The 55,149-nt window shown below is 66.8% G+C and carries 53 protein-coding genes, 1 other RNA gene and 1 pseudogene (2 of these 55 cut by a window edge); 32 read left to right on the top strand and 23 right to left on the bottom strand.

What is annotated here, in order from left to right; translation table 11 throughout:
• Positions 1-1,252: the 3' portion of a putative hydroxymethylpyrimidine transporter CytX gene (gene cytX, locus PSEK12I1_RS0104560; RefSeq protein ID WP_027600806.1), read on the top strand. It extends 11 nt beyond the left edge of the window; the window shows 1,252 of its 1,263 coding nt (coding positions 12-1,263); its start codon lies off the left edge, out of view; the stop codon is at positions 1,250-1,252.
• 466 nt (positions 1,253-1,718) lie between these two features.
• On the opposite strand, the gene PSEK12I1_RS0104555 is transcribed toward cytX, so the two are convergent.
• Positions 1,719-2,468: an RsiV family protein gene (locus tag PSEK12I1_RS0104555; protein ID WP_007162103.1), complete on the bottom strand. Its 750-nt coding sequence runs from the start codon at positions 2,466-2,468 to the stop codon at positions 1,719-1,721.
• Between the two features lie 186 nt (positions 2,469-2,654).
• Here PSEK12I1_RS0104555 and PSEK12I1_RS0104550 point away from each other — a divergent pair, with 186 nt between their 5' ends.
• The 8 genes from PSEK12I1_RS0104550 to PSEK12I1_RS0104515 all read left to right on the top strand — a co-directional run bounded on the left by PSEK12I1_RS0104550 (position 2,655) and on the right by PSEK12I1_RS0104515 (position 11,130).
• Complete coding sequence (locus PSEK12I1_RS0104550; protein ID WP_027600805.1) at positions 2,655-3,275, top strand: NUDIX domain-containing protein; 621 nt, start codon at positions 2,655-2,657, stop codon at positions 3,273-3,275.
• A complete protein-coding gene (locus PSEK12I1_RS0104545) occupies positions 3,266-3,721 on the top strand; it encodes a DUF1249 domain-containing protein (RefSeq protein ID WP_007162101.1) in 456 nt (151 codons plus the stop codon). The genes PSEK12I1_RS0104550 and PSEK12I1_RS0104545 overlap by 10 nt, the downstream gene beginning before the upstream one ends.
• A 139-nt stretch (positions 3,722-3,860) precedes the next feature.
• A complete protein-coding gene (cpdA, locus tag PSEK12I1_RS0104540; RefSeq protein WP_037006718.1) occupies positions 3,861-4,667 on the top strand; it encodes a 3',5'-cyclic-AMP phosphodiesterase in 807 nt (268 codons plus the stop codon).
• A 93-nt stretch (positions 4,668-4,760) separates the two neighbouring features.
• Positions 4,761-5,369, top strand: coding sequence for a YqiA/YcfP family alpha/beta fold hydrolase (locus PSEK12I1_RS0104535; RefSeq protein WP_027600246.1), 609 nt, complete (start codon positions 4,761-4,763; stop codon positions 5,367-5,369).
• Positions 5,370-5,376: 7 nt separating this feature from the next.
• A complete protein-coding gene (parE, locus tag PSEK12I1_RS0104530; protein WP_007162098.1) occupies positions 5,377-7,275 on the top strand; it encodes a DNA topoisomerase IV subunit B in 1,899 nt (632 codons plus the stop codon).
• A 130-nt stretch (positions 7,276-7,405) separates the two neighbouring features.
• Entirely contained in the window at positions 7,406-9,658 is a 2,253-nt protein-coding gene (gene parC, locus PSEK12I1_RS0104525; protein WP_027600803.1) for a DNA topoisomerase IV subunit A, read from the top strand.
• Between the two features lie 85 nt (positions 9,659-9,743).
• A complete protein-coding gene (locus PSEK12I1_RS0104520) occupies positions 9,744-10,451 on the top strand; it encodes a membrane integrity-associated transporter subunit PqiC (protein WP_027600802.1) in 708 nt (235 codons plus the stop codon).
• A gap of 88 nt (positions 10,452-10,539) precedes the next feature.
• Positions 10,540-11,130, top strand: a complete 591-nt coding sequence (locus PSEK12I1_RS0104515) for an LON peptidase substrate-binding domain-containing protein (protein ID WP_007162095.1) — start codon at positions 10,540-10,542, stop codon at positions 11,128-11,130.
• Positions 11,131-11,461: 331 nt separating this feature from the next.
• Here PSEK12I1_RS0104515 and PSEK12I1_RS0104510 read toward each other — a convergent pair whose 3' ends face one another.
• Positions 11,462-12,001: a type 1 glutamine amidotransferase domain-containing protein gene (locus tag PSEK12I1_RS0104510; RefSeq protein ID WP_027600250.1), complete on the bottom strand. Its 540-nt coding sequence runs from the start codon at positions 11,999-12,001 to the stop codon at positions 11,462-11,464.
• A 220-nt stretch (positions 12,002-12,221) separates the two neighbouring features.
• Between PSEK12I1_RS0104510 and PSEK12I1_RS0104505 the strand changes: the two genes are divergently transcribed.
• The 3 genes from PSEK12I1_RS0104505 to PSEK12I1_RS0104495 are packed head-to-tail and all read left to right on the top strand — an operon-like array spanning position 12,222 to position 14,256.
• Positions 12,222-13,046 (top strand): HDOD domain-containing protein, encoded by an 825-nt coding sequence (locus tag PSEK12I1_RS0104505; protein WP_161796604.1) that lies wholly within the window; start codon positions 12,222-12,224, stop codon positions 13,044-13,046.
• A 26-nt stretch (positions 13,047-13,072) separates the two neighbouring features.
• Entirely contained in the window at positions 13,073-13,885 is an 813-nt protein-coding gene (mutM, locus tag PSEK12I1_RS0104500; RefSeq protein WP_027600801.1) for a bifunctional DNA-formamidopyrimidine glycosylase/DNA-(apurinic or apyrimidinic site) lyase, read from the top strand.
• Positions 13,882-14,256, top strand: a complete 375-nt coding sequence (locus PSEK12I1_RS0104495; protein ID WP_027600800.1) for a cytochrome c family protein — start codon at positions 13,882-13,884, stop codon at positions 14,254-14,256. Before mutM ends, PSEK12I1_RS0104495 begins: the two co-directional genes overlap by 4 nt.
• Before the next feature lie 139 nt (positions 14,257-14,395).
• Here the strand turns inward: PSEK12I1_RS0104495 and PSEK12I1_RS0104490 are convergent, their stop codons facing one another.
• Genes PSEK12I1_RS0104490 through PSEK12I1_RS0104475 form a run of 4 tightly spaced genes read right to left on the bottom strand, consistent with a single transcriptional unit; the run spans position 14,396 to position 19,133 of the window.
• On the bottom strand, positions 14,396-15,922 hold the full coding sequence (locus PSEK12I1_RS0104490) for a DHA2 family efflux MFS transporter permease subunit (protein ID WP_007162090.1): 1,527 nt from the start codon (positions 15,920-15,922) through the stop codon (positions 14,396-14,398).
• A gap of 54 nt (positions 15,923-15,976) precedes the next feature.
• On the bottom strand, positions 15,977-17,188 hold the full coding sequence (locus PSEK12I1_RS0104485; protein WP_007162089.1) for an efflux RND transporter periplasmic adaptor subunit: 1,212 nt from the start codon (positions 17,186-17,188) through the stop codon (positions 15,977-15,979).
• A 16-nt stretch (positions 17,189-17,204) separates the two neighbouring features.
• Entirely contained in the window at positions 17,205-18,659 is a 1,455-nt protein-coding gene (locus tag PSEK12I1_RS0104480) for an efflux transporter outer membrane subunit (RefSeq protein ID WP_027600799.1), read from the bottom strand.
• 3 nt (positions 18,660-18,662) lie between these two features.
• Positions 18,663-19,133 carry a MarR family transcriptional regulator gene (locus tag PSEK12I1_RS0104475; RefSeq protein ID WP_007162087.1) on the bottom strand — a complete coding sequence of 157 codons (471 nt, stop codon included), beginning with the start codon at positions 19,131-19,133 and terminating at the stop codon, positions 18,663-18,665.
• Positions 19,134-19,315: 182 nt separating this feature from the next.
• On the opposite strand from PSEK12I1_RS0104475, the gene PSEK12I1_RS0104470 reads away from it, so the two are divergent.
• Positions 19,316-20,254 (top strand): alpha/beta hydrolase, encoded by a 939-nt coding sequence (locus tag PSEK12I1_RS0104470; RefSeq protein ID WP_027600798.1) that lies wholly within the window; start codon positions 19,316-19,318, stop codon positions 20,252-20,254.
• A gap of 6 nt (positions 20,255-20,260) precedes the next feature.
• On the opposite strand, the gene PSEK12I1_RS0104465 is transcribed toward PSEK12I1_RS0104470, so the two are convergent.
• On the bottom strand, positions 20,261-20,998 hold the full coding sequence (locus PSEK12I1_RS0104465) for a DUF2059 domain-containing protein (RefSeq protein ID WP_007162085.1): 738 nt from the start codon (positions 20,996-20,998) through the stop codon (positions 20,261-20,263).
• A 179-nt stretch (positions 20,999-21,177) separates the two neighbouring features.
• On the opposite strand from PSEK12I1_RS0104465, the gene PSEK12I1_RS0104460 reads away from it, so the two are divergent.
• Both PSEK12I1_RS0104460 and PSEK12I1_RS0104455 read left to right on the top strand, forming a co-directional pair.
• A complete protein-coding gene (locus PSEK12I1_RS0104460) occupies positions 21,178-21,810 on the top strand; it encodes a 2OG-Fe(II) oxygenase (RefSeq protein WP_027600797.1) in 633 nt (210 codons plus the stop codon).
• A 30-nt stretch (positions 21,811-21,840) separates the two neighbouring features.
• Positions 21,841-22,335, top strand: coding sequence for a DUF523 domain-containing protein (locus PSEK12I1_RS0104455; protein ID WP_027600796.1), 495 nt, complete (start codon positions 21,841-21,843; stop codon positions 22,333-22,335).
• On the opposite strand, the gene PSEK12I1_RS0104450 is transcribed toward PSEK12I1_RS0104455, so the two are convergent.
• The 11 genes and pseudogenes from PSEK12I1_RS0104450 to osmE form a co-directional block, all read right to left on the bottom strand.
• Positions 22,332-22,532: a hypothetical protein gene (locus PSEK12I1_RS0104450; protein WP_007162082.1), complete on the bottom strand. Its 201-nt coding sequence runs from the start codon at positions 22,530-22,532 to the stop codon at positions 22,332-22,334. The two genes, PSEK12I1_RS0104455 and PSEK12I1_RS0104450, sit on opposite strands and share 4 nt — an antisense overlap.
• 122 nt (positions 22,533-22,654) lie before the next feature.
• A complete protein-coding gene (locus tag PSEK12I1_RS0104445; RefSeq protein ID WP_027600795.1) occupies positions 22,655-24,013 on the bottom strand; it encodes a nucleobase:cation symporter-2 family protein in 1,359 nt (452 codons plus the stop codon).
• A gap of 113 nt (positions 24,014-24,126) precedes the next feature.
• The gene (locus PSEK12I1_RS25205) at positions 24,127-24,840 is read right to left on the bottom strand and encodes a methyl-accepting chemotaxis protein (RefSeq protein ID WP_371099673.1); all 714 of its coding nucleotides are present in this window, start codon (positions 24,838-24,840) and stop codon (positions 24,127-24,129) included.
• Between the two features lie 144 nt (positions 24,841-24,984).
• Positions 24,985-25,947 (bottom strand): annotated as a pseudogene (locus PSEK12I1_RS25200) (cache domain-containing protein); the annotation flags it as partial.
• 229 nt (positions 25,948-26,176) lie between these two features.
• Positions 26,177-26,944 carry an ATP-binding cassette domain-containing protein gene (locus PSEK12I1_RS0104435; protein ID WP_042137188.1) on the bottom strand — a complete coding sequence of 256 codons (768 nt, stop codon included), beginning with the start codon at positions 26,942-26,944 and terminating at the stop codon, positions 26,177-26,179.
• Positions 26,944-28,026 carry an ABC transporter permease gene (locus PSEK12I1_RS0104430; protein WP_007162078.1) on the bottom strand — a complete coding sequence of 361 codons (1,083 nt, stop codon included), beginning with the start codon at positions 28,024-28,026 and terminating at the stop codon, positions 26,944-26,946. The genes PSEK12I1_RS0104435 and PSEK12I1_RS0104430 overlap by 1 nt, the downstream gene beginning before the upstream one ends.
• 106 nt (positions 28,027-28,132) lie before the next feature.
• Positions 28,133-29,161, bottom strand: a complete 1,029-nt coding sequence (locus tag PSEK12I1_RS0104425) for a sugar ABC transporter substrate-binding protein (protein ID WP_007162077.1) — start codon at positions 29,159-29,161, stop codon at positions 28,133-28,135.
• A 63-nt stretch (positions 29,162-29,224) separates the two neighbouring features.
• A complete protein-coding gene (locus tag PSEK12I1_RS0104420; protein ID WP_037006708.1) occupies positions 29,225-30,418 on the bottom strand; it encodes a carbohydrate porin in 1,194 nt (397 codons plus the stop codon).
• Positions 30,419-30,890: 472 nt separating this feature from the next.
• Complete coding sequence (gene ilvD / locus PSEK12I1_RS0104415) at positions 30,891-32,726, bottom strand: dihydroxy-acid dehydratase (protein WP_027600792.1); 1,836 nt, start codon at positions 32,724-32,726, stop codon at positions 30,891-30,893.
• A 372-nt stretch (positions 32,727-33,098) separates the two neighbouring features.
• Positions 33,099-33,620 carry a hypothetical protein gene (locus tag PSEK12I1_RS0104410; protein ID WP_007162074.1) on the bottom strand — a complete coding sequence of 174 codons (522 nt, stop codon included), beginning with the start codon at positions 33,618-33,620 and terminating at the stop codon, positions 33,099-33,101.
• 192 nt (positions 33,621-33,812) lie between these two features.
• Positions 33,813-34,151: an osmotically-inducible lipoprotein OsmE gene (gene osmE, locus PSEK12I1_RS0104405; protein ID WP_007162073.1), complete on the bottom strand. Its 339-nt coding sequence runs from the start codon at positions 34,149-34,151 to the stop codon at positions 33,813-33,815.
• Between the two features lie 279 nt (positions 34,152-34,430).
• Here osmE and PSEK12I1_RS0104400 point away from each other — a divergent pair, with 279 nt between their 5' ends.
• On the top strand, positions 34,431-35,651 hold the full coding sequence (locus PSEK12I1_RS0104400) for an N-acetylmuramoyl-L-alanine amidase (protein ID WP_027600791.1): 1,221 nt from the start codon (positions 34,431-34,433) through the stop codon (positions 35,649-35,651).
• Positions 35,648-36,052 (top strand): hypothetical protein, encoded by a 405-nt coding sequence (locus PSEK12I1_RS0104395; protein ID WP_007162071.1) that lies wholly within the window; start codon positions 35,648-35,650, stop codon positions 36,050-36,052. The genes PSEK12I1_RS0104400 and PSEK12I1_RS0104395 overlap by 4 nt, the downstream gene beginning before the upstream one ends.
• 7 nt (positions 36,053-36,059) lie before the next feature.
• Here PSEK12I1_RS0104395 and PSEK12I1_RS0104390 read toward each other — a convergent pair whose 3' ends face one another.
• Positions 36,060-36,713, bottom strand: a complete 654-nt coding sequence (locus PSEK12I1_RS0104390) for a sulfite oxidase-like oxidoreductase (RefSeq protein WP_027600790.1) — start codon at positions 36,711-36,713, stop codon at positions 36,060-36,062.
• Between the two features lie 148 nt (positions 36,714-36,861).
• Between PSEK12I1_RS0104390 and PSEK12I1_RS0104385 the strand changes: the two genes are divergently transcribed.
• Entirely contained in the window at positions 36,862-37,098 is a 237-nt protein-coding gene (locus PSEK12I1_RS0104385) for a DUF2171 domain-containing protein (RefSeq protein ID WP_027600263.1), read from the top strand.
• Between the two features lie 65 nt (positions 37,099-37,163).
• Here the strand turns inward: PSEK12I1_RS0104385 and PSEK12I1_RS0104380 are convergent, their stop codons facing one another.
• From PSEK12I1_RS0104380 to PSEK12I1_RS0104365, 4 genes are read right to left on the bottom strand one after another with little or no spacing between them, the layout of a single operon-like run.
• Positions 37,164-37,736, bottom strand: coding sequence for a BON domain-containing protein (locus PSEK12I1_RS0104380; RefSeq protein WP_007162068.1), 573 nt, complete (start codon positions 37,734-37,736; stop codon positions 37,164-37,166).
• Entirely contained in the window at positions 37,733-38,326 is a 594-nt protein-coding gene (locus PSEK12I1_RS0104375) for a phosphoheptose isomerase (RefSeq protein WP_007162067.1), read from the bottom strand. The genes PSEK12I1_RS0104380 and PSEK12I1_RS0104375 overlap by 4 nt, the downstream gene beginning before the upstream one ends.
• Positions 38,327-38,358: 32 nt before the next feature.
• Entirely contained in the window at positions 38,359-38,733 is a 375-nt protein-coding gene (locus PSEK12I1_RS0104370; protein ID WP_007162066.1) for a YraN family protein, read from the bottom strand.
• Complete coding sequence (locus PSEK12I1_RS0104365; RefSeq protein WP_027600789.1) at positions 38,730-40,517, bottom strand: penicillin-binding protein activator; 1,788 nt, start codon at positions 40,515-40,517, stop codon at positions 38,730-38,732. The genes PSEK12I1_RS0104370 and PSEK12I1_RS0104365 overlap by 4 nt, the downstream gene beginning before the upstream one ends.
• Before the next feature lie 123 nt (positions 40,518-40,640).
• On the opposite strand from PSEK12I1_RS0104365, the gene rsmI reads away from it, so the two are divergent.
• The 14 genes from rsmI to PSEK12I1_RS0104300 all read left to right on the top strand — a co-directional run.
• Complete coding sequence (gene rsmI / locus PSEK12I1_RS0104360; protein ID WP_051399084.1) at positions 40,641-41,486, top strand: 16S rRNA (cytidine(1402)-2'-O)-methyltransferase; 846 nt, start codon at positions 40,641-40,643, stop codon at positions 41,484-41,486.
• Positions 41,487-41,547: 61 nt separating this feature from the next.
• An RNA gene (rnpB, locus tag PSEK12I1_RS24105) (RNase P RNA component class A) lies at positions 41,548-41,903 on the top strand.
• A 288-nt stretch (positions 41,904-42,191) separates the two neighbouring features.
• Entirely contained in the window at positions 42,192-42,647 is a 456-nt protein-coding gene (mraZ, locus tag PSEK12I1_RS0104355) for a division/cell wall cluster transcriptional repressor MraZ (protein ID WP_007162063.1), read from the top strand.
• Between the two features lie 2 nt (positions 42,648-42,649).
• Positions 42,650-43,591: a 16S rRNA (cytosine(1402)-N(4))-methyltransferase RsmH gene (rsmH, locus tag PSEK12I1_RS0104350; protein ID WP_027600787.1), complete on the top strand. Its 942-nt coding sequence runs from the start codon at positions 42,650-42,652 to the stop codon at positions 43,589-43,591.
• Positions 43,588-43,881 (top strand): cell division protein FtsL, encoded by a 294-nt coding sequence (ftsL, locus tag PSEK12I1_RS0104345; RefSeq protein WP_007162061.1) that lies wholly within the window; start codon positions 43,588-43,590, stop codon positions 43,879-43,881. The genes rsmH and ftsL overlap by 4 nt, the downstream gene beginning before the upstream one ends.
• 59 nt (positions 43,882-43,940) lie before the next feature.
• Positions 43,941-45,635, top strand: a complete 1,695-nt coding sequence (locus tag PSEK12I1_RS0104340; protein WP_371099671.1) for a peptidoglycan D,D-transpeptidase FtsI family protein — start codon at positions 43,941-43,943, stop codon at positions 45,633-45,635.
• Positions 45,632-47,101, top strand: coding sequence for a UDP-N-acetylmuramoyl-L-alanyl-D-glutamate--2,6-diaminopimelate ligase (locus PSEK12I1_RS0104335; RefSeq protein ID WP_027600785.1), 1,470 nt, complete (start codon positions 45,632-45,634; stop codon positions 47,099-47,101). The genes PSEK12I1_RS0104340 and PSEK12I1_RS0104335 overlap by 4 nt, the downstream gene beginning before the upstream one ends.
• Complete coding sequence (gene murF / locus PSEK12I1_RS0104330; protein WP_027600784.1) at positions 47,094-48,461, top strand: UDP-N-acetylmuramoyl-tripeptide--D-alanyl-D-alanine ligase; 1,368 nt, start codon at positions 47,094-47,096, stop codon at positions 48,459-48,461. Before PSEK12I1_RS0104335 ends, murF begins: the two co-directional genes overlap by 8 nt.
• Positions 48,461-49,543, top strand: a complete 1,083-nt coding sequence (gene mraY / locus PSEK12I1_RS0104325; protein WP_007162057.1) for a phospho-N-acetylmuramoyl-pentapeptide-transferase — start codon at positions 48,461-48,463, stop codon at positions 49,541-49,543. Before murF ends, mraY begins: the two co-directional genes overlap by 1 nt.
• Positions 49,544-49,548: 5 nt before the next feature.
• Positions 49,549-50,892, top strand: coding sequence for a UDP-N-acetylmuramoyl-L-alanine--D-glutamate ligase (gene murD, locus PSEK12I1_RS0104320; protein ID WP_027600783.1), 1,344 nt, complete (start codon positions 49,549-49,551; stop codon positions 50,890-50,892).
• The gene (gene ftsW / locus PSEK12I1_RS0104315; protein ID WP_027600273.1) at positions 50,892-52,091 is read left to right on the top strand and encodes a putative lipid II flippase FtsW; all 1,200 of its coding nucleotides are present in this window, start codon (positions 50,892-50,894) and stop codon (positions 52,089-52,091) included. Before murD ends, ftsW begins: the two co-directional genes overlap by 1 nt.
• Positions 52,081-53,151 (top strand): undecaprenyldiphospho-muramoylpentapeptide beta-N-acetylglucosaminyltransferase, encoded by a 1,071-nt coding sequence (gene murG / locus PSEK12I1_RS0104310; RefSeq protein ID WP_027600782.1) that lies wholly within the window; start codon positions 52,081-52,083, stop codon positions 53,149-53,151. The genes ftsW and murG overlap by 11 nt, the downstream gene beginning before the upstream one ends.
• A 34-nt stretch (positions 53,152-53,185) precedes the next feature.
• Positions 53,186-54,601, top strand: a complete 1,416-nt coding sequence (murC, locus tag PSEK12I1_RS0104305) for a UDP-N-acetylmuramate--L-alanine ligase (RefSeq protein WP_007162053.1) — start codon at positions 53,186-53,188, stop codon at positions 54,599-54,601.
• 65 nt (positions 54,602-54,666) lie between these two features.
• Positions 54,667-55,149: the 5' portion of a cell division protein FtsQ/DivIB gene (locus PSEK12I1_RS0104300; RefSeq protein ID WP_007162052.1), read on the top strand. 372 nt of this gene lie beyond the right edge of the window; 483 of the gene's 855 nt are visible here — the first part of the coding sequence; the start codon lies at positions 54,667-54,669; its stop codon lies off the right edge, out of view.

Here is a 55,149-nt window from a genome sequence, read left to right as displayed (position 1 = left end):
CCCCGGCCTCTATACCCCCACCGTCCCCGTTCCGGCGGACCGCCGCATCCTTGGCGGGCGCGACCTCTTCACCCTCTGGTTCTCCCTCGGCATCGGCCTGATGGTTGCCCAGGCCGGCGCGCTGCTGGCGCCCGGACTGGGCCTGGCCGATGGCCTGCTGGTGCTGGTGCTCGGCACCGCGGTCGGGGTGCTGCTGCTGGCCGCTGCCGGCCTGGTGGGCAGCGACACGGGCCTCGCCGGCATGACCGCCCTGGGCCAGAGTCTCGGCCAGCGCGGCGCGCTGTTGCCGGCGGTGCTCAACATCACCCAGCTGATCGGCTGGGGCGCCTTCGAACTGGTGGTGATGCGCGAGGCGGCCAGCGTGCTACTGGGCAGCTGGGGTCTGCAGGGTTGGGCCTCGCCGGTGCTCTGGACCCTGGTCTTCGGCGCCCTGGCCACGGCCCTGGCGGTGGCCGGTCCGCTGACCTTCGTCCGCCGCTTTCTCAGTCGCTGGGGCATCTGGCTGCTGCTCGGCGCCTGCACCTGGCTGACCCTGGATCTGTTCCTGCGCGCCGACCTGGCCGCGCTCTGGCAGCGCCCGGGCGACGGCTCCCTGAGCCAGGCCCTGGGCTTCGACCTGGTGGTGGCCATGCCGCTGTCCTGGTTGCCGGTGATCGCCGACTACACCCGCTTCGCCCGCACCGGCCGCAGCGCCGGGCGCGGCGTCATGCTGGGCTATTTCTGCGGCAACCTCTGGCTGATGGGCTTGGGCTTCGCCTATACCCTGGCCTTTGCCAGCGGCGGTGAAGCCGACGCCCTGCTGCGCGCCCTGGCCGTGGCCGGCCTCGGCCTGCCGCTGTTGCTGATCCTGCTGGACGAGTCGGAAAACGCCTTCGCCGCCTATCACTCGGCGGCGGTGGCCACGGGTTTCCTGGCCCAGGTGAAGATCTGGCAGCTGACCCTGGCCATCGGCATCCTCTGCACCCTGCTGGCGCTGCTGGTGCCTCTGGCCCAGTACGAACACTTCCTGCTGCTGATCGGTTCGGTGTTCGCCCCGCTATTCGGCGTGGTGCTGGTGGATCACTTCCTGCTGCGCCGCCGCATGGCCCCGCAGCGGACACAGGCGCTGCGCCTGGAGTCCCTGATCGCCTGGGCCCTGGGCGTGGCCGTCTACCATCTGTTGCCGACCCTGCTCCCGGCCTGGGGCGCGACCCTGCCGGCCATCGTGGTGGCGGGGACTGCGCAGGCGCTGTTGGGATTGAAACGAGTTTAGGGTTCGGCCGTTGGGCTTCGCTACGCTCAACCCAACCTACGCCTAACTGCCCCCTCTCCCGCTTGCGGGGGAGGGTCGGGGTGGGGGCAAGCCGGCACGCGTGGATGAGGCTGCGCCGTCATCCACCCTACGACTGAGCTGGATCTGTCGGGCTTCGCTGCGCTCAACCCAGCCTACNCCTAACTGCCCCCTCTCCCGCTGGCGGGNGAGGGTTGGGGTGGGGGCAAGTCGGCACGCGTGGATAAGGCTGCGCCGTCATCCACCCTACGACTGAGCTGGATCTATCGGGCTTCGCTGCGCTCAACCCAACCTACGGCTAACTGCCCCCTCTCCCGCTTGCGGGGGAGGGTTGGGGTGGGGGTATCGCGGCCATGGGCCGCTCCTACAGAAGATTGAGTCCGCTGTAGGAGCGGCCCATGGCCGCGATCAAACCCAACTACGGCAGATGATTTCTGTTGACCAGGTCCTACGGCTGCCGCGCCTTGCCCCGGCCCGGAAAGTACTCGCCCTTGAGGATGCCATTGAGCTTGGGATAGGGGATCTTCAATTCCGGATGGCCCATGGCGTAGGGGGCGATGCTGCCGATGTCGTACTTGAGCGTCAGGGCGCCGAAGTCCAGGGCCACGTTGTTGGTTTTTAGGAAGGGCCACTGCTGGCGGAATTCGGCATCGCCGACGTTGTTGCTGAGCATCCAGGCCTCACGGGAGAGCTGCGCCAGGCGCCAGAATTCGGCTTCCTGCCCCGGCACCAGCATGTCGCCCAGGGTGATCTGCCGGTCGAGATGGCGATCCCAGGTGACGAAGTCGCGGCCGGCCAGGCCATGGGCACCGCCGTTGGCCAGGTAGCTGGAGAATTCGATGATCACCAGGCCGTCATGCTGTTCACGCACCTTGGCCTGCAGATAGCTGCTCCAGCGTGGCTGGGCCTTGGCGAGGAAATCCCGCTCGTAGCTCTCCAGCGAAGCGGGGATGGGCGCGCCCGGCTCGGCGCGGGCCAGGCCCAGCAGGTGCCGCTGCACCAGGGCGTCCAGCGCCGGGTCGCCGAATTCCACGTAGTCGATGTTGATCAGCGGGCAGTCTTCGCCCTGGCAACCGGCCGGGCGGTGCTCCCAGGCCTGGTGGCGAGGCGTGAGGGGTTTGTCGAGGTTGGGGCCGAAGACGCTTTGGCAACCACCGAGCAACAGGCCGGCGAGCAGGAGGAGCGAGCGGATACGCATGGGATTCCTTGTCATGGAAACGGAGAACGACGGCTTTCGAACCCGTCTGGCCCCATAAGTTTGCCAGGGGCGGGCGGAGGTTTCCCGGCTTGTTGTCCTTTTCGCGACTTGGCGCGTCAGGGGCTGCACGCACGCAGGCGGCACGCTAGGATGGTCTGATTACCTGCAATCAGCGCTGGAGCGCCCATGACCGAAGCCAACGAATCCCAGGCGCCCGCCGTTGAAATCCTGAGCCGCGAGATCTGCTTCCAGGGCTTCTACAGCATGGCCCGCTTCCGGCTGCGCCATCGCCAGTTCTCCGGTGCCCTGGGCCCGGAACTGGAACGCGAGGTCTTCGTGCGTCCCGATGCCGTCTGCGTGCTGCCCTACGACGCCGTGCGCGACGAGGTGGTGCTGATCGAGCAGTTTCGCGTCGGCGTCATGGAAAAGACCGCTCATCCCTGGCTGCTTGAGCCGGTGGCGGGCTTGGTGGACAAGCAGGGCGAGGCCGTCGAGGCGGTCGCTCATCGGGAAGCCGAGGAAGAAGCCGGGCTGACCTTGCAATCGCTCTGGCCCATCTCCACCTACTTCCCCTCGCCTGGCGGCAGTGACGAACAGGTCTATCTCTACCTGGGTCGCTGCAGCACCGTGGACGCCGGTGGCGTCCATGGCCTGGAAGAGGAGGGCGAGGACATTCGCGTCCATGTCTGGTCGCTGGACGAGGCACTGGCAGGGGTTCGCGACGGTCGAATCAATAACGCAGCGGCAATCATCGCCCTGCAATGGTTGGCGCTCAATCGCGCCGAGGTACGGGGGTTATGGGGCTGAAACTGCGAGATCGCTATCGGGTTGACCTGCCGGGCCTGCAGGCCACGTGCGAGGCCAACTACGTGCGGCTGATGCGGCTTCTGCCCAAGATGCGCGAAGCCGTGGTATCGCGCCGCGTCATGTTGTCGCAAGGCGAGCGCCCGCTGGGGGTGCTCGCGCTGGAAGTCACCGAGGCCTGTCCCTATACGACGGCCTTGCGGGTGCGCCAGGAACTGGGACTGCCCTGGTTGCCGGTGCCCGAACTGGAAGTGCGCGTCTATCACGATGCGCGGATGGCGGAAGTGGTGTCGGCCGGGGCCTCTCGGCACCTGCTCGGGCGCTATCCCTATCCCAATCAGGCGATGCATCAGCCTGACGAAAAGAGCCAGCTCAATCTGTTCCTCGGTGAGTGGCTGAGTCACTGCCTGGCCTGTGGCCACGAAGCTGAACCTATCCTGCAGCGATGAGCACTAGGGCGCAACGCTGACAGCCGCAGCTTCCCTCACGCGGTGCAAGCTGCGAAAATGTGAAGCATGCACGCAAGTTCCCGGGAACTTTTCTGCACCCTGCCTGCGCTCGTTGTCCCCTTATGCCTAGGAGGCTTTGGTGAGTTTGCCGGATAGTGTCAACGCTCCCCTCGTCATCCAATTGACCGACAGTCATCTGTTTGCGCGTGCCAACGGTCGGTTGTTGGGTATCGATACGGCTGCCAGCCTGCAACAGGTGGTCGCCCAGGTGGTGCGGGAGCAGCCACGCATCGATCTGCTGCTGGCCAGCGGTGACCTCTCCCAGGACGGCTCCGTGGCTTCCTACCAGCGCTTTTGCGAGCTGACCGAGCCCCTGGCCGCGCCGATGCGCTGGCTGGCCGGCAACCACGACGAGAACGCGCCCATGGCCAAGGCCTGTGGTGACCGCGATTTCCTCGAGACGGTCACCGACCTGGGCGCCTGGCGCCTCATCCTGCTCGACAGCACCGTGCGCGGTTGCGTGTTCGGCGAACTGGAGCAGGCGCAGCTGGTCGCCCTGGACGAGGCCCTGAGCGCCGCGCCCGAGCGTCCGGCGCTGATCTGCCTGCACCATCATCCGGTCCCGGTCGGCTGTGGCTGGATGGAGCCCCTGGGCCTGCACCGGGCGGACGAGCTGTTTGCCGTGCTGGATCGCCATCCCCAGGTCAGGGTGGTGCTCTGGGGGCATATCCACCAGGAGTTCGACCAGCTGCGCAACGGCGTGCGCCTGCTGGCCTCGCCTTCCACCGGTCTGCAATTCGAGCCGGGCAGCGAAGACTTCAAGGCCGGCGATCAGGCGCCGGGCTATCGCTGGTTACGCCTGCTGCCCGACGGCAACCTGGAAACCGGTGTCTCGCGCCTGCAACAGCATGCCTTCACTGTGGATCACAGCGCCGCGGGCTACTAGGGCTGTCGGGGCTGACGCCGGTCGGCAGCCTTGGTCGCGAGGGTCGAAACGGGTTATTCTTTACCTGTTTATTTATCCAGTAGGAGCGGCCCGATGCCGTCGATCCTCTATATCCATGGCTTCAACAGCTCACCCGCGTCCCTGAAGGCGCGGCAGCTGACCGCCTGCATGACCCGCCTGGGCCTCGCGGACCGTCTGCGCGCCCCGGCGCTGCCCAACGATGCCGACGCCGCCTTCGCCCTCCTGGAGCGCGAACTGGCCGAGCTGGACGCCCCCTTGCTGGTCGGCAGCTCCCTGGGCGGCTACTATGCCACCGTCCTGGCCGAGCGCCACGGGCTCAAGGCCGTGCTGATCAACCCGGCGGTCCGGCCCTGGCGCTTCATGGAGCATTACTTGGGCCCCCAGCGCAATCACCATACCGGCGAGAGCTGGATCCTCACCGAGGCCCACGTCGAGGCCATGCGGGCGCAGGAAGTCGCGGCGCCGGCGGATCCCGAACGCTTCCACGTCTGGCTGCAGACCGGCGACGAGACCCTCGACTACCGGGACGCCGAGCGCTACTACGGCGCCTGCACCCTGCGCATCGAGCAGGGCGGCGACCACGGCTTCCAGGGCTTCCATCGCCAGCTGCCCCTGTTGCTGGAGCTGGCCGGCTTCGACCCGGCGCTCTGGCGCGAGCTGGATTTCAACACCTTCGAATAGAGACCCCATGGCCACGCAGAACGCCTATAACGCCGACGCCATCGAAGTCCTCTCCGGACTCGATCCGGTGCGCAAGCGCCCTGGCATGTACACCGACACCTCCCGGCCCAACCACCTGGCCCAGGAAGTCATCGACAACAGCGTGGACGAGGCCCTGGCCGGTCATGCGCGCCAGGTGCAGGTGATCCTGCACGCCGACAACTCCCTCGAGGTGATCGACGACGGTCGCGGCATGCCGGTGGATATCCATCCGGAAGAGGGCGTCTCCGGCGTCGAGCTGATCCTGACCAAGCTGCACGCCGGCGGCAAGTTCTCCAACAAGAACTACCAGTTCTCCGGCGGCCTGCACGGAGTGGGCATCTCGGTGGTGAACGCCCTGTCGACCCGCGTCGAGGTGCGCGTCAAGCGCGAGGGCAACGAATACGCCATGGCCTTCGCCGACGGCTTCAAGGCCAGCGAACTGGCCGTGGTCGGCAGCGTCGGCAAGCGCAATACCGGCACCAGCGTGCACTTCTGGCCGGACCCCAAGTACTTCGATTCGCCCAAGTTCTCCGTCAGCCGCCTCAAGCACGTGCTCAAGGCCAAGGCGGTGCTCTGCCCGGGCCTGGCGGTGAGCTTCTTCGACGAAGCGAGCGGCGAGCGCAGCGAATGGCATTACGAAGACGGGCTGAGATCCTATCTGATCGACACCGTGGGCGACGCCCTGCGGCTGCCCGAGGCGCCCTTCCACGGCAGCCTGGCTTCGGCCCGGGAAGCGGTGGACTGGGCGCTGTTCTGGCTGCCCGAGGGCGGCGAGTCGGTGCAGGAAAGCTACGTCAACCTGATTCCCACCGCCCAGGGCGGCACCCATGTGAACGGCCTGCGCCAGGGCCTGCTGGACGCCATCCGGGAATTCTGCGAGTTCCGCAACCTCTTGCCGCGCGGCCTCAAGCTGGCCCCGGAAGACGTCTGGGAGCGCATCGCCTTCGTCCTCTCGATGAAGATGCAGGAGCCGCAGTTCTCCGGCCAGACCAAGGAGAGACTGTCCTCCCGCGAGGCCGCGGCCTTTGTCGCCGGGGTGGTCAAGGACGCCTTCAGCCTCTGGCTCAATGCCCATCCGGAACTGGGTCAGCAGATCGCCGAGCTGGCCATCAACAACGCCGGCCGCCGCCTCAAGGCGGGCAAGAAGGTCGAGCGCAAGAAGATCACCCAGGGCCCGGCGCTGCCTGGCAAGCTGGCCGATTGCGCCGGCCAGGACCCGATGCGCTCCGAGCTGTTCCTGGTGGAGGGCGACTCCGCCGGCGGCAGCGCCAAGCAGGCGCGCAGCAAGGAATTCCAGGCCATCATGCCGCTGCGCGGCAAGATCCTGAACACCTGGGAAGTGGACGGCAGCGAGGTGCTGGGCAGCCAGGAGGTGCACGACATCGCCGTGGCCATCGGCATCGATCCGGGCAGCGCCGACCTGAGCGGCCTGAGATACGGCAAGATCTGCATCCTCGCCGATGCCGACTCCGACGGCCTGCACATCGCCACCCTGCTGTGCGCCCTGTTCGTGCAGCACTTCCGGCCCCTGGTGGATGCCGGTCACGTCTATGTGGCCATGCCGCCGCTGTACCGCATCGACCTCGGCAAGGAGGTGCACTACGCCCTCGACGAAGCCGAGCGCGACGGCATCCTCGATCGCCTGGCCGCGGAGAAGAAGCGCGGCAAGCCCCAGGTGACCCGCTTCAAGGGCCTTGGCGAGATGAATCCGCTGCAGCTGCGCGAGACCACCATGGATCCCAACACCCGCCGCCTGGTACAGCTGACCCTCGAAGACGTGCCCGGCACCCTCGAGATGATGGACATGCTGCTGGCCAAGAAGCGATCCGGCGACCGCAAGAGCTGGCTGGAATCCAAGGGCGACCGCGCTGAAGTGCTGATCTAGCGCCTGACTTATTGGTCGTGTCTATCGCGGCCATGGGCCGCTCCTACAGATGTATCAAGCGCTCGTAGGAGCGGCCCATGGCCGCGATAAGGCAAGGCCCCGATCAAAGACGTAACCCCAAAGGACTCCCATGAGTGCACCCCTCGACCTGAGCCTGGATGGCGTCGAACGCCGTTCGCTGGCCGACTTCACCGAGCAGGCGTACCTGAACTACTCCATGTACGTCATCATGGACCGCGCCCTGCCGCACATCGGCGACGGCCTCAAGCCGGTCCAGCGCCGTATCGTCTACGCCATGAGCGAACTGGGCCTGGACGCCGACGCCAAGCACAAGAAGTCCGCCCGTACCGTGGGCGACGTCCTCGGTAAATACCACCCCCACGGCGACTCGGCCTGCTACGAAGCCATGGTGCTCATGGCCCAGCCGTTTTCCTATCGCTATCCGCTGGTGGATGGCCAGGGCAACTGGGGCGCGCCGGACGATCCCAAGTCCTTTGCCGCCATGCGCTATACCGAGGCGCGGCTGTCGCGCTATTCCGAGGTGCTGCTCAGCGAACTGGGGCAGGGCACCGTGGACTGGGTACCCAACTTCGACGGCACCCTGAACGAGCCGGCGGTGCTGCCGGCACGCCTGCCCAATCTGCTGCTCAACGGCACCACCGGCATCGCCGTGGGCATGGCCACCGACATCCCGCCGCACAACCTGCGCGAGGTGGCCGCCGCCTGCGTGCGCCTGCTGGACGACCCCATCGCCGGGATTCCCGAGCTGCTCGAACACGTGCCCGGTCCGGACTTCCCCACCGAGGCCGAGATCGTCACGCCGCGGGCCGACCTGCGCAAGATCTACGAGACCGGTCGCGGCTCGGTGCGCATGCGCGCCGTCTACCGCCGCGAGGACGGCGACGTGGTCATCACCGCGCTGCCGCACCAGGTCTCCGGTTCCAAGGTGCTGGAGCAGATCGCCGCCCAGATGCAGGCCAAGAAGCTGCCCATGGTGGCCGACCTGCGCGACGAGTCGGACCACGAGAATCCGACCCGCATCGTCATCGTGCCGCGCTCCAATCGCATCGATGCCGACGAGCTGATGCAGCACCTGTTCGCCACCACCGATCTGGAGTCCAGCTACCGGGTCAACCTCAACGTCATCGGTCTGGACGGCAAGCCCCAGGTCAAGGACCTCCGGCAGATCCTCCAGGAGTGGCTGATCTATCGCATCGGCACCGTGCGCCGTCGCCTGCAGTTCCGCCTGGACAAGGTCAATCGCCGCCTGCACCTGCTGGATGGCCTGCTGGTCGCCTTCCTCAACCTGGACGAGGTGATCCACATCATCCGCACCGAGGAGCATCCCAAGCAGGCGCTGATGGCCCGCTTCGAGCTCTCCGAGGAACAGGCCGACTACATCCTGGAAACCCGGCTGCGCCAACTGGCGCGGCTGGAAGAGATGAAGATCCGTGGCGAACAGGCCGAGCTGCTCAAGGAGCAGAAGCGCCTGCAGACCCTGCTGGGCAGCGACAAGAAGCTGCGCAACCTGGTCCGCGACGAACTGATCAAGGACGCCGAGACCTATGGCGAAGCGCGCCGCTCGCCCATCGTCGAGCGTGCCGAAGCCAAGGCCCTGTCCGAAACCGAGCTCATGCCCACCGAGCCGGTGACCGTGGTGCTGTCCGAGAAGGGCTGGGTGCGCCAGGCCAAGGGCCACGACGTCGATCCGACCGGGCTGTCCTACAAGGCCGGCGACGGCTTCAAGGCGGCGGCCCTGGGTCGCTCCAACCAGTTCGCCGTGTTCATCGATTCCACCGGGCGCAGCTATTCGGTGGCCGCCCATTCGCTGCCGTCGGCGCGTGGCCAGGGCGAGCCCCTGACCGGCCGCCTGACGCCGCCGCCGGGCGCCAGCTTCGAATGCCTGCTGCTGCCGGACGACAGTGGTCTCTATGTCATGGCCTCGGACGCCGGCTACGGCTTCGTGGTCAAGGGCGAGGACTTGCAGGCCAAGAACAAGGCCGGCAAGGCGCTGATCAGCCTGCCCAACGGTGCCAAGGTGCTGCCGCCCAAGCCGGTGGCGTCCCTGGAGGACACCTCTATCGCGGTGGTCACCAACGAGGGTCGCCTGCTGGTGTTCGCCATCAGCGAACTGCCGCAACTGGCCAAGGGCAAGGGCAACAAGCTGATTTCCATCCCTGGCGAGCGGGTCGCCAAGCGCGAGGAATACGTGGTCGATCTGGCCGTGGTGCCGGCCGGCGCCTCCCTCACGCTGCAGGCCGGCAAGCGGCCCTATACCCTCAAGGGCAGCGATCTGGAGCATTACCGGGCCGAGCGCGGTCGGCGCGGCAACAAGTTGCCGCGGGGCTTCCAGCGGGTGGACTCGCTGCAGGTGGAAACTTGAGCCGCCCGCGGTCAGCCGCTAGCATAGCCCGGATTTTTTCGACCAGGACTCGCCGGGCCGTGGCGCCCGTCGAGAGAGAGCCTCGATGAAACGGATGTGTCTCGCCAGGCTGGCGCTCGTTGGCCTGCTGGCCGGCCTGGGTGGCTGTGCCAGCCTCGGCCCCAGCCACTACTATCAGCTCGATGGCGGCAATGCGCGTACGCCCGCGAGCAGCGAGCGTGGTCTTGCCGTGTGGATCGAAAACCTGCAGCTGGCCGACTACCTGCAGCGCGACGTGCTGCTGGAACGCCAGCCCGACGGCAGTCTCAAGACCACCCGCGATCACTGGGCCGGGCCGCTCGACGCCAACGTGCGCCAGTTGCTGCAGCGCCAGCTCGCCGGTCGCCTCAACAGTGGTCGGGTGGTGGTGGGTGAACAACCCGCCGGCTTCGATCCGCAGTACCGGGTGGAACTGGTGGTGACCCGCCTCGATGCCGGTGACCAGGCGCCTGCCGCCCTCGACGCCAGCTGGCAACTGCGCGACGGCCAGGGTCGTCTGCTGGACACCGAGGTGGTCCACCTGCAGGCTCGTCATGCAGGTGATCGCGCGGCCCAGGTGCGCGCCCAGAGCGAATTGCTGCAACAGCTGTCGGCGCGGCTGGCCACCGATCTCACCAAGGTCGCCCAGCGCGGCCGGCGTGACAGCGAAGTGGCGCGCAAGGAACCGAAGAAACTCGTGGAAGAGGCCCAGGCCCGGCCGACGCTGCCGGCCGTGGTGCCCATCCGCACCGGCGCCGAGGTCTATCGCTTCTGATCCGCAAGGCTCCCGCGCGTCGCCGCGCGGGAGCCTTCGGCGGCGCGCGACGCTCTATCCAGCAGGACCCTCAAGCCCCGGAGGTTTCATGACGCTGCCCCTGTTTCCGCTCAACACCACCCTGTTTCCCGGCTGCCGCCTCGATCTGCAGCTGTTCGAAGCCCGCTACCTGGACATGCTCGGCCGCTGCCTCAAGCAGGGCAGCAGCTTTGGCGTGGTGACCATCCTCGAAGGCCGCGAGACCGGTGCCGCGCCGAATCGCCTGGGCGCCTACGGCTGCGAGGCGCTGATCCGCGACTGGCAGCAGCAGAGCAATGGCCTGCTGGGTATCCGCATCGAAGGCGGACGGCGCTTTCGCCTGCTGAGCCAGGAAGAGCAACCCGACCATCTGGTGGTGGGGGAGGTGGAGTGGCTTCCGGAGACCGAGCCCCAGCCGCTGCGCGATGGCGACGCCGATCTGATGGCGCTGCTGGTTGCCCTGGCCCAGCACCCCATGGTCGCCAGCCTGGACATGGGGGGCGAAGTCGCCGACCGCCAGGCCCTGGGTTGCCAGCTGGCCTATCTGCTGCCGTTCGAGGCGCACCTCAAGCTCGAATGGCTGGGCCTGAGCGACCAGGGTCAGCGCCTGGCCGACATCGAGCGCCATCTGGTGGATCTGCAAGGTGATTTCCAGGCCTAAGAGCCTGTTCATAATCTGCTGCGCGTCGGCCAAACCGCGTTGAAAACACCCTGGATCGCCAGCCCCGCCTGGGCGGCCCCGTCGCAATGCTCATTTACCCTATGTAAACCCGGGCACGGGTCCGATCCGCTTCCTCAGGCGTTTTTGCGGGGCCGCCTAGGCCTTGTTTGGCTCTAGCTCGCAAGATTCTGAACAGGCTCCGGGCCAAACGCCGGGCAAAAGAAAGCCCGCCGGGCAGGGCGGGCTAAAAGTGCTTTGGGGGCACTGGATAAGACCCTGGCACTTTGCCATAAGTTCAGTCTTATGAGATCAAAGTGCCAGTCTCGATGGCTCAGCCTGCCAGCAGCTTGATGAACTCGCGATTGAAGGCCGGGATGTCGTCCGGCTTGCGGCTGCTCACCAGTTGGCCATCGACGATGACCTCCTGGTCCTGCCAGGTGGCGCCGGCATTCTTGAGGTCGTCGGTCAGCGACGGCCAACTGGTCATAGTCTTGCCCTGCACCAGGCCGGCGGAGATCAGCAGCCAGGCACCGTGGCAGATGACGGCGACCGGCTTGCCGGCGTCGGCGATCTGCTTGGTCAGCTGCTGGGCCTGTTCGTCGATGCGGATGGTGTCGGCGTTGACCACGCCGCCGGGCAGCAGCACGGCGTCATAGTCACCGGCATTGGCCGCGGCGAAGGTGAGGTCCACCGGAAAGCTGTCGGCCGGCTCGGTGCCGTCCCAGCCGCGCACTTCGCCGCTCTCGGCGGAGATGATGTGGGTCTGGGCGCCGGCCTGCTCCAGCGCCTGCTTGGGGCCGGTGAGTTCGGCCTGCTCGAAGCCGTCGGTGACCAGGATGGCGATTTTCTTGCCGTTCAGGGATGTAGCCATGGTTGCGCATACCTCGATGGACATTCGGTCGGGCTAGCCTTTTGCCAGCGCTCTCTAGTCCGTCCCGCTTTGCCTCCCCGAAGTTCCTTCGTCGCGCCCGATGGCATCGCCGGGCGGTGCGGAGTAAATTTGCGACATCCATCGCAGAGTAGTCCCCATGTCCCAAGCGTCCCCTCAGCTGACCGAGGAGCAGATCCGTCAGGCCCTGCAAGGCATCAGCATTCCCCCGCAGCCGCAGATCATGGTGGATCTGCAACTCGAACAGCTCATGCCCAGCCCCGATCTCAAGGTCATCTCGCGCCTGATCGGCCAGGACCCGGGGCTCTCGGGTGCCCTGCTCAAGCTGGTGAACTCGCCGTATTTCGGCCTCAGCAATCGCATCACCTCGATCCAGCGGGCGGTCAATCTGCTGGGCAGCCAGTCGGTCATCAACCTGATCAACGCCCAGTCGATCAAGGGCGAGCTCACCGACGAGACCATCGTCATCCTCAACCGCTTCTGGGACACCGCCCAGGACGTGGCCGAGACCTGCCTGAGCCTGGCCAAGAAGACCGGCTATCCGACCCCGGACGAGGCCTACGCCCTGGGTCTATTCCACAACTGCGGCATCCCGCTGATGCTCAAGCGCTTCCCCAACTACATGGCGGTGCTGGAAGAGGCCTATGCCAGCGTCAACGAGCAGGTACGGGTGGTGGACGTGGAGAATCGCATCTTCAGCACCAACCACGCCGTGGTGGGCTATTTCATCTCGCGCTCCTGGCGCCTGCCGGAGCACGTCGGCCAGGCCATCGCCAACCACCACAACGCCCAGTCGGTCTTTGACGAGGAGTCGACCACCGACATCCAGATCAAGAATCTGCTGGCCCTGCTGAAGATGGCCGAACACATCTGCGGCTGCTATCGCGCCCTCGGTGGCCAGGACGAGGATCACGAGTGGCAGGCCATCGCCCCGCGGGTGCTGGATCACGTCGGCCTGTCCGAGTACGACTTCGAGTCGCTCAAGGAGACCATCCTTGAAATGGGCAGCGGTCGGATCAATTACTAAGGCACCCGCAAGCCTCCTGGATCCTCATGCCCGAATTACCTGAAGTCGAAACCACCCGCCGGGGCATCGCGCCCCATGTCGTCGGTCAGCGCGTGCGCCGGGTCATCGTCCGCGATGGCCGGCTGCGCTGGCCGGTGCCCGAGGACCTGGATGTACGCCTTTCCGGGCAGCGCATCGAGGCCGTCGAGCGGCGGGCCAAGTACCTGCTGATCCGCGCCGAGAGCGGCACCCTGATCGGCCACCTGGGCATGTCCGGCAGCCTGCGCCTGGTGCCGGCCGACCAGCCGCCGGCCAAGCACGAGCACGTCGACATCGAGCTGGAATCCGGGTTGTCGCTGCGCTACACCGATCCCCGGCGTTTCGGCGCGCTGCTCTGGACCCAGGATCCCCATGCCCATGTGCTGCTCAGCAAGCTGGGCCCCGAGCCCCTGACCGAGGCCTTCGACGGCGGTCGGCTGTACGAGCTGTCGCGCGGACGCAGCATGGCGGTCAAGCCCTTCATCATGGACAACGCCGTGGTGGTGGGGGTGGGCAACATCTACGCCGCCGAGGCGCTGTTCGCCGCCGGTATCGATCCCCGCCGCGCCGCCGGCAGCGTTTCCCGGGCGCGCTACGACCGCCTGGCCGAAGAGATCAAGAAGGTGCTGGCGCGCTCCATCGAGAGTGGCGGCACCACCCTGCGCGATTTCATCGGCGGGAACGGGGCGCCGGGCTATTTCAAGCAGGAATTGTTCGTCTACGGCCGCAAGGGCGAATTCTGCAAGGTCTGCGGGACGGGATTGCAGGAGATCCGCCTCGGCCAGCGCGCCAGCGTCTATTGCCGCAAGTGCCAGCGATGAAGACCCTGGCCGCGGTGGTCCTGCTGACGCTGCTGGGCGGGGAGGCGGCCTGGGCGGATGCCGACAACGGCCGCAACCTCTTCCTGCGCCGCTGCCACAACTGCCATTCGGTGGGGCCGGGCGCCCAGTCCGGCTTTGGCCCCCAGCTCAATGACCTCTTTGGTCGTCAGGCCGGGAGCCTGGCCGGCTACAACTACTCCGACGCCATGCGTAATGCCGGCTTCGCCTGGGATCGCGAGGCCCTGGCGGCCTTCCTGCGCGATCCCGAACAGAAGGTGCCGGGTACCAAGATGAGATTCTGGGGCATCGGCGATGCCGAGGATCTGGGCGACATCGCCGACTACCTGCAGACCCAGCACAGCATTCCTTAGAACCTGTTCACGATCTCGCGAGCTAGAGATAAACAAGGCGAAAACGGCTGAGGAAGCGGAGTTTACGAGTGGTAGATGAGCATTCCGAAGCCGTTTTCAACGCCGTTTAGCCGACGCGCAGCAGATCGTGAACAGGTTCCTAGTGGTCGCCGCCTCCGGCGCCCGGCTTGGCCGCAAAGGGCGGCTTGGCCAGCCAGATGATCAGGAACAGCCCCATGAAGATCCAGCCGAGCAGGGTGAAGTAGTCCACCGTGGAGAGCATGTACGCCTGGCCTTCCACCACCTTGTCGAGCTGGGCATAGGCCTGCTGCGACGGCCCGCCAAGGGCGTCCAGGTAGTGCTGGGTGGCCGGGCTGTAGGCGGTCACGTCCTCGGTCAGCTGTGCATGGTGGTGGATGGCGCGCCGCTGCCACAGCCAGGTGGTCAGGGAGGAGGCGAAGCTGCCGCCCAGGACCCGCAGGAAGGTCGCCAGACCGCCGCCGTCCGCCAGTTCCGAGGGTTTGAGGCTGGACAGCAGGATGCTGGTGGTGGGCATGAAGAACAGCGCCACGCCCAGGCCCATGAAGGTCTGCACCTCGGCGATGTGGCGATAGTCCACTTCGTTGTTGAAGGTGGCTCTCATGAAGCAGGAGGCGCCGATCACCAGGAAGGAGCCACCGGCCAGCAGGCGCAGATCGGTCTTGTGCGCGAACTTGCCCACCAGCGGAGAAAGGATCACCGGCAGGATGCCGATGGGCGCCGCGGCGAGGCCCGCCCATACCGGGGTGTAGCCGAGTTGCGTCTGCAGCCACTGGGGCAGCAGCAGGTTGATGCCGAAGAAGCCCGAATAGCCCAGTACCAGCGCCAGGGTGCCGCAGCTGAAGTTGCGATAGCGGAACAGCCGCAGATTGACGATGGGGTGCTTGTCGGTCAGTTCCCAGATCACCAGGGCGGTCAGGGCCACGGCGGAAAAGGCGGCGCCCAGGCAGATCAGGTTGGATTCGAACCAGTCCAGGTCGTTGCCCTTGTCCAGCACCACCTGCAGCACGCCCACGCCCAGCACCAGAAGGATCAGCCCGACATAGTCGATGGGCTGGTGCACCAGCTTTTCCGGCTTCTTGCCCAGCTGGCTCCAGACCACCAGGGTGGCGAAGATGCCGATGGGGATGTTGATGAAGAAGATCCACGGCCAGCTGTAGTTGTCGGTGATCCAGCCGCCGGCGATGGGGCCGATGATGGGCGCCACCACCGTCACCATGGCCAACAGCGCCAGGGCCATGCCGCGCTTGGCCGCCGGAAAGATCGCCAGCAGCAGGGTCTGGGCCATGGGATAGAGCGGGCCGGCGACGAAGCCCTGCATGGCGCGGAAGATCACCAGCTCCGGCATGGAGGTGGCGATGCCGCAGAGAAAGGAGGTGATGACGAAGAGCACCACGGCGGCCATGAAGAGCTTGACCTCGCCGAAGCGCCGCGCCATCCAGCCGGTCAGCGGCAGGGCGATGGCGTTGCTCACGGCAAAGGCGGTGATGACCCAGGTGCCCTGTTCCGAACTCACCCCGAGGTTGCCGGAAATGGTGGTCAGGGCGACGTTGGCGATGGTGGTGTCGAGCACCTGCATGAAGGTGGCCAGGGACAGGCCCACCGTGGCGAGCACCAGGCTCGCCGGGCGAAAGGCGTTATCGCTCATGACGGATTACCAGAAGGGTGGACGGGGAGGCTCGCCAGGGAGCCTCCTTGGCTGTCAGCGCTTGGCGACGCCCGCGGCACGCGCCGCTGGACCGTTGTTGTGGACGATCTGCTGGATCAGCTGATCGGCCTCGGCCAGCTGATGGTCGTAGACGTCGGTGCTGTAGCGCGGCTGCTGCGGGGTGGTGGTGGGCAGGCGGGCGCCGTCCTGGTCGTGCAGGTCGACGTCGACCACGGTCGACAGGCCGATGCGCAGCGGGTGCTTGTCCAGGTTGTCGCCTTCCAGGCGGATCCGCACGGGCAGGCGCTGGACGATCTTGATCCAGTTGCCGGTGGCGTTCTGCGCCGGCAGCAGCGAGAAGGCGCTGCCGGTACCCACGCCCAGGCTTTCCACCACGCCGCGATAGCGGACGTCGTCGCCATAGAGGTCGGAATGGATTTCCACCGGTTGGCCGATACGCATCTCGGCGAGCTGGGTTTCCTTGAAGTTGGCGTCGATCCAGATCTGGTCCAGGGGCACCACGGCCATCAGCGCCGCGCCGGGCTGCACGCGGCTGCCGACCTGTACCGAACGCTTGGCGACATAGCCGCTGACCGGCGCCACCAGGGTGCTGCGGGCGTGGTTCAGGTAGGCCTGGCGCAGCTGGGCGGCGGCGGCCTTGACGTCCGGGTGCGAGGCGATCTCGGTGTCGTCCACCAGCGCCTGGTTGGTATCCAGCTGCTGCTGGGCGGAGGTCAGGGAGCTCTGCGCCGCCACCAGGGTGTCCCGGGCATGGGCCAGTTCTTCCTTGGAGATGGCGCCGCCCTTGGCCAGTTGCTGGCGGCGGGCGTAGTCGGCACGGGCACGCTCGACCTCGACGCGCCGCGCGGCCACCTGGGCCTTGTAGCTGTCGACGTTGCTGAACAGGCCGCGCACCTGGCGTACGGTCTTGGCCAGGTTGGCCTCGGCGCTCTGCTGGGCCACGGCGGTGTCGCTGGGATCGAACTCCACCAGCGGCTGGCCCTGGCGGACGAAGTCGCCATCGTCCACGGCGATGCGGGTCACGGTGCCGGTGACCTGGGGCGTGATCTGCACCAGGTTGCCGTTGACGTAGGCGTCGTCGGTGCTGGCATGGAAGCGGCCATAGAACAGGTGGTAGCAGTAGACGCCCACGCCGGCCAGGATCACCACCAGCAGCAGGAGCAGCAGGAAGAGTTTGCGTTTGCCGGAGCGCTGCGGCTTCTGCTCCTGGGCATTGTCGTTGGGGGTTGCGGCGGAATCGGCCATGGTCGGGCTCTCGGTATCAGTGTGTGGCCGCGGCGGCGGGTGCCGGCGGCAGGTTGGACGGTTGGAAGCCGCCACCCAGGGCCTGCATCAGCAGCACGCCGCTGTCGATGCGATCGGCCCGGAGGCTGGCCAGCTGGCGCTCGGCCTGCAGCAGTTGCTGCTCGACGGTCAGGGCGTCGAGGTAGTTGCCGATGCCGGCGCCATAGCGCTGCATGGCGATGTCGAAGGAGCTCTTGGCGATGTCGCGGGCCCGTTGCTGCTCGACGATCTGCTGGTCCAGCGAGCGCTGGCGGGTGATGGCGTCGGCGATGTCGCCCAGCGCCTGCACCAGGGTCTGGTTGTACTGGGCCACGGCCAGGTCGTAGTCGGCGTCCCGGCTGGCCAGATCGGCGCGGCGGCGACCGCCGTCGAAGATCGGCAGCGACAGCGCCGGACCGACGTTGAAGAAGCGCGCCGGTGCGCCGAACAGGGCATCGCCGAGGATGGCCTTGCTGCCGGCCGCCACCGTCAGGTTGAGATTGGGATAGAAGTTGGTCTTGCTCGCGGTGATGTCCTTGCTCGCGGCCTCCACGCGCCAGCGGGCGGCGATCAGGTCCGGACGGCGCCCGGCCAGCTCGGCGGGCAGCTGGGCCGGCAGATTCACCGCGGCGGGGGCGATCAGCTTGGGTCGTGGGATCTCGGCGCCCCGGTCGGGCCCCTTGCCCAGCAGCACGGCGAGACGGATCTGGGCGCTGCGCACCTGCTGCTCGGCGGCGGTATGGGAGGCTGCCGCGCTGGCTTCCAGACTCTGGGTCTGCTGCAGCTGGTAGTCGCTGTCGAGACCGGCGTCGACCCGGCGCTGGGCCAGGTCGAGCATGCCGCGGGTACGCTCCAGGTCCTGCTGGGCGACGTCCAGGCTGGTGTAGGCCAGACCGAGCTGGTTATAGGCACGGCTGACGTTGGCCGCCAGGGTCAGGCGTGCGGCCTGGCGATCCACCTCGCCGGCGCGGGCGCGACCGAGGGCGGCTTCCCAGGCGGCGCGCTGGCCACCCCAGAGGTCGAAGCTGTAGCTGCCGCTCACATCGAACTGGCGCAGGGTGCTGTAGCGGTCGCCCTGACCGAGAGGATCGTCCGGTCGCGCCAGGCGCGAGCGGGTCACGCCGCCATTGGCGTCGATCTGCGGATAGCGATCGGCGTCGGCGGCGAGCACAGCGGCATCGGCCTGGCGACTGCGCGCATCGGCTTCCTGCAGCGAGGGACTGTCGCGCAGCGCCTCGCGGATCAGGTTGTCGAGTTGCGGATCGCCCAGCCGGGTCCACCAGTCGGCGCTCGGCCACTGGGCGGGGGAGAGGCGGTCGCTGGCAAAGGTGGCTTCGCCCTTGAGCGTCGTCGGATCCACGGCGCGCCCCTGGGTGTGCAGCCCTTCGGACGACACGCAGCCGGCCAGCAGCAGGGCGGCGCAGAGGGCGGTCAATGGCAGGCGAAAGATCATGGGTCAGAGGTCTCCAGAGGTCTCCGGCAGCAGGCCGGAGGGGCTGAGCAGGCGGCGCAGCAGGCGTTCGAGGTCATCCAGTTCCTGGCGATCCAGGCAGTGGGTCAGGTCGTTGAGCGCGTCCACGCCGATCTGCATGAGTTCACTGCTCAGGGCCTGACCCTGTTCGGTCAGTTCCAGGCGTACCTGGCGGCGGTCGCTGAGGCTGCGTACGCGGCGCAGCAAGCCCTTCGCTTCCAGGCGATCGAGCATGCGGGTCATGGCGCCGCTGTCGAGGGACAGGCAGCGGCTGAGTTCGGCCGGGGTGTCGGTCTGGTCGCGGGCGAGCAGCAACAGCACCTTGAATTGGGCAGCGGTGATGTCGTAGGGCGCGAGGTGACTGTCCAGCACGCGATCCTTGTACTGGTTCGCGAGGTGGATCAAATGGCCTACGGAATTGCGCAGCGGAAAATTGCTACGGTCGAAATGTGACATTGCAGTATCTGCCCAGGCAATCAAGCGTATCCAGAATACTGCCTAGGCAGTGAAATATTCAGACACCTTTGCGCAGGGGAGAGTTGCGCATTTTGAAACAATTGGAAAAGTCTGCTGGCAGACGCTTGTCCCACGGCTGTCCGGACGCTGATCATGGTGGCTACTTCAGACTGAACCGACCCATGACCCCTCTCTTCGATCTAGACCGACTGCGCCAAGCCTTGGTGCCCCTGCGCCACGACCTGCCGCCGGATCTCGACCACCAGGGCTATCGCGCCCATTACCGCCTCGCGGACAGCCACGCGCGGCCGCAGCTGACCGTGGCCTTGGGCGCGCTGGCCGCCGGCGGCTACCAGCTCGCCGTGCAGGGTTGGTGGCCGCGCGAGCCGCGGGGCAGCCTGCTGCTGCTGCACGGCTACTACGATCACATGGGCCTCTATGGCCACGTGGTGGACTGGGCGCTGTCGCGGCAGCTGGCGGTGCTGGCCTGCGACCTGCCCGGGCATGGCCTGTCGAGCGGGGCCCGCGCCAGCATCAACGACTTCGCCGAATACCAGACCGCCCTGGCGGCCCTGATCGCCGAGGCGCGGCGCCTGGACCTGCCGCGGCCCTGGCACCTGCTCGGCCAGAGCACCGGCGGCGCCATCCTGCTGGACTATCTGCTGCGCGGTGAGCCCGCTCCCGAACTGGGCGAGACGATCCTGCTGGCGCCCCTGGTCAGGCCCCATGCCTGGCGCCAGGGGTTGTGGACCTATCGGCTGGTGAAGCCCTTCGTGCGCGCCCTGCCGCGGCGCTTCTCGGTGAATTCCGGGGATCCGGCCTTTCTCGAATTCCTGCAGCAGGACGGCCTGCAGCCACGCGAGCTACCCGCGCAATGGGTCGGCGCCCTGGCGCGCTGGATTCCGCAACTGGAGGGGGCACCGGCCAGCTCCCGCCGCCCGCTGGTGATCCAGGGCGAGCAGGATTTCACCGTCGACTGGCGGCACAACCTGGGGGTGCTGGAGGCCAAGTTCGCGCGGCCCGAGGTGCTGCGCCTGCCGGAAGCGCGGCACCATCTGGTCAACGAGACCGCAGCCCTGCGCCAGCGCTATTTCCGCTGGCTGGACGACCGTCTCGCCTGAGCCGTCCTACTGGCCGCCGCCGCCCAGACCGGCGCGCAGGGCCGCCACGGCGGCGCGGTAGTAGGCGCTGCCATTGGCCGAACTGGCGAAGTCGGCGAACTGGCCGAGTTCGCTGTCGTTCAGGGTGCGATAGACATAGAGCAGGGTGTTCTCCAGGTCGCCGGCATTCATCTGCTGGATGAATCTCTGACGCTGCTGCTCGATCATGCCGCCGGACTGCTGCTGACCCATCAGCCCCGGCAGCATCGAACTCAGGCTGTCGGCGGCGAGGCCTGCCAAGGCCACGCTAACCTCGGCCCCGGCTTCACGCACGGGCAGGGCGGTGGCCAGGCGCTTGGCCTGGGCGCGGCGGGCCGGGCTGGCCTGCATCTGCGGCACGCCGTTGGCGTTCTTGGCCAGCTGGTCGCTGCGGGTGGCGGCGATCTCCGCGGCGACCACCTTGCGGCCCACCGGCGACTGGAAGAACTGCAGGGCCGGGCCGTCGGCCGGCAAGCTCTGGCGCAGCGCGGCCAGGGCGCGCTGGTCAATGGCCGCGGCGGTGTAGCGCTTGTTGCTGTTGTCCACCAGGCTCTGATAGAGCGCCGGCGGCAGGCTGTTCTGGTAGCGCTGCTGGGCGGCCTGCAGGGCGTCGCGGAAGTGTCCGCGCTGCTCGGGCCAACCTGCGGCCTGATAGAGGCTGACCGTATCGTCGGCCAGGACGGGCAGGCTGATGGCGAAAAGCAGGGAAGCGAACAGAACGCGCATGGACACCTCGGGCAGCGGCACGGAGCCGGAAAGTCCGCCATTGTCGGCAACCCCAGGCTGGCTGTCGAGGCGCTCATCCCGGGCATTCGTCGCCTGGTCAAGGCAGGCGCGCAGCCGTGGCCGACTTCTCTTACACTCGGCATCCCGCCGGCCTGGCCCGGTCCGCTACGGTTTTCCCGATGGCTCTGCATCCCGAGCATCCCCTGCTGCAACGTATCGTCGACGATCTCGCCGAGCACGGCTGGTCGCGGCAGAGCATCTTCCTGCCCCTGGACCTCACCGCCGAACTGGCCGCCGAATGCCGCTTGCGCCATGCCCGCGGCGAGCTGGAGCGCGCCGGTATCGGCCGTGGCGAAAGCCCGCTGATCCGCGAAGGCGTCCGCGGCGATCATATCGCCTGGCTGGAGCCGGATGATGAGCATCCCGGCGTGCAGCGCTACCTGCAGCTCATGGACACCCTGCGCGAGGCCTTCAACCGCACCCTGTTCCTGGGGCTGGAAGACTACGAAAGCCACTTCGCCCTCTATCCGCCGGGTGCCTTCTATGCCCGCCACCTGGATCGCTTCCGCGACGACGACCGCCGCATGGTCTCCCTGGTGCTCTATCTCAACGACGCCTGGTTGCCGGAGCAGGGCGGCGAGCTGCGGCTCTATCTGGACGAGCAGCGCCACCAGGATGTCCTGCCGCTGGGCGGCAGCCTGGTGTGCTTCCTGTCCGGCCAATTGCCCCACGAGGTGCTGCCGGCCACCCGCGAGCGGCTGTCGCTGACCGGCTGGTTCCGCCGCCGTGGCGAGAATCCGCTGCAGTGCTAGGGGTAGACTGGCGACGGACGCGGAGGGCGTATGGAAAAGATACTGGTGAGTCGCTGCCTGCTGGGGCATCGGGTGCGCTATGACGGCGGCGCCCATGGCCCCTTCGATCTGCTGGGCGTCTGGCAGTCGGAAGGGCGCATCGTGCCCCTCTGTCCGGAGGTGGCCGGGGGCCTACCCACGCCACGTCCGCCCGCGGAGATTCCCGGTGGCCAGGGCGGCGCCGTGCTGGACGGCCGGGTAGCGGTGGTGACCGTGGGCGGCGAAGACGTGACCACTGCCTTTGTCGCCGGTGCCGAGGCCGCCCTCGAACTGATCGCGCGGCATGGCATCCGCCTGGCGGTGCTCAAGGCGCGCAGTCCGTCCTGCGGCAATCTGGAAAACTACGATGGCAGCTTCAGCGGCACCCGCGTGGCGGGCGAGGGGGTCACGGCGGCGGCGCTGAAACGCGCCGGCGTCGCCGTCTTCAACGAGACCGAACTGGTCGCGGCGCAGCGCCTGCTCGCGGCGCTGGAAGGCAACGCCTAGAGGGTCTCCGGCTGGCGGCCCAGCAGGCTCTGGAAATGCGCCTTCTGCACGAAGCAGCCCTTGGGAAAGCGCCAGCCGACCAGCTCGCCCGGCTGCTTTTCGAGATTCTGGGCAAAGACGGTGGCGCCCATGGCACGCGCCAGGACGGCATATTCGCGCAGCGGGACCTTAACGACAGGAACATCCGGGCTGATCATGGGCGCTCTGCTGGGTGGGTCGCCCACGCTCGAAACGACGATCGCGGCAAGCCCACAGGTGACTTGCCAGGCTTATCGGCACCCCGGCGCGGAACTTCAGCCCGCGGATGAAAAAGCCTGGTCTAGCCAGCGGCTTTTGGCGTCTCCGGCAGGAACCAGTTCATCAGCAGGGCGCACAGGCCGCCGGTGGCGACGCCGGATTCCAGCACCGCCCTCAGGCCGGCCGGCATATGGGCGAGAAATTCCGGCACCTGGGAGATGCCCAGGCCCAGGGCCAGGGACACGGCGATGATCAGCAGCGCGCGTCGATCCAGCTCGACGCCGGCGAGGATGTTGATCCCCGAGGCGGCGACCGCGCCGAACATCACCATGGCCGCGCCGCCGAGTACCGGCTCGGGCACCGCCTGGATCACCCCGGCCACCGCCGGGAACAGCCCCAGCAGGACCAGGATGGCGGCGATCCACAGGCCGACATGGCGACTGGCGATGCCGGTCAGCTGGATCACCCCGTTGTTCTGGGCGAACACCGAGCTGGGAAAGGTGTTGAACAGCCCGGCCAGCAGCGAGTTGGCGCCGTTGACCAGCACCCCGCCCTTGATCCGCTGCATCCACAGCGGGCCTTCCACGGGTTCGCGGGAGACCTTGCTGGTGGCGGTGATGTCGCCGATGGCCTCCAGCGAGGTGACCAGGTAGATCACCAGCAGTGGCACGAACAGCGACCAGGAAAAGCCCAGGCCGAAGTGCAGCGGCAGGGGGATCTGCACCCAGGTAGCCTCGTGCATGCCGGTGAAGTTCAGCCGGCCGAGCCAGGCCGCCAGGGCATAGCCCAGCAGCAGGGCGACGACGATGGCGCTGCTCCGCAGGGCGCGCAGCGGAATGCGATTGAGCACCACGATGGTGGCCAGTACGGTGCCCGACAGCAGCAGGTTCTCGCCATTGGCGAAGGTGCCGTTGCCCAGGGCCGCGAAGCCGCCGCCCATGCTGATCAGACCGACCTTGATCAGCGTCAGGCCGATCATCAGCACCACGATGCCGGTCACCAGCGGAGTGATGAGGCGCTTGACGAAGGGCAGCACCCGCGACACACCCATCTCGACGAAGGAGCCGGCCATCACCACGCCGAAGATGGCCGCCATTACGGCTTCCACCGGGGTGCCGTTCTTGACCATCAGGGCGCCACCGGCGATCAGCGGACCGACGAAGTTGAAGCTGGTGCCCTGGACGATCAGCAGCCCGGCGCCGAAGGGCCCGAAGCGACGACACTGGACGAAGGTGGCGATGCCCGAGATCACCAGCGACATGGAGACGATCAGGTTGGTGTCGCGCGGCGAGACGCCCAGGGCCTGACAGATCAGCAGACCGGGGGTGACGATGGGCACGATGATCGCCAGCAGGTGCTGGATGGCGGCCAGGAGGGCGATCAGCGGGCGCGGTCGGTCCTGGGGACCATAGAGCAGTTCGGAGCGGGAGGGTTGGGACATGGGCGGAGTCGTCGCGGAAAAAGCGCCGATCTTACCGGATGCCCGCCCCGCGGCGCAGGGTCTTCGACCGGGACACAGCCGGCGGCCTGGCGGCCGGCTGTGTCCCTTATGGTTTAGAGGATGAAGCGGGCCACGTCGCGATTGAGGTCGGCGGCGTGATGCTGCAGCGAGCGCGACTGGCGCTCCGAGTCCTCGGCGCCGCTGGCCAGGGTGTCGCCGAGGCCCTTGATGGTGATGACATTGCGGGTGATCTCCTCGGTGACCGAGGTCTGCTCCTCGGCCGCGGTGGCGATCTGCAGGGACATCTCGGAGATAACGCCGGCACTCTGGGCGATCTCTTCCAGGGCGCTGGAGGCGCGTTCCACGTCGGCGACGCTGCGCTCGGCGATGGCCATGCTGCTGTCCATGCGCTGCACCGCCTGGCGGGTCATCTGCTGCAGGGTGCCGATGGTCTCGTTGATCTCCCGGGTCGAGGCCTGGGTCCGTTGCGACAGTGTCCGCACCTCGTCGGCGACCACCGCGAAGCCCCGGCCATGCTCGCCGGCGCGGGCCGCCTCGATGGCCGCGTTGAGCGCCAGCAGGTTGGTCTGCTCGGCGATGCTCTGGATGCTGTCCAGCACCTTGGCGATGGCCTGGGAGTGGTGGTCCAGCTCGCCGATCACCCGGGTGGCGTCATCCACTTCCCGCGCCAGGCTGTTGATGGATTCCTTGCTGGTCTGCACCAGGGTCAGCCCCTGGGCGGTGCTGTCGGAAGACTGGCGGATGGCCTCGGCGGTCTGCTCGGCATTGCGGGCGATCTCCTGGGTGGCGGAAGACATCTCCGTCACGGCCGTGGCCACCAGGGTGATCTCCTGCTGCAGGCGCCCCAGTTCCCGGGTGGCCGCGGCGCTGCGCTGCAGGACCTTCTGCGATTCGGCGTCCACGCTCTGGGCATGCTGGCGCACGCCGCCGATCAGGCCGTGCAGACTGGCCACGAACTGGTTGAAATGGCCGGCCAATCCGCCGACCTCATCGGTGCTCTGCACGGCGATACGGCGGGTCAGATCGCCCTGGCCGTCGGCGATCACCTGCAGACCGGTCGAGACCACGCCCAGCGGCCGGAGCAGATAGCTGCACAGCAGGTTGATGAGCAGCAGCGAGCCCCCCAGCACCACGGCCAGGATGGCGAGGCTGATCCACAGCTGGCGTTGCAGCGGCGCCATGAGCACGCCACTGTCGACGATCATCACCAGGGTTTCGCCATGGTGATTCATGGGCGCGGCATAGAGCCGCTGGCCGGCCGGGGTTTCCACATAGCGCTCGCCGGGTGCCTGGGCCAGGCGCTGGAGGGTGTCCGCGTCGAGCTGGGGAAAGAGCTCGGTGATCGGCTTGGCCAGCAGGGCGGCGTCTTCGTGGCCCAGGACGATGTTCTGGCCGTTGACCAGCACGGCACTGCCGGCGCCCGGCAGTTGCACGCGCTTGAGCTGGTCGAGGATGTCGCTGATGCTGACGTCCGCGCCAAGGATCGCGGTGGTCTTGCCCGCCGACTGCAGGGCCCAGCCCAGCGACAGCACGTTCTGCTTGGTCGCCGCCGCCACGGTGGGAATGGAAAAGAACACCTTGCCGGGATTCTGCTGCGCCTGCTGGTACCAGAGCCACTGGCGCGGATCGTTGTTGTCCGGCGGCAACTGGACACCATTGGCATTGACCTGGCTGCCATCGCCGCGGGCATAGAAGACGTTGTCGAAGGCGCCGGAGTTCTTGACCTGATTGAGGTTGGCCGGGAGCTGGGCGTCCGGGGTGTCGGCAGCCAGGGCGCCCAGCGCCGCGGCCTTGCCGTCCAGCCACTGGCGAACCCCGCCGTTGAAGACGAAGCTGACGGTCTTCAGCTGCTCGACCGTAGAGGCTTCCAGCGCCGTGCGGGTATTGAAGAAGTTGATGGCGGTGAGACCCACCCCCACGACCAGGACGGCCGCGGTGGCAGACAACGAGAGTTTCTGTTTCAACGACAAGGCAGGCACGGCGGGATGACTCCAACAATTAATTGTCCGACTTTATCGGTGCCTGCCGGAGATAACTTGAGCGGCCAGTCAGGTTTTTCCTGTGGAGCCGGATCAGCGGAGCTCGGGCCGGCCGCGGGTCTCCCAGTCGGCCGTGGCCGGGGAGACCCGGGGTCAGGCCTGCCTAGGCGGCGACCGTCTGAGCGCCGGTCATCAGCGCCACGGCGTCGGCCATGGAGTGCTGGCGCGGATCGATCACCGTCAGGCGGCGACCCAGGCGATGGATGTGGATGCGATCGGCGATCTCGAACACATGAGGCATGTTGTGGGAGATCAGCACGATGGCGATGCCGCGGGCGCGCACGTCGAGGATCAGCTCCAGCACCTTGCGCGATTCCTTCACCCCCAGCGCCGCCGTGGGTTCGTCGAGGATGATCACCTTGGAACCGAAGGCCGCCGCCCGCGCCACGGCCACGCCCTGGCGCTGACCACCGGACAGGGTCTCCACCGCCTGGTTGATGTTCTGGATGGTCATCAATCCCAGTTCGGACAGCTTTTCCCGGGCGATGCGCTCCATTTCCTTGCGGTCCAGGGTGCGGCAGAGGGTGCCCAGCAGCCCCGGCTTGCGCAATTCGCGACCCAGGAAGAGGTTGTCGGCGATGGACAGCGCCGGCGACAGCGCCAGGTTCTGGTAGACCGTCTCGATGCCGGCCCGCCGCGCCGCGATGGGCGAGGCGAACTGCACCGGCTGGCCCTCGAAGCGGATCTCGCCTTCATCGGGCCGCAGGGCACCGGAGATGGCCTTGATCAGCGAGGACTTGCCGGCGCCGTTGTCGCCGATCACGGCGAGGATCTCGCCGGGCAGCAGGTCGAAGTCGGCGTGGTCGAGGGCGGTGACGCGGCCATAGCGCTTCACCAGGCCACGGGCCATGAGCAGGGGTTCGGTAGTCATCAGCTGGCCGCCTTTCTGATCCATTGGTCGATAGCCACGGCCGCGATGATGAGCGTGCCGATCAGCAGATAGGTCCACTGTACGTCGGTGCCCAGCAGCCGCAGGCCGAGGGCGAAGACGCCGACGATCAGGGCGCCGAACAGCATGCCGAGGATGGAGCCGCGGCCGCCGAACAGCGAGATGCCGCCGATCACCACGGCGGTGATGGACTCGATGTTGGCGAACTGCCCGGCGGTGGGCGAGACCGAGCCGATGCGGCCGATCAGCACCCAGCCGGCGAAGGCGCAGATGAGTCCGGACAGCCCGTACACGGTGATCAGCATGCGGCGGACGTTGACCCCGGCCAGCGCCGCGGCCTCGGGATCGTCGCCCACCGCATAGAGATGGCGCCCCCAGGCGGTGTGGTTGAGCACGTACCAGAGCAGGGCGACCAGCACCACCAGGGCGATCACGCCATAGGTGAAGACCGCGCCGCCCAGGCGGAAATTGTCGCCGAACACCTGCAGCAGCGGCGCGGTCGCGCCGATTTCCTGGGCGCGGATGGTCTCGTTGCGCGAATAGAGGAAGTTGGCCGCGAGCACGATCTGCCACATGCCCAGGGTGACGATGAAGGGTGGCAGCTTGATGCGGGCGATCAGCCAGCCGTTGGCCATGCCGCACAGGGTGCCCACCGCCAGGCCGCAGAGGATCGACAGCTCCACCGGCAGGCCGTAGCGGAAGGTGAACTGGCCCATGACCACCGAGGACAGCACCATGATGGCGCCCACCGAGAGATCGATGCCGGCGGTGACCACCACCAGGGTCTGGGCCGCGCCGACGATGCCGGTGATGGCGACCTGCTGCAGGATCAGGGTGAGGGCGAAGGCGGAAAAGAACTTGCCGCCCAGGAGGGCGCCAAAGATGCCCAGCGACAGCAGCAGCACCAGCAGCGAGACCGCCGAGGGGCGTGAATGCAGGAAGTGACGGAATTTGACCAGCGGGCTGCGCTCGTCACGGGCGAAGGAGGCGACCTCCGTGGCGCTGTGCTTGAGCACCTGTTCGAAGGGCTGGCCGGACGGAGAGGGTGAGGTCGGATCGCTCATGGCAATCTCCTGAAAGCGGGAAAGCGGCCGAGAGTCGATCGCCCGCACCCGGACCCGGAGGGCTCAGGCGGGGCGATCGGTCTCCTCTAGCGTAGACGAGGGGCCATCAGCCCCAGCATTTCTGCAGGGCGGTCTTGCTGTCGATGGACTGGATGCCGGGGACCGGCTTGTCCGTCACCAGCTTCACGCCGGTGTCGACGAAGCTCTTGCCCTCTGTCGGGGTCGGCTTCTTGCCGGTGTCGGCAAAGGTCTTGATCGCCTCGATGCCCAGGGCCGCCATCTGCAGCGGGTACTGCTGGGAGGTGGCGCCGATGACGCCGTCGGCGACGTTGTGCACGCCCGGGCAACCGCCGTCGATGGACACGATCAGCACGTCCTTCTCGCGACCCACGGCCTTGAGCGCCTCGTAGGCGCCGGCGGCGGCCGGCTCATTGATGGTGTGCACCACGTTGATGGTCGGATCCTTCTGCAGCAGATTCTCCATCGCGGCGCGGCCGCCTTCTTCGTTGCCGTTGGTCACGTCGTGGCCGACGATGCGCGGATCGGTCTCGTCGCCGATGCGGCTCTGATCCTTGGGGTCGATGCCGAAGCCGAGCATGAAGCCCTGGTCGCGCAGGACGTCCACCGAGGGCTGGGAGGCGTTCAGGTCGAGAAAGGCCACCCGCGCGTCCTTGGCCTTGTCACCCAGGGTTTCCCGCGCCCATTGGCCGATCAGCTTGCCGGCCAGCAGGTTGTCGGTGGCGAAGGTCATGTCGGCGGCGCTCACCGGATCCAGCGGAGTATCCAGGGCGATCACCAGCAGGCCGGCTTCGCGGGCCTTCTGCAGATTGGGCACGATGCCCTTGGTGTCGGAGGCGGTGATGAGGATGCCCTTGGCGCCATCGGCGATGCAGGTCTCGATGGCGGCCACCTGGCTTTCGCTGTCGCCGTCGATCTTGCCGGCGTAGGCCTTGAGCGTCACCCCCAGCTCCTTGGCCTTGGCGGTGGCACCTTCCTTCATCTTCACGAAGAAGGGATTGGTATCGGTCTTGGTGATGAGGCAGGCGGACACGGGGGCTGCCTGGGCGGTGCCACTGGCCAGGGCGGCGGCCAACAGGCAACCGGCGAAGGACGCGAGGGAGACGGTTCTTTTCATTGTTGTGCGCTCGGGTTCAGAGACGGGAAGGCGACCGACAGCGCGTCGGTCGCCGTGGAGCTGTTACCACCACTGCTCGATCTGGAAGCCGACGTTGGAGCCGTGCAGATCGTTGCCGAAGGTACCGGTGCTCGACAGCGCGGAGCCGGCGTCGAATTCATCGGCCGCCTGCTGGGCTGCCCGGTTCCAGGCGGCATAGGTGTAAAACAGGCGGAATTCGGGACGCGACTTGAATTCCGGACCCTTGGGCGACCAGGTGGGTGCCAGGGTCAGCTTGGTCAGCTTGCGGGTGCCGCCGGGAGCCTGCACCTGGTCATGACCCAGTTCGGTGGAGAACTTGAACTGGTCGGTGATGCCGTAGACCAGACGGCCACCCAGCGAGGTCCAGCGCAGGTCGTTGCCATTGGGACGCTCGTCCTTCTGGTAGACCGCGGCGATCTGGCCACCCCAGTAGCGACTGATCTGCCAGTCGAAATAGTCGACGACGCGATAGGAGACGTCGGCGCTGCTCAGGGTGGGATCGCCGGTGCTGCCCAGGGCGGTGCCCGGACCCTGGCCGCGCTGCACGGCAAAGGTGTTCACGCCACCCCAGCCCATGAAGTTGGCCTGCTTGTGCTGCAGCGTCACCGCGACACCACTGTTGGCATTGGGCTGGTTGCTGGGCTTGTCCAGGTAGCTGACGCCGATTTCCAGCGAGCCATTGGGGTTGGTGTTGAAGCCGGCGACGTTGAAGTCGATGCGGTTCTGGAAGTCCTTCTGGTTCTGGTTGTCCTTGCGCGAGAAGGCCAGGCTGTACTTGAGGCCGCCGATGTTGACGTCCTCGATACCACCGCCGGTGGCGCTCTGGTTCCAGTAAAAGAAGTCGGAGATGTGGATATCGTTACGCTTGTAGTAACGGCGACCGGCCCAGAGGTTGCCGCCGTTCAGCGCGGCGATGTTGTTCCAGTAGGCATAGGCCTGGACCGCGCGGATCTCGCCGTTGTCGCCATTGAAGGTCGGGGTGCGATCGTACCTGTTGAAGAAGCTGCCCATGCCATAGACGCCGATTGCCGAGCCGTCGTCCAGATTGAAGACATTCTGCTTCAGCGCCAGCTCGCCGTACTGCTCGCACTCGTTGCCCAGACGGTACTTGGACTGGGCACCCTGCAGCTTGAAGCAGCGCATGGAGTCGGAACCGGAGGAATCACCGAGGCCGGTACGGAAGTAACCGGTGGTTTCCAGGGCGTTAGCCGCAGGAATCAGCAGAAGAGTGCTCATCAAGGACGCGACCGAAACCCTGGCCAAGGGCATAGCCTTTTTCTTATTCATTTATGTTCCCTATTTATTGTTGTTGTGTAACTCAGTGCCTGGCCTGCACCTGACCCGCCGTGCTCCCGCGGAAGATCGACATAGGTGTGACCATTGGAACCCAACCTGACTACAAACTTATCGCTGAATCAATTCAGCGGCAGACGGAGGGTAGCCTTTGATCACTCAACGGCCTAGCGGCTCGATTACAGCGATGTGTGAGCTGAATCACAAGCTGTGCTTCTACAAAAATAGCAAGCCAAGCAACTGTGGAACCCCTCTGGAATGGGGTCATGGCGAGGACTGCTCCTGCTGAAGAAGCCATAGGCGAAGCGCAGAGAAAGGAGCGCAAGCGGAAGGGCGGAATAGAGCGGGAGAGCAGGAGGGAAGGTGGGGCGGAGCGTCCGGGCGACGACGGATGCCGTCGCCCGGAGGGCGCGAATCAGCCCAGCAGGGCCTTGTCGCGCACGCCACCCTTGTCGGCGCTGGTGGCCAGCAGGGCGTAGGCCTTGAGTGCGGTGGTCACGCGGCGGGCACGGGGTTGTGCCGGCTTCCAGCCTAGCTTGTCCTGCTCGATGCGGCGGTGGGACAGCTCTTCGTCGCTCACCAGCAGGTTGATGCTGCGCTGGGGGATGTCGATGAGCACCTTGTCGCCGTCGCGCACCAGGCCGATGGCGCCACCCGCTGCCGCTTCCGGCGAGGCATGGCCGATCGACAGGCCCGAGGTGCCGCCGGAGAAGCGGCCGTCGGTGAGCAGGGCGCACTGCTTGCCCAGGCCCTTGGACTTCAGGTAGCTGGTGGGGTAGAGCATCTCCTGCATGCCCGGGCCGCCCTTGGGCCCTTCGTAGCGGATGATGACGATGTCGCCGGCCTTGACCTCGTCGGCGAGGATGCCACGCACGGCGGCGTCCTGGCTCTCGAACACCTTGGCATTGCCTTCGAACACATGGATGGATTCATCCACGCCGGCGGTCTTCACCACGCAGCCGTCCAGGGCGATGTTGCCGTAGAGCACCGCCAGGCCGCCTTCCTGGGAATAGGCATGGGCGACCGAGCGGATGCAGCCCTCGGCGCGATCGTCGTCCAGGCTGTCATAGCGGGTCGCCTGGCTGAAGGCTTCCTGGGTCGGGATGCCGGCCGGACCGGCGCGGAAGAAGGTCTTCACCGCCTCGTCCTGGGTCAGGGTAATGTCCCAGTGCTCGATGGCTTCGCCCAGGGTCCGGCTGTGCACGGTGGGCAGGTCGGTATGCAGCAGACCGCCACGGGCCAGTTCGCCCAGGATGCTGAAGATGCCCCCGGCGCGGTGCACGTCTTCCATGTGGTACTTCTGGATGTTCGGCGCCACCTTGCACAGCTGCGGCACCTTGCGCGACAGGGCATCGATGTTGCGCAGGTCGAAGTCCACCTCGGCTTCCTGGGCCGCGGCCAGCAGGTGCAGGATGGTGTTAGTCGAGCCCCCCATGGCGATGTCCAGGGTCATGGCGTTCTCGAAGGCCGCATAGGAGGCGATGTTGCGCGGCAGCGCCGACTCATCGTTCTCCTGGTAGTAGCGGCGGCACAGCTCGACGATGGTGCGGCCGGCCTGCAGGAACAGCTCCTTGCGGTCGGCGTGGGTGGCCAGGGTCGAGCCGTTGCCGGGCAGGGCCAGGCCGAGGGCCTCGACCAGGCAGTTCATGGAGTTGGCGGTGAACATGCCCGAGCAACTGCCACAGGTGGGGCAGGCGCTGCGTTCGTATTCGGCGACCTTCTCGTCGCTGGCCGAACTGTCGGCGGCGATGACCATGGCGTCCACCAGGTCCAGGCCGTGACTGGCCAGCTTGGTCTTGCCGGCTTCCATGGGACCGCCGGAAACGAAGACCACCGGGATGTTCAGGCGCAGGGCGGCCATCAGCATGCCGGGGGTGATCTTGTCGCAGTTGGAGATGCACACCAGGGCATCGGCGCAGTGAGCATTGACCATGTATTCCACGGCGTCGGCGATGATCTCGCGACTGGGCAGCGAATAGAGCATGCCGTCGTGGCCCATGGCGATGCCATCGTCCACGGCGATGGTGTTGAATTCCTTGGCCACGCCGCCGGCCTTCTCGATCTCGCGGGCGACCAGCTGGCCGAGATCCTTGAGGTGGACGTGGCCCGGCACGAACTGGGTAAAGGAGTTGGCGATGGCGATGATGGGCTTCTTGAAGTCTTCGTCCTTCATCCCGGTGGCGCGCCAGAGCGCCCGGGCGCCAGCCATGTTGCGGCCCTGGGTGGAGGTTTTCGAGCGATAGTCAGGCATGAAGCGTCTCTCCGAGGCGGCTTTCTAGATCACGGTTCTGGTCATCGTGAGCGCAGACGAGGCACGGTGCAAACGCGGAGTGACGGTTGCCGGGCCGGAGGGCGGCAACGCCATGCGGGATCTCCACAGGGGGTGCCAGGGCTCACGAACCCGCCGGAGGATGCTGGCGGAGGGGAGTCTGGATCATACACCCGGGCGCCAGCACTGCACAGCAGGCCGGCGTCTAAGGGGAAGGACTTGACTGAAAGTCGCCGAGCGAAGGTCCTGCAAGGCAAAAATCTGTGAGGAAGCGGAGTTTACAAATGGTAAATGAGCATTCCGAACAGATTTTTAACGCCGCATGACCGAGCGCAGGCACTTTTCAGGCAAGGCCTAGGGCGCTTCCTGTTCGCCGTCGGGGGCGTCTTCCAGGTATTCGTCCATGGGCTCCTGGCCGGCCAGGGTCTTGAGACTCAGGTCCACGGCTTCGGGCAGGGTGATGTCGACGCGCTGCTGGTCGCTGCCTTCCAGCGAGGATTCGTAGCTCAGCGCATGGCGCAGGTGACCGTTCTCGAGGATGGCGCCGACGCTGGCGAGCTGGGCGGCGGCTGGCGCCAGGCGTTCGAGGGCGGCCTTGGGCCAGGTGGCCTCGACGGTCGCGTTGCAGGTATAGAAGCCCGCTTCGCCGCTGTCCGAGGGTTCTTCCTGGGTCTTGATGTCGACCAGCGAGACCTGGCCGGCTTCCAGCGCGGGCTGGCCGGCGGCGATGTCGTCCGCATAGATCTCGTTGATGGTCTGGGCGTATTGCTGACGGACCAGCTCGGCGGTCTTGGCCGCATCGCAACTGTAGTCATAGCCACCGCAGCCAGTCAGGGAAAGCACCGCAGCTGTGAGTATGAGGTGACGTCTGGACATGCCTGAATTCCTTGGAACGATGGGTAGAGCCTGGCGGCGCTGGCCGCGCCTGCGTCGATCCACAGTGCAGGAGGTTGGCGCAGCGGTCGGGGATGGCGAGGGCCCATGGTGCTGCCGCTCGCCCATCCTGTCCATCAGACGCCGCCAGCGTCCTTCAGGACACCCGGCCTGGCTGGCCGGTCAGTGCCCGGCTCAGGCGCGGTCGGCGCTTTCGCAGGTTTCGAAGTCCTTGCTGTCGACGCGGTTCATGCTATCGAAGCCGATCGAATAGACCTGCTCCTTGCCGTCCTTGTTGAGCACATAGTTGTTGCAGGTGCCGGGGCGGTACTTGCGGGTATAGGTGCTCGACGGGGTACCGCCGATGCGCAGCACGTCAGCCTTGCTCATGCCCTTGTCCACCTGCTTCACCAGGGGTTGCTCGCGAAATTCGACGCGGCCCACGGTGTAGTCGGCGGTGTTCTTTACCGAGGCGCAGCCCGCCAGCACGGTGCCAGCCAGCAGGGCGGTCGCGACTGCAATCTTCTTGTTCATGGTGTGATCCCTTCAAAGGCGGAAGTGCCTGACACTTCGACGATGGCGGCGCCGATAAATTCGCTCTCCGTCGCACTTCTCGCCGTTTGCCGCTTTGACGGATCACCCACTGGCGACGGCAAGTGACTGTATCTAAAGCTGATTCTGCAAACGAACGCTATGCCCCCGTTTTTTAAGGATTATTTTGTCCGAACGGCAGTTGACAGGGGCCGGGCGGCAGGCGATCTTTAGCGTTATGTTGTAACTTCCCAGCCGTTTCTCGTTTCTCGCGAGGACCTCATGAATCGCCGTCGTCTGCTCAATCTGATCCTGGCTGGCATGACCTTGCCCGTCGGGTTGCCGGCGTTCGCCGCCCGGCAGCAACTCAAGAGTGCCCGGGCCTGGCAGGATGCCGACAAGCTCCGCCTGGTGTTCGATCTCACCGGGCCGGTCCGCTACAAGACCTTCACCCTGGTCGCGCCGGACCGCATCATTCTCGATCTCGCCGATACCCAGGCGCCGGCGGTACTCAATCATCTCGCCCTGCAGGGGTCGCCGGTGCGCGCCGTGCGCAGCGCCCACTACGGCGCCCAGGACACCCGGGTGGTGCTGGAACTGGCCCATCCGGTGGAGGTGGAGAGCTTCATCCTCGGTCCGGGCGAAGGCGCGGCCAATCGCCTGGTGCTGGATCTCAAGCGGGCCGGGGCGCCGGCGGTGGCTGCGCGCAAGCCGGTCGACGCCGAGCCGCCGCTGGAGGTCAAGCGCGGCAAGGGCCTGGCCACGGGTCGCGACATCATGGTGGTGGTCGATGCCGGTCACGGCGGCAAGGACCCGGGAGCGCTGAGCGCGCGCGGTGATCGGGAAAAGGACATCGCCCTGATCGTGGCGCAGAATCTGGCGCGGCGGATCAATCTGCAGAAGGGCTTCAAGGCCAAGCTGGTGCGCAACGACGACTTCTTCGTGCCGCTGCGCAAGCGCGTCGAGGTTGCCCGCAGCTACAACGCCGACATGTTCGTCTCGGTGCATGCCGATGCCGCGCCACGCCGCACCGCCTACGGTGCCTCGGTCTATGCCCTGTCGGAGCGGGGCGCGACCTCCACCACGGCGCGCTTCCTGGCCGACAGCGAGAACAACGTCGACCTGATCGGCGCCAACGAGATTCTCAAGGGCCGCGACCCCATGCTCGCCGGCGTGCTGCTGGACATGTCGATGAACGCCACCATCTCGTCGAGCCTGGACCTGGGCCACAAGGTGCTGGGGCAATTGTCGAGCATCACCAACCTGCACCAGAAACGAGTGGAGCAGGCGGGCTTCGCTGTGCTCAAATCGCCCGACATCCCCTCGATCCTGGTCGAGACGGGCTTCATTTCCAATGATCGCGATTGCCGACGCCTACTCGACAGTCGCCACCAGAAGCAGCTGGCCGATTCCATCTTTGCCGGACTGCATGGCTATTTCCAGGAGCGCCCCCCGCTGGGCACCTACCTGGCCAGCCTCAAGAACACCCAAGGAGTGACATGAGTTTGCAAGACAAGGCGCGTCGTTACTGGCGCGTGGTGGTGCTGGTGATAGGTGCGCTCTGTGTCGTGGCCGGGTTGATCGGCTACGGTCAGGGCGGTGGCGACAAGCAGGGCAGTGCCCAGGAAGGCTTCGTCAACAAGGTCTGGCAGATCAAGACCAGCAACAGCATCGAGCCGGGAATGCTCTACGTCTTTCTCAGCGATGGCACCCTGGTGATGGCCTCGCCGAGCAGCCAGCCCTCCCTGGGCCGCTGGACGCGCACCGAGAAGGGCCTGAACCTGATCGAGGAAGGCATCACCTATCCCACGGAAATCCTCAGCCTCTCGCGCGACGAATTCCGTATCCGCAGCCTCAATCCCGGCGATCCGGTGGAGCTGCAGCTGGCTCCGGCGGCGCGTTGAGACGCCCTCAGGCGTCGTCGGCGTAGCGCTGTTCCTGCCAGGGGTCGCCGCGGTCGTGATAGCCGCGCATTTCCCAGAAGCCCGGCGTGTCGCCGACCCGGAAGTCGATGCGCCTGAGCCATTTGGCGCTCTTCCACAGATAGAGGTGCGGGATCATTGCCCGCACCGGCCCGCCGTGCTCGGTGGTCAGCGGCTGACCCTCCCAGCTGTGGACCAGCATGGCACCCGGTACGGCGAAATCCGTAAGAGGCAGGTTGGTGATGTAGCCGTCGTAGCTGTGCAGGAGCACATGGGTCGCCTCGTCCCGCGGCTGCACTTCGTCGAGCAATTCGCTTACCGGCAGGCCGATCCAATGATTGTCATAGCGTGACCAGGTGGTGACGCAGTGCATGTCGCTGACGGCCTGGCTGATCGCCCGCGCCGCGAAGGTCTCCCAGTTCCAGCGCAGCGTCCTGCGCACTGCGCCGGTCACCGCCAGTTGCCAGCGCTCCCGGCTGACCTCCGGCCGCACCCCCAGATCCAGGACCGGCCAGTTGCTAACGCGATGCTGGCCGGGCGGCAACCGCTCGCTTTCCGGACGGGCGCCCTGGCCCGTGAGGAAACGGCCCTCCTGGGCCCAGCGTTCCTTGGAACGGGTCAGCTTGCTTGGCTCATCGCTCATCGAGGGATCCTCTTCACGGGTCGTGGGTTTTTGACCGCCATGATGGCCTTTCGTCGGCACAGGCCGAACCCAGACGGCTTCTTGCGCCTCCTATCCTGCAGGCACTCAGAGAGGCGCCTCCTTTTTCTTAACCTGCCGGAGAACGACCATGGTAGATGCAACCCAGATCAAAGAGCATGCGGAAGTCGTCGGTTCGGACGGCCAGCACGTAGGCACCGTCGACCATATGGAAGGCGCCGATCGCATCAAGCTGACCAAGCGCGACCAGGACGCCCAGGGCAAGCACCACTACATCCCGCTGAGCTGGGTCCAGTCCGTGGAAGGCAGCCAGGTGCGCCTGGTCAAGACCCGTGACGAAGCCGAGCGCGAGTGGCAGGCCGCCTGAGGCGCCTGGCACAGCAACAAAAAGCCCCGCACTGGCGGGGCTTTTTGTTGGCCGACGAATAGCGATCAGTTGATGTATTCGAACAGCTTGACGATGCGCTGTACGCCCGAGACGCTCTGGATCAGCTGCACGGCGTGGGCGGCTTCCTGCTGGGTCACCAGGCCCAGGAGGTAGACGATGCCGTTTTCGGTGACCACCTTGATGCGCGAACCGGGGATGTCCTCGTCGGCGAACATCTGGGTCTTGATGCGGGTGGTCAGCCAGGAATCGTTGCTACGCGCCAGCAGCGAGGAGTTGCCGGTCACCTGCAGTTCGTTGTGCACGGTCTTGACCCGCTGCACGCTGCGCACGGCCTGTTCGGCCTGCGCCTTGAGATCGGCCCGCGGCGTCTGGCCAGCGATCAGCACCACGCCGTTGTAGCTCACCACCACGATGTGCGAGCTGGCGAGATCGGCATTGGCCTTGGAGATGTTGACCGACGCCTTGGTCTCGATCAGGGCATCATCCACGGTGCTGCCCAGGGTACGGGTGCCGCGGTTGTCGTCGATGGGCTTGTCGCGGCTGGCGGTGACCACGTTGCTGCAGCCGGCGACCGCAAAGGACAGCGCCAGGATGGCGAGCAGAGGAGCCTTCTTCATTCTTCGCTTCCAAACAGTTGCTGATCGATCTGGTCGCACAGGCAGTGGATCACCAGCAGGTGCACTTCCTGGATGCGGGCGGTGACCTTGGCCGGCACGCGGATCTCGACGTCTTCGGGCAGCAGCAGGGAGGCCATGCCACCGCCGTCGCGGCCGGTGAGGGCGACCACGGTCATCTCGCGGTCGTGGGCGGCCTGGATCGCCTGGATCACGTTGGCCGAGTTGCCGCTGGTGGAGATGGCCAGGAGGATGTCGCCCGGCTGACCCAGGGCCCGGATCTGCTTGGAGAACACCTCGTTGTAACTGTAGTCGTTGGCGATGGAGGTCAGCGTCGAGGTGTCGGTGGTCAGGGCCAGGGCCGGCAGGCTGGGACGCTCGCGCTCGAAGCGATTCAGCAGTTCCGAGGAGAAGTGCTGGGCATCGCCGGCGGAACCGCCGTTGCCACAGGTGAGAATCTTGCCTTCGTTGAGCAGGGCCGCAACCATGACCTGGCTGGCCAGATCGATATGCGGAATCAGGACTTCCATGGCCTGACGCTTGGTTTCGATGCTGTCCCGGAAGAGTTTCTGGATGCGGGCGTGGGTGTCCATCGCGATATCTTTGACCTGTGCTGTAGAGGGCCTCAGGCGTCGAAGGCCTGTTTGATCCATTCGAGTGCCTGAGGGGATGCGTCGGCCCCGGGGCCGATCGCGATCACGTCGAAACGACAGGGCCGCTTGGCCCAGCGCGCTTCGGATTGCAGAAAGAGGGCGGCGCTGTTGACCAGTCGCTGCCGCTTGCGGGCATCTATGCTTTCCGCGGCGCCGCCCCAGGCGGTGTGCCTGCGGGCGCGTACCTCGACGAATACTACTGTATCGCCGTCGAGCATGACCAGATCGAGCTCGCCACCCTGCCAGCGCCAGTTGCGGTCTAGCAGGCGCAGACCGCGCGTCTGCAGGAACTGCAGCGCGCGATCCTCGGCCTGCCGGCCGCGCTGGAGGTGCGGCGCCTGCTTCACGGGGTGCTGAGCGAGGCCGGCACGCTGGTGGTGGGCAGCGGCGCATTGCTGGCCGGCAGCGGCTGGGCCACGCCGTTGCGGAATTCCGCCCAGGGCAGGTGACGCACCACGCGCTGATCGGGCGCCACGCTCAGGTTGCCGGACAGGCCGGGCAGCTCGGAGTTGGGCAGGGCCTTGAGCTGCTGCAGATGCAGCGCCAGCAGGTAGGCGTCGGCGCCCATGGCGTAGAGGCGACCGATGCTGGTGCCGGCCTGGGGCCACTGGGCGGTGATCTTGGCGCGCAGCGGATTGCTCGGGTCGAGCAGCCAGGGCGTTTCGCAGAACAGGATGCCGTTGAGATCCTGGTTCACGCCGGGTTCATTGACCCCGCTGTTGAGGTTGGAGGTGGCGTACACCGGCAGATCGCGGGCGTTCTGGTAGACCAGGATCGGCTTGATCTGACGGGCCTGGGCCGGCGTCGAGGCGAGGAAGATGAAGTCCATGCCCTGGCGCATCTGCAGCAGGCTGCTGATGCGATTGGCGATCTCGACCGGCTGGCCGATGCGCTCGGCGGCGACCAGGCGACCGCCCAGTTGCTGCCACTCGTTCTGGAAGGCAGCCAGCACGCGGGCACCCCAGTCACCCTGGGGCACCATGGCGCCGGCACTGCGCTTGCCATCGGCCCAGGCACGGCGCGCGGCTTCGCGGGCCTCGTCCTCGGCGGCCAGGCCGAACTGGAAGAGTTGCGGCGGCTGAGCGCCCTGGCTGTCGCCATAGTTCAGCGCCAGGGTGTTGATCGGCAGCTGCGGGCGATCGCCGAGCTGCTTGACGAAGTTCTTCTCCAGCGGACCCACCACCAACTGGATACCGGCGGCCTGGGCCTGGCGGTAGAAAGCGTCCAGCGAGCCCATCTGGGTGCTGTCGTAGACGGTCACGGTCGGCGCACTCTGGCCGGCGGCCAGGGCTTCGTAGCGGGCGGCCATGAAGCCGTCCTGCAGCGCGCGGGAGACGCCGGCGAGCTGACCCTGCAGGGGCAGCAGCAGGGCGACGCGATTGAGCGGTTCCCGGGCCAGGGTCTTCAGGCGCTCCAGATCATCGGGCAGGTTGCGCGCGGCGGGATGGCCGGGGTGCTGCTTCTGCCAGTCCTCGATGGCGGCCAGCTGCTGATCCAGCGCCAGGTTACCGCGGGTGATGGCGGCCAGCGCCAGCCAGCCATTGAGATCGGCGTCCTTCACGCTCTGGCGCAGTTGCGCATCCGGCAGGCTGGTGATCAGTTGCCAGATCTGCTCGCGATTGTCGTGGGCGGCATCGCCGTCCAGCAGCGGACCGAGAAAGATCCGCTCCTGGGCGGCGGCGAGCGGCTGGCCGTTGGCGGCCTGGGCATCGGCCTTGGTCAGGCCGCTGCGGATCTGCTGCTGGGCCGGCAATTCGCCCAGCTGGGCGAAACTCGGATGGTCGAAGCGCTTGACGGCCTGCGCCGGCTGCTTGTCGAGCAGGTCGAGCTGGGCCAGCAGGGTCTGGGCGAACATCTGCTGGGCCGGCTTGAGGCCTTCGAGATTGATGGAGCCCAGGATCTGCCGCGCTTCGCGGGAGTTCTGCTGGGCATAGGCCTTGTCGGCGGCGGTCAGGCGCAGCAGATTGGCCTGCTCGGACTGACTGGAGCCGGCCTGGTTCAGCAGTTGCTCGATGCTGGCCTGGCTGGGCTGGGGCAGGTCGCCGAGGGAATTGTTGACGGGCGAGCTGCTGCAGGCGGCGAGCAGGGCGAAGGCGGTGGCGCAGAGCAGCGGACGCAGGCGGAACTTCATGCTGTGGTTCCTGAGCAAATGTCTGGAAAGGGGGCGATTGTCTCACAGCACCCAAGCGCTGCGAACGCCGAGGGCGAGAGCGGCGTACACTGTTGGGCTATTTCCAGTCCGTCAGGTTTCATCATGATTTCGCCGGGTACTCTTTATGTGGTTGCCACGCCCATCGGCAACCTGGACGACATCACCGCCCGCGCGCTCAAGGTGCTGCGCGACGTGGCCCTGATCGCCGCCGAAGACACCCGTCATTCGGCGCGCCTGCTGCGCCATTTCGGCATCGAGACGCCCCTCGCGGCCTGCCACGACCACAACGAGCGCGATGCCGGTGGCCGCTTCATCACCCGGCTGCTGGCGGGGGACGATGTCGCCCTGATCTCCGATGCGGGCACGCCGCTGATTTCCGATCCAGGTTTCCATCTGGTACGGGCAGCGCGCGCCCAGGGCATCAAGGTCTCGCCGATACCGGGCGCCTGCGCGCTGATCGCGGCGCTTTCCGCGGCCGGGCTGCCCTCGGATCGCTTCAGCTTCGAAGGCTTCCTGCCCGCCAAGGCGGTGGGCCGGCAGGGGCGGCTGGCGGCCCTGCGCGAAGACCCGCGCACCCTGATCTTCTACGAGGCGCCCCATCGGCTCGACGATTGCGTGGCCGACATGGTGAGCACCTTCGGGCCTGAACGGCACATCGTGCTGGGTCGCGAATTGACCAAGACCTTCGAGACCCTGCGCGGCCTGCCCGCCGGCGAGCTGCTGGCCTGGATCCGCGCGGATCTGGATCAGCAGCGCGGCGAGTGCGTGCTGCTGGTGGCCGGCTGGGCGGCGCCCGAGGATGCCGAGGTCGATGCCGAGACCCTGCGCATCCTCGATCTCCTGCTGGCCGAGCTGCCGATCAAGCGCGCCGCCGCCCTGGCCGCCCAGATCACCGGCGCGCGCAAGAATCTGCTCTATCAGCTGGCGCTGGAGCGCAAGGGCGAGTAGGGCGAATTAGTGGGCATCTTTCCTTGTTATCCGCCCCCAGTCTCTATACCCTTGCGCCGCGAGAGCCGACCGGGCAGTCGCTGTCGTGATCCGCAAGGGTTGCGAGGGAGGAAAGTCCGGGCTCCATAGGGCGAGGTGCCAGGTAACGCCTGGGAGGCGTGAGCCTACGGAAAGTGCCACAGAAAATAACCGCCTAAGCGCGCAAGCGCCGGTAAGGGTGAAAAGGTGCGGTAAGAGCGCACCGCACGGCTGGCAACAGTTCGTGGCTAGGTAAACCCCACCTGGAGCAAGACCAAATAGGAATCCATAGGCGTGGCCCGCGCTGGATTCGGGTAGGTCGCTAGAGGCAATCAGCGATGGTTGTCCCAGAGGAATGACTGTCCTCGACAGAACCCGGCTTACAGGTCGGCTCTCGCACCCCCTCCCTCCTGGGCCCCTGCGCCCGGGCTTGTGACCTCTTCTTGAGACATCCCTTTAATCAATTGAGCCAATCAATTGACTTCATTTCCGTTTGTCGGAAATCGATGTCGTTCGTCCTGGTCGTGAACTCGTGCAATTTGCTCGAAATCCCCGTCCCACGCGGCCTGGGAACCCCCTCGCTTACCTTGACTGAAAGCGGCCCTCCTCAATATAGTGGCGGCCGGTGGTACGAAGTGGGGCGAAGTGGGATTTAATGGCAAGGACAGCCTATTAGAGGACGCGAAATTGTTCCGGGGAGCGAACGCCATCAGTCTCGACGCCAAGGGGCGCGCCGCGATGCCGAGCCGGTATCGTGACGAGCTGCTGGAGCGTTGTGCCGGCCAGCTCATCGTGACGATCGATGCCGTCGACCCCTGCCTTTGCGTCTATCCACTCCCGGAATGGGAAATCATCGAAAGCAAGCTGCGGCAGTTGCCCTCGCTACGCGAGGAGACTCGCCGCTTGCAGCGCTTGCTGATCGGCAATGCGGTGGATCTGGAGCTCGACGGCAGTGGCCGCTTCCTGGTTCCGCCGCGCCTGCGTGAATACGCCAAGCTGGACCGGCGCGTGATGCTGGTCGGGCAGCTCAACAAGTTCCAGTTATGGGATGAGGATGCCTGGAGTGCCGTGTGCGACGCGGATCTCCTGGCGATTAAGGAACCCGGCGGTATGCCGGATGAAATGCGCGATTTGATCCTGTGACCATGAACCCAGTCTTCCACCACGTCTCCGTTCTCCTGGACGAGGCCGTACAGGCATTGGCGATCCAGCCTGCCGGCCGTTATCTGGACGGCACCTTCGGCCGCGGCGGACACAGCCGGGCCGTGCTGCGCCTGCTGGGTGGAGAAGGGCGGCTGCTGGGTTTCGACAAGGATCCCCAGGCGATCGCCGCCGGCCAGGCCCTGGCCACGGAAGACCCGCGATTCGAGATCGTCCAGCGCAGCTTCGCCGAGCTGGGCGATGAACTCGCCGGCCGGGACTGGTCCGGTCAGGTCGATGGCGTGCTGCTGGATCTGGGCGTGTCCTCGCCCCAGCTCGACGATCCCGAGCGCGGTTTCAGCTTCATGCAGGACGGTCCCCTGGACATGCGCATGGATCCGAGTCGGGGGCAGAGCGCCGCCGCCTGGATCGCCACCGCGCCCGAGGCCGACATCGCCCAGGTATTCAAGGAATTCGGCGAAGAGCGTTTCGCCAAGCGCATGGCGCGTGCCGTGGTGCAGCGCCGTGAGGTCCAGCCCTTCGAGCGCACCGGCGACCTGGCCAAGGTGCTCACCGAGGCCAATCCGGCCTGGGAAAAGGGCAAGCATCCCGCGACGCGCGCCTTCCAGGGTCTGCGCATCTACATCAACCGCGAGCTGAGCGATCTGGAGCAGGGCCTGCAGGCCGCTTACGAGCAGCTGGCCGTGGGTGGCCGGCTGGTGGTGATCAGCTTCCACTCGCTGGAAGATCGCATCGTCAAACAGTTCATGCGCCGGCTGGCCAAGGGCGAGGCCGATCAGTTGCCGCGCGACCTGCCGATCCGCGCCACGGTCTTCGAGCCCTCGCTGCGCCTGCTGGGCAAGCCGGTCTATGCCGGCGAAGCCGAACTGGCCGCCAATCCCCGCGCGCGCAGCGCCGTGATGCGCGTTGCCGAGAAGCTGAAATGAGCCGGCTCTTCGTCAAGAAACTGCCCCTGGGCAGCAGCGTCATGCTGGTGCTGTTCGCCGGTGTGCTGCTGTCGGCGGTGGCCGTGGCCTATAGCGCCCACTGGAATCGCCAGCTGCTCAACACCCTCTATGGCGAAATGGCCATCCGCGACAAGGCCCAGGCCGAATACGGCCGGCTGCTGCTGGAGCAGAGCACCTGGACCGCCCACAGCCGCGTCGAGGCCCTGGCCAGCGGCCAGCTGCAGATGCGCATCCCCGATCCGGCCGAAATTCGGATGGTCAATCCGTGAAAGGCCTGATCGCGCGCCTGCCATGGCGCTTCAGCCTCATCATCGGGCTGTTGCTGGTTATGGTCGGCACCATCATCTGGCGCATCGTCGATCTGCACGTGATCGACCGGGCCTTTCTGAAGGGGCAGGGCGATGCGCGCAGCGTGCGCACCATCCCCATTCCCGCGCACCGCGGCCTGATCACCGACCGCAACGGCGAACCCCTGGCCGTGAGTACGCCGGTCACCACCCTGTGGATCAATCCCAAGGAACTGCTGGGTGCCGAGGATCGCTGGGCGACCCTGGCCGATGCCGTCGGCCAGCCACGGGCGGAACTGGCCAAGCGCATCGAGCAGAATGCCAGCAAGGAATTCCTCTACCTGGCCCGCGGCCTCACGCCCGAGCAGGGCGATGCGGTGATGACCCAGGTCAAGGCGCACAAGATTCCCGGTGTCTACGACATCGAGGAATTTCGGCGTTTCTATCCGGCGGGTGAAGTGGCGGCCCATGTGGTCGGCTTCACCGACATCGACGACCACGGGCGCGAAGGCATCGAACTGGCGTTCAACGAGTGGCTGTCCGGCGTGCCGGGTCGTCGCCAAGTGGTCAAGGATCGCCGCGGTCGGTTGATCCGCGATGTCCAGGTCGCCAAGAACGCCAAGCCGGGCAATACCCTGGCGCTGTCCATCGACCTGCGCCTGCAGTATCTCGCGGCGCGCGAACTGCGCAACGCCCTGACCCAGTTCGAAGCCGAGGCCGGCAGCCTGACCATCGTCGACGTCAAGACCGGCGAGGTCCTGGCGATGGTCAACATGCCCACCTACAACCCCAACAATCGCCGCAGTCTGGAACCGGCCGCCATGCGCAACCGGGCGATGATCGACGTGATGGAGCCCGGTTCGGTGATGAAGCCGATCTCCATGACCGCCGCGCTCGCCAGCGGCCGCTGGAAGCCTACCGACAAGGTCAACGTCTATCCCGGTTCGCTGCAGATCGGTCGCTACACCATCAAGGACGTCTCCCACAGCGACGGCGCCCTGGACCTGACCGGCATCCTCATCAAGTCCAGCAACGTCGGCATGAGCAAGATCGCCTTCGACGTCGGTGGCGAGAACATCTACAACGCCATGCGCGCCGTCGGCCTCGGCCAGGACACCGGTCTGGGCTTTCCCGGCGAGCGGGTCGGCAATCTGCCCAACCATCGCAACTGGCGTCCGGCCGAGACCGCGACCCTGTCCTATGGCTATGGCCTGGCGGTGACCGCCGTGCAACTGGCCCACGCCTATTCGGTGCTGGCCAACGACGGTCGCTCGGTGCCGCTGTCCATGGTGCGCCTGGACAAGGCCCCGCCCAGCGATCAGGCAGTGGAAGAACGCGTTGCCAAGACTCTGCAGGGCATGTTGCAACAGGTCGTGGAAGCCCCCGGTGGCGCCTTCCGCGCCCAGGTGCCGGGCTACCACGTCGCCGGCAAGAGTGGTACCGCGCGCAAGACCAGCACCGGTACCCGTGGCTATGCCGAGAATTCCTATCGCTCGCTGTTCGCCGGCTTCGGCCCCACCAGCAATCCGCGCCTGGCCGCGGTGGTGGTGATCGATCGTCCCAGCAAGGGCGGCTACTACGGCGGCGTGGTCTCGGCGCCGGTGTTCAGCCGCGTGATGTCCGGTGCCCTGCGCCTGATGAACATCCAGCCGGACAACCTGCAGCCGCTGCCCGTGCAGCAGGCCCAGGCCCAGGCTGCCGCCAAACCGCTGCTGGTCGGGGAGCGTGATCGATGAGCCGTCTGCTGACCGACCTCCTGCCTGAAGCCACCGCCGCCGTCGATATCGGCGGTCTGGCGCTGGACAGCCGCGAAGTTCAGCCGGGTTTCCTGTTCCTCGCCATTCCCGGTCTGCACAGCGACGGCCGCGCCCATATCGCCGCTGCCGCCGAGCGCGGAGCCGCGGCCATCGCCTACGAAGCGAAGGACGCCCCTGCGCTGCCGACCCTGGACATTCCCCTGATTGCCGTCGAGGGTCTGGCCGCCCAGCTTTCCGCCATCGCCGGGCGTTTTCACAACGAGCCCAGCCGGCGCCTGGCGCTAGTCGGCGTCACCGGTACCAATGGCAAGACCAGTGTCAGCCAGCTGATCGCCCAGGCCTGCGACCTGCTCGGTCAGCGTTGCGGCATCGTCGGCACCCTGGGTAGCGGCTTTTATGGCGCCCTGGCCGAAGGCCGCCATACCACGCCGGATGCCCTCAAGCTGCAGGCGACCCTGGCCGAACTGGCCGAGGGTGGCGCCGCCACCGTGGCCATGGAAGTCTCTTCCCATGGCCTGGCCCAGGGCCGGGTGGCGGCGCTGGCCTTCAAGGTCGCGGTCTTCACCAATCTCTCCCGCGACCACCTCGATTATCACGGGACCATGGTCGCCTATGGCGAAGCCAAGGCCCAGCTGTTCGCCTGGCCCGGGCTCGGCACCCGCGTCCTCAATCTGGATGACGCCTTTGGCCGCGAGCTGGCGGCTCGCCCCAGCCCGGCCGCGACCCTGACCTACAGCCTGAGCGATCCGGCCGCCAGCCTCCATTGCCAGGCCATCCGGTTCGACGAGCACGGCGTGCGCGCCCAGCTGGTCACCGCCCAGGGCACCGGCGAGCTGCGCAGCCAGCTGATCGGGCGCTTCAACCTGAGCAACCTGCTGGCCGCCATCGGTGCCCTGCTGGGTCTCGGTCATGCACTGGCCGACATCCTCGCCATCCTCCCGCAGCTGCAGGGCCCGGCCGGACGCATGCAGCGCCTGGGCGGCGCTGGGCGACCGCTGGTGGTGGTGGATTACGCCCACACCCCCGACGCCCTGGACAAGGTGCTCACCGCCCTGCGGCCCCATGTGGGTGCCGAGGGTCGTCTGGTCTGCGTGTTCGGCTGTGGCGGCGATCGCGATCGCGGCAAGCGACCGGAGATGGCCGCGGTGGCCGAGCGCCTGGCCGATCAGGTGGTGGTGACCGACGACAACCCCCGTACCGAGGATCCGGCCGCCATCGTCGCCGACATCCGCGCCGGCTTCGCACAGCCCGAGCAGGTGAGCTTCGCCGGCCGGCGCGAGGTGGCCATTGCCCAGGCCGTGGCCGCGGCGACCGCCCAGGACATCGTGGTGCTGGCTGGCAAGGGCCATGAGCCCTACCAGGAGATCGCCGGTGTCCGCCATCCCTTTTCCGATCTCGACCAGGCCGAGCGGGCCCTGACCGCCTGGGAGCGACAGCATGCTTAGATCCTTCACCCTCACCGAAGTGGCCGAGGCCCTGACCGGCAACCTGCTGGGCGCCGATGCCCTGTTCGACGGCGTCGGCACCGACAGCCGCAAGGCCGTGGCCGGACAGCTCTTCGTCGCCCTGACCGGGCCGCGCTTCGATGGTCATGCCTATCTGGCCGACGTGGCCGCCCAGGGCGCCGCAGCGGCTCTGGTCGAGCGTGCCGTCCCCGAGGTGCACCTGCCCCAGCTGGTGGTGGCCGATACCCGCCTGGCGCTGGGTCGCCTGGGCGCCTTCAATCGTGACCTGTTCCAGGGCCGGCTCGCCGCCGTGACCGGCTCCAGTGGCAAGACCACGGTCAAGGAGCTGCTCGCCGCCATCCTGCGTCAGCAGGGCGCCACCCTGGCTACCCAAGGCAATCTGAACAACGACCTGGGCGCGCCCCTGACCCTGCTGCGACTGGCCGCCGAGCACGCCTATGGTGTCATCGAGCTGGGTGCTTCCCATGTCGGTGACATTGCCTACACCGTGAGCCTGACACGCCCGGATGTCGTTATCATTACCAACGCCGGCCAGGCCCATGTGGGCGAATTCGGCGGCGTCGACCGTATCGTCGAGGCCAAGGGCGAGATCATCGAAGGCGTGGGCGAGGGTGGCACCGTGGTCCTCAATCGCGACGACGCTGCCTTCGAGACCTGGCAGCGCCGCGCGGCCGGTCGCAAGGTCGTCGCCTTCGGCCTGGATGCCCGCGCCGACGTCCGCGCCAGCGCGGTTACCCTGGACGCCCAGGGCCGCCCGAGCTTCCTCCTGCACACCGCCCAAGGCGAGGCGCCGGTCACCCTGCAACTGCTGGGTGCCCACAACGTCGGCAACGCCCTGGCCGCGGCTGCCGCCGCCCTCAGCCTGGGCCTGGAGCTGGCCACCGTCGCCCGTGGCCTCGCCACCGCGGCACCGGTCCAGGGCCGCACCCTGATCCGCACCAGCCAGCGCGGTGCCCAGGTCATCGACGACAGCTACAACGCCAACCCTGCGTCGGTGAAAGCCGGGATCGACCTGCTGGCGGCCCTGCCGGGCCGTCGGGTGGTGGTCCTGGGCGACATCGCCGAGCTGGGCGAGTGGACCGAAGAGGGCCATCGCGACGTGGGCGAGCATGCCCGCGGCAAGGTGGACGCCTTCTACAGCGTCGGTCCCGCCATGGCCCATGCGGCCCGCGCCTACGGCGCCGAGGCCCGGCATTTCACCGATCGCGAACAGCTGATCGAGGCCCTGGCGGACGAGGACCGGGCCGGAACCACCCTGCTGATCAAGGGATCCCGCAGCGCCGCGATGGACAAGGTCGTCGCCGTGCTCTGCGCTCTCAACACCGAGGAGAAACACTGATGCTGCTGCTGTTGGCGGAGTTCCTGCAACAGTTCTACAAGGGCTTCGCCGTCTTCCAATACCTCAGCCTGCGCGGCATTCTGGGCGTCCTGACCGCCCTGTTGCTGTCGTTGTGGCTCGGCCCCTGGATGATCCGCACCCTGCAGATCCGCCAGATCGGCCAAGCCGTGCGCAACGATGGCCCCCAGTCGCACCTGTCCAAGTCCGGCACCCCCACCATGGGCGGCGCCCTGATCCTGACCACCATCGGCATCAGCACCCTGCTGTGGGCCGATCTGCACAACCGTTACGTCTGGACCGTGCTGGCGGTGACCTTCCTGTTCGGCGCCATCGGCTGGGTCGACGACTATCGCAAGGTGATCGAGAAGAACTCCCGGGGCCTGCCCAGTCGCTGGAAGTACTTCTGGCAATCGGTATTCGGCCTGGGGGCGGCGATCTTCCTCTATGTCACGGCCAAGGCGCCCATCGAAACCACGCTGATCCTGCCGCTGCTGAAGAACATCGAAATCCCGCTGGGGATTTTCTTCGTTGTGCTGACCTACTTCGTCATCGTCGGCTCCAGCAACGCGGTCAACCTCACCGATGGCCTCGACGGCCTGGCGATCATGCCCACCGTGATGGTCGGCGGCGCCCTGGGCATCTTCTGCTACCTGTCGGGCAACGTGAAATTCGCCGACTACCTGCTGATTCCCTATGTGGAGGGTTCCGGCGAGCTGATCGTCTTCTGCGGCGCCCTGATCGGCGCGGGCCTGGGTTTCCTCTGGTTCAACACCTATCCGGCCATGGTCTTCATGGGGGACGTCGGCGCCCTGGCGCTGGGCGCCGCCCTGGGCACCATCGCCGTGATCGTCCGCCAGGAAGTGGTGCTGTTCATCATGGGTGGCGTCTTCGTCATGGAGACCCTCTCGGTGGTCATCCAGGTCGCCTCCTTCAAGCTGACCGGCAAGCGCGTCTTCCGCATGGCGCCGATCCACCACCATTTCGAATTGAAGGGCTGGCCCGAACCACGGGTCATCGTGCGCTTCTGGATCATCACCGTGATCCTGGTGCTGTTCGGTCTCGCCACCCTGAAGCTGAGGTAATCGCAGTGCTCATCGCTTCCGACCAGTTCCGTATCGTCGTCGGCCTCGGCAAGAGTGGCATGTCGCTGGTGCGCTTTCTCGCGCGCCGGGGCGTGCCCTTTGCCGTGGCCGACACGCGGGAACAGCCGCCGGAACTCGCGACCCTGAGAACCCAGTATCCCCAGGTCGAGGTGCGCTGCGGCGAGCTGGATGCCGACTTCCTGGCCCGCGCCGCCGAACTCTACGTGAGTCCCGGCCTGGCCCTGGAAACACCAGCGCTGCAGGAAGCAGCCGCCCGCGGCGTGCGGCTGTCCGGCGACATCGACCTGTTCGCGCGCCATGCCCAGGCACCCATCGTCGCCATCACCGGTTCCAACGCCAAGAGCACCGTCACCACCCTGGTGGGCGACATGGCGCGGCGCGCCGGCAAGCGCGTGGCCGTGGGGGGCAACCTGGGCACTCCGGCGCTGGATCTGCTGGCCGATGACGTCGAGCTCTATGTGCTGGAGCTGTCGAGCTTCCAGCTGGAAACCTGCGAGCGGCTCAACGCCGAGGTCGCCACGGTGCTCAACCTCAGCGAAGACCACATGGATCGCTACACCGGCATGCCGGCCTATCACCAGGCCAAGCACCGTATCTTCCGCGGCGCCCGCCAGGTGGTGGTCAATCGCGACGATGCGTTGTCGCGGCCGCTGATCGGCGAGGGCGTGCCCTGCCTGACCTTTGGCCTGGGACGTCCGGATTTCCGTGCCTTTGGCATTCGCGAGGAGGAGGGCCGCCGCTATCTGGCGCTGGCCTTCGACAACCTGCTGGATGTCGAGGAACTCAGGATCCGCGGTACCCACAACCACAGCAACGCCCTGGCTGCGCTGGCACTCGGCCAGGCCGCCGGTCTGCCCATGGCGCCCATGCTGGAGGCCCTGCGCGCCTTCCCGGGGCTGGAGCACCGCTGCCAGTGGGTGGGCGAGGTCGCGGGCGTCAACTACTACAACGATTCCAAGGCAACCAATGTCGGTGCGGCGCTGGCCGCCGTGGAAGGCCTGGGCGACGACATCACCGGTCAACTGGTGCTGATCGCCGGCGGCGACGGCAAGGGTGCCGATTTCAGCGCCCTGCGCGAACCCATCGCCCGTCACTGCCGCGCCGTGGTGCTGCTGGGGCGTGATGCCGCGCGGATCGCCGAGATCCTGCCGGCCACCGTGCAGCAGCTGCGCGTCGCCACCCTGCAAGAGGCCGTGGCCGAGAGCCGTCGTCTGGCCCAGCCGGGCGACGCCGTGCTGCTGTCGCCGGCTTGCGCCAGTCTCGACATGTTCCGCAACTTCGAAGAACGCGGACGGTTGTTCGCCCAGGCCGTGGAGGCATTGTCATGATCCTCAGCCTGCTGCGTCCCTATCCCTCGCCGCTGGCGAGCCGCCATGGCATCGACCTGGACTTCCCGCTGCTGGCCGGCTGTCTGTTGCTGCTCGGCCTCGGTCTGGTGATGGTGACCTCGGCGTCTTCCGAGGTGGCCGCCGCCCAGTCCGGCAATCCGCTGTACTTCATGTACCGCCACCTGATCTACCTGGCGATCGGCTTCGTCTCCTGCGGCGTGGTGATGCTGATCCCCATGGCCACCTGGCAGCGCTTCGGCTTTCCGCTGCTGATCATCGCCTTCCTGCTGCTGGTAGCGGTGCTGGTGCCCGGCATCGGTCGCGAAGTGAACGGCTCCCTGCGCTGGATCGGCTTCGGCATCTTCAACGTGCAGCCCTCGGAGATCGCCAAGGTCTTCGTGGTGCTCTATCTGGCCGGCTACCTGGTCCGTCGCCAGCATGAGGTGCGCCACACCTGGGCCGGCTTCTTCAAGCCCTTCATCGTGCTCCTGCCGATGGCCATGCTGCTGCTGCGCGAACCCGACTTCGGCGCCACCGTGGTGATGATGGGCGCTGCCGGCGCCATGCTGTTCCTCGGCGGCGTCGGTCTGTTCCGCTTCCTGCTGATGGTCGCCCTGGCGGTGCTGGCGGTGTTCGTGCTGGTGCAGACCCAGTCCTACCGGATGCAGCGTCTGATCACCTTCACCGATCCCTGGGCCGACCAGTTCGGTTCCGGCTACCAGCTGACCCAGGCGCTGATCGCCTTCGGTCGCGGCGGCTGGACCGGCCTCGGACTGGGCAACAGCATCCAGAAGCAGTTCTATCTGCCCGAAGCCCATACCGACTTCCTCTTTGCCGTACTGGCCGAAGAGCTGGGGCTGATCGGCGCCATGGCCACCGTCGGCCTGTTCCTCTTCGTCTGTGTGCGCGGCCTGTTCATCGGTCACTGGGCCGAGCAGTCCAAACAGTTCTTCTCGGCCTACGTGGCCTATGGCCTGTCGATGCTGTGGATCGGCCAGTTCCTGATCAACATCGGCGTGAACGTCGGCCTGCTGCCGACCAAGGGCCTGACCCTGCCGTTCCTCAGCTACGGCGGCAGCTCCCTGGTGATCTGCTGCGTGAGCATGGGCCTGCTGCTGCGCATCGAATGGGAGAGACGCACCCTGGTGGATACCGAGGATGTGGAATTCACCGAAGAGGATTTCGCCGATGTCCGCTAACGTCCTCATCATGGCCGGCGGTACCGGCGGGCACGTCTTCCCGGCCCTGGCCTGCGCCCGTGAATTCGAAGCCCGCGGCTATACCGTGCACTGGCTGGGTACCCCGCGCGGCATCGAGAACGACGTGGTGCCCAAGGCCGGCATCACCCTGCACCACATTCCGGTCACCGGGTTGCGGGGCAAGGGCGTGCGCTCCCTGGTGAAGGCGCCGTTGCAGCTCAGTGGCGCGCTCATGCAGGCCATCGGCCTCATGCGCCGGCTCAAGCCGGTCTGCGTGCTGGGTCTGGGTGGCTTCGTCACCGGTCCGGGTGGCCTGGCCGCCAAGCTGTGCAACATCCCGCTGGTGATCCACGAACAGAATGCCCACGCCGGCACCGCCAATCGCCTGCTGGTGCCCATGGCCGCGCGCGTCTGCGAAGGCTTCGCCGATACCTTCCCGGCGTCCGCCAAGCGCCTGTCCACCGGCAATCCGGTGCGCGCCGAGCTCTTCGCCCCGGTGACCCGGGCACCGCTGGAAGAGCGCGCAGCCAACCTGCTGGTGCTGGGCGGCAGCCTGGGCGCCGAGCCGCTCAACAAGCTCTTGCCCGAGGCCCTGGCGCAACTGCCGGCCGGACTTCGCCCACAGGTCCGCCACCAGGCCGGTCGCCAGCACGCCGAGGTCACCGCCGAGCGCTATGCCAACGTCGCCGTGGAGGCCGATGTCCAGCCCTTCATCGCCGACATGGCCGCCGCCTATGCCTGGGCCGACCTGGTGATCTGCCGGGCCGGTGCCCTGACCGTCTCCGAGCTGACCGCCACCGGTCTGCCGGCGCTGCTGATTCCCCTGCCGCACGCCATCGACGACCACCAGACCAGCAATGCGCGCTTCCTGGAGCGCGCCGGTGCCGGTGTGGTGCTGCCGCAACATTCCACCCGCCCGGCGGATCTCGCCGCGCAGCTTACCGAGGTCCTGATGCATCCCGAACGTCTTGCCGGCATGGCCGCTCGCAGCCGAGCCCTGGCCAAACCCGATGCCACCCGTGCAGTCGTCGACGCCTGTCTGGAGGTTGCCCGTGGTTAAGTCGCAAAGTGCCATTCAGGCCGAAGTTCGGCGCATGCGCAGCATTCGACGCATCCACTTCGTCGGGATCGGCGGCGTCGGCATGTGCGGCATCGCCGAGGTGCTGCTGAACCTGGGTTACGAAGTCTCGGGTTCGGACCTCAAGGAGTCCGCGGTGACCGCGCGCCTGCAGCAATTCGGCGCGCGCATCTACATCGGCCATCGCGCCGAGAACCTGGATCAGGTCGATGTGCTGGTGGTGTCCAGCGCCATCAACAGATCCAACCCGGAGGTCTCCGCCGCCCTCGAGCAGCGCATTCCCGTGGTGCCCCGCGCCGAGATGCTCTCCGAGCTGATGCGCTATCGCCACGGCATCGCCGTCGCCGGTACCCATGGCAAGACCACCACCACCAGCCTGATCGCCTCGGTGTTCGCGGCCGAAGGCCTGGACCCGACCTTCGTCATCGGTGGCCGCCTCAATGCCGCCGGCACCAATGCCCAGCTCGGCACCAGCCGCTACCTGATCGCCGAGGCCGACGAGAGCGACGCCAGCTTCCTGCACCTGCAGCCCATGGTCGCCGTGGTCACCAACATCGACGCCGACCACATGAGCACCTACGAGGGTGACTTCAACCGGCTCAAGCGCACCTTCGTCGACTTCCTGCACAACCTGCCGTTCTATGGCCTGGCCGTGCTCTGCGTCGACGATCCGGTGGTGCGCGAGATCATTCCCCAGGTCGCCCGGCCCACCGTCACCTACGGCACCGCCGAAGACGCCGACGTGCGCGCCGTGGACATCCGCCAGGAAGGCATGCGTACCCATTTCACCGTGCTGCGCGAGGGCCGCGCGCCCCTGGCGGTCTCGGTCAACATGCCGGGCGTGCACAACGTGCTCAACGCCCTGGCCACCATCGCCATCGCTACCGACGAAGGCGTCAGCGACGAGGCCATCCTCAATGGCCTGTCCGGCTTCCAGGGGGTAGGGCGGCGCTTCCAGGTGTACGGCGAACTGCCGGTCGCCGGTGGCAGCGTCATGCTGGTGGACGACTACGGCCACCATCCGCGCGAGGTCGCCGCGGTGATCAAGGCCGTGCGCGGCGGCTGGCCCGAGCGCCGGCTGGTGATGGTCTATCAGCCGCACCGTTTCAGCCGTACCCGCGATCTCTACGAAGACTTCGTCCAGGTGCTGGCCGATGCCAACGTCCTGCTGCTGATGGAGGTCTATCCGGCCGGCGAAGAACCCATTCCCGGAGCCGACAGCCGTCAGCTCTGCCACAGCATCCGCCAGCGCGGCCAGCTTGATCCCATCTATGTGGAGCGCGGCAGCAACATCGCCCCGTTGGTCAAGCCGCTGCTGCGCCCAGGCGACATCCTGCTCTGCCAGGGCGCGGGCGACATCGGCGCGCTGGCGCCGCAACTGCTCAAGCACCCGCTGTTCGCCACTGCCGCGACCGCCGGGAGTTCGGCATGAGCCTTCATCCGTACAACCCCTTGCCGGCAACCGCTGTTGCCGGCGCGCACGTGGAGGGCTGAACCTTGGTCGCCACCCTACGTCACAACCAGCCCGGCTTCGGCCGGTCGCGCAACGCCGAGCAGCGGGGCGCCAGTCGCCTGGTCGCCGAAGAGCCGCTGTCGACACGCCTGCCACGCCCGAGCCTGGGGCTGCTCAAGCGCATCCTCTGGCCGTTCCTGCTGCTGGGGCTGGGCTTCGGTACCTACGAAGGTGCCCAGCGCCTGCTGCCCTATGCCGACCGGCCGATCGCCAAGGTCAGCGTCAAGGGCGACCTGTCCTACATCAGCCAGGGGGCGGTGCAGCAGCGCATCGCGCCCTTCGTCGGCACCACCTTCTTCCAGGTCGACCTGGCCGACATGCGCCACGAACTGGAAACCATGCCGTGGATTGCCCACGCCGAGGTGCGCCGCGTCTGGCCGGACGAGATCAGTATCCGCCTGGAAGAGCAGATGCCCATCGCCCGCTGGGGCGACGAGGCGCTGCTGAATAACCAGGGTGAGGCTTTT

This window comes from Pseudomonas sp. MOIL14HWK12:I1 (genome assembly GCF_000510705.1).
Classification (GTDB): Bacteria; Pseudomonadota; Gammaproteobacteria; order Pseudomonadales; family Pseudomonadaceae; genus Chryseomonas; species Chryseomonas oryzihabitans.
Note: the sequence above shows the minus strand (reverse complement) of the source record. Positions and strands in the feature narration are given on the sequence as shown.

Coding starts and splice junctions, on each gene's coding strand:
- PSEK12I1_RS0104365 (WP_027600789.1), bottom strand. CDS start 40,517: ATGAAGTTCCGCCTGCGTCCGCTGCTCTGCGCCACCGCCTTCGCCCTG.
- PSEK12I1_RS0104470 (WP_027600798.1), top strand. CDS start 19,316: ATGACCCCTCTCTTCGATCTAGACCGACTGCGCCAAGCCTTGGTGCCC.
- PSEK12I1_RS0104395 (WP_007162071.1), top strand. CDS start 35,648: ATGAGTTTGCAAGACAAGGCGCGTCGTTACTGGCGCGTGGTGGTGCTG.
- parE (WP_007162098.1), top strand. CDS start 5,377: ATGGCCACGCAGAACGCCTATAACGCCGACGCCATCGAAGTCCTCTCC.
- murC (WP_007162053.1), top strand. CDS start 53,186: ATGCGCAGCATTCGACGCATCCACTTCGTCGGGATCGGCGGCGTCGGC.
- PSEK12I1_RS0104490 (WP_007162090.1), bottom strand. CDS start 15,922: ATGAGCGATAACGCCTTTCGCCCGGCGAGCCTGGTGCTCGCCACGGTG.
- PSEK12I1_RS0104480 (WP_027600799.1), bottom strand. CDS start 18,659: ATGATCTTTCGCCTGCCATTGACCGCCCTCTGCGCCGCCCTGCTGCTG.
- PSEK12I1_RS0104335 (WP_027600785.1), top strand. CDS start 45,632: ATGAGCCGTCTGCTGACCGACCTCCTGCCTGAAGCCACCGCCGCCGTC.
- murF (WP_027600784.1), top strand. CDS start 47,094: ATGCTTAGATCCTTCACCCTCACCGAAGTGGCCGAGGCCCTGACCGGC.
- PSEK12I1_RS0104535 (WP_027600246.1), top strand. CDS start 4,761: ATGCCGTCGATCCTCTATATCCATGGCTTCAACAGCTCACCCGCGTCC.
- parC (WP_027600803.1), top strand. CDS start 7,406: ATGAGTGCACCCCTCGACCTGAGCCTGGATGGCGTCGAACGCCGTTCG.
- ftsL (WP_007162061.1), top strand. CDS start 43,588: ATGAGCCGGCTCTTCGTCAAGAAACTGCCCCTGGGCAGCAGCGTCATG.
- PSEK12I1_RS0104385 (WP_027600263.1), top strand. CDS start 36,862: ATGGTAGATGCAACCCAGATCAAAGAGCATGCGGAAGTCGTCGGTTCG.
- PSEK12I1_RS0104430 (WP_007162078.1), bottom strand. CDS start 28,026: ATGAGCGATCCGACCTCACCCTCTCCGTCCGGCCAGCCCTTCGAACAG.
- PSEK12I1_RS0104450 (WP_007162082.1), bottom strand. CDS start 22,532: ATGATCAGCCCGGATGTTCCTGTCGTTAAGGTCCCGCTGCGCGAATAT.
- PSEK12I1_RS0104485 (WP_007162089.1), bottom strand. CDS start 17,188: ATGGCCGATTCCGCCGCAACCCCCAACGACAATGCCCAGGAGCAGAAG.
- PSEK12I1_RS0104550 (WP_027600805.1), top strand. CDS start 2,655: ATGACCGAAGCCAACGAATCCCAGGCGCCCGCCGTTGAAATCCTGAGC.
- PSEK12I1_RS0104410 (WP_007162074.1), bottom strand. CDS start 33,620: ATGTCCAGACGTCACCTCATACTCACAGCTGCGGTGCTTTCCCTGACT.
- PSEK12I1_RS0104460 (WP_027600797.1), top strand. CDS start 21,178: ATGGCTCTGCATCCCGAGCATCCCCTGCTGCAACGTATCGTCGACGAT.
- PSEK12I1_RS0104510 (WP_027600250.1), bottom strand. CDS start 12,001: ATGGCTACATCCCTGAACGGCAAGAAAATCGCCATCCTGGTCACCGAC.
- PSEK12I1_RS0104390 (WP_027600790.1), bottom strand. CDS start 36,713: ATGAGCGATGAGCCAAGCAAGCTGACCCGTTCCAAGGAACGCTGGGCC.
- murG (WP_027600782.1), top strand. CDS start 52,081: ATGTCCGCTAACGTCCTCATCATGGCCGGCGGTACCGGCGGGCACGTC.
- PSEK12I1_RS0104545 (WP_007162101.1), top strand. CDS start 3,266: ATGGGGCTGAAACTGCGAGATCGCTATCGGGTTGACCTGCCGGGCCTG.
- PSEK12I1_RS0104520 (WP_027600802.1), top strand. CDS start 9,744: ATGAAACGGATGTGTCTCGCCAGGCTGGCGCTCGTTGGCCTGCTGGCC.
- rsmI (WP_051399084.1), top strand. CDS start 40,641: ATGATTTCGCCGGGTACTCTTTATGTGGTTGCCACGCCCATCGGCAAC.
- PSEK12I1_RS0104555 (WP_007162103.1), bottom strand. CDS start 2,468: ATGCGTATCCGCTCGCTCCTCCTGCTCGCCGGCCTGTTGCTCGGTGGT.
- PSEK12I1_RS0104425 (WP_007162077.1), bottom strand. CDS start 29,161: ATGAAAAGAACCGTCTCCCTCGCGTCCTTCGCCGGTTGCCTGTTGGCC.
- PSEK12I1_RS0104445 (WP_027600795.1), bottom strand. CDS start 24,013: ATGTCCCAACCCTCCCGCTCCGAACTGCTCTATGGTCCCCAGGACCGA.
- ilvD (WP_027600792.1), bottom strand. CDS start 32,726: ATGCCTGACTATCGCTCGAAAACCTCCACCCAGGGCCGCAACATGGCT.
- PSEK12I1_RS0104400 (WP_027600791.1), top strand. CDS start 34,431: ATGAATCGCCGTCGTCTGCTCAATCTGATCCTGGCTGGCATGACCTTG.
- PSEK12I1_RS0104420 (WP_037006708.1), bottom strand. CDS start 30,418: ATGAGCACTCTTCTGCTGATTCCTGCGGCTAACGCCCTGGAAACCACC.
- PSEK12I1_RS0104515 (WP_007162095.1), top strand. CDS start 10,540: ATGACGCTGCCCCTGTTTCCGCTCAACACCACCCTGTTTCCCGGCTGC.
- PSEK12I1_RS0104435 (WP_042137188.1), bottom strand. CDS start 26,944: ATGACTACCGAACCCCTGCTCATGGCCCGTGGCCTGGTGAAGCGCTAT.
- PSEK12I1_RS0104340 (WP_371099671.1), top strand. CDS start 43,941: ATGGTCGGCACCATCATCTGGCGCATCGTCGATCTGCACGTGATCGAC.
- osmE (WP_007162073.1), bottom strand. CDS start 34,151: ATGAACAAGAAGATTGCAGTCGCGACCGCCCTGCTGGCTGGCACCGTG.
- mraY (WP_007162057.1), top strand. CDS start 48,461: ATGCTGCTGCTGTTGGCGGAGTTCCTGCAACAGTTCTACAAGGGCTTC.
- PSEK12I1_RS0104375 (WP_007162067.1), bottom strand. CDS start 38,326: ATGGACACCCACGCCCGCATCCAGAAACTCTTCCGGGACAGCATCGAA.
- PSEK12I1_RS0104380 (WP_007162068.1), bottom strand. CDS start 37,736: ATGAAGAAGGCTCCTCTGCTCGCCATCCTGGCGCTGTCCTTTGCGGTC.
- PSEK12I1_RS0104475 (WP_007162087.1), bottom strand. CDS start 19,133: ATGTCACATTTCGACCGTAGCAATTTTCCGCTGCGCAATTCCGTAGGC.
- PSEK12I1_RS0104495 (WP_027600800.1), top strand. CDS start 13,882: ATGAAGACCCTGGCCGCGGTGGTCCTGCTGACGCTGCTGGGCGGGGAG.
- mutM (WP_027600801.1), top strand. CDS start 13,073: ATGCCCGAATTACCTGAAGTCGAAACCACCCGCCGGGGCATCGCGCCC.
- rsmH (WP_027600787.1), top strand. CDS start 42,650: ATGAACCCAGTCTTCCACCACGTCTCCGTTCTCCTGGACGAGGCCGTA.
- PSEK12I1_RS0104465 (WP_007162085.1), bottom strand. CDS start 20,998: ATGCGCGTTCTGTTCGCTTCCCTGCTTTTCGCCATCAGCCTGCCCGTC.
- PSEK12I1_RS0104455 (WP_027600796.1), top strand. CDS start 21,841: ATGGAAAAGATACTGGTGAGTCGCTGCCTGCTGGGGCATCGGGTGCGC.